The following is a 51,062-nucleotide window of genomic DNA, read 5'->3' on the forward strand; positions in this document are numbered from 1 at the left end:
CGCGCGGCGGGCGCGGTCACGATCCGCTCGGCGGGCCCGCTCGGGCTCGCGGCCCGCCAGGTCTCGCTCGACGTCCCGGGGCGGCTGCGCGTGCTGCCCGAGTTCGCCTCGCGCCGCCATCTGCCGAGCCGGCTCGCGCGGCTACGCGAGATGGACGGCCGCTCGGCCGTCCAGGTGCGCGGCGAGGGGACGGAGTTCGACTCGCTGCGCGAGTACGTGATCGGTGACGACGTCCGGTCGATCGACTGGCGGGCCTCGGCCCGCCGAGCGGACATGGTCGTGCGGACCTGGCGCCCCGAACGTGACCGCCGTGTCCTGATCGTCCTCGACACCTCGCGCACGTCGGCGGCCCGTATCGGCGACGAGCCACGCCTCGACGCGAGCATCGAGGCGGCGCTGCTGCTCTCGGCCCTCGCAGGTCGCGCGGGCGACCGGGTCGAGCTGTTCGCGTACGACCGCGGCGTGCGGGCCCGTGTCGCGGGCGCGGCCGGTCCTCGGCTCATGCCCGCCCTGGCGGACGCGCTCGCCCCCGTCCAGCCGGTGCTGCTCGAGACCGACTGGCCGGGGCTCGTCGGCTCGGTGCACCAGCGGCTCTCGCAGCGCGCGCTCGTCGTGCTCCTCACGACCCTCGACCCGGCCGCGGTCGAGACGGGCCTGCTGCCCGTCGTCGGTCAGCTCACGGCCAAGCACCAGGTGGTCGTCGCCTCGGTGGCGGACCCGGAGGTGGCGGCCCTGCGCGACGCACGCGACTCGAGCGCCGAGGTATACGACGCCGCGGCCGCCGCGCGCGTCGAGCTCGAACGCACCGCGGTGCGGACCGTGCTGTCCCGCAAGGGGGTCGAGGTCGTCGAAGGGCTGCCCGAGGAGCTCGCACCGCGGCTCGCCGACACGTACCTCGCGCTCAAGGCCGCGGGACGCCTCTGACGACGCCGTCAGGACGAGCGTGCCCTCCGGGTCCTCGCGGCCTGTCGGCTCGTCCGCCCGGCTCTCACCCCACCGTCACACGGTCCCGGCGGGATACCCCCACCCCACGGCCTAGGCTGGTGGCAGAGACCCCCGACTCCCGAGGAGCAGCACCGTGACCCGACCGGCCACCCCGCGCGACCGTGAAGCCCGCAACCGACGGGTCGCGATCATCGTGATCTTCGCGCTGTCCGCGACCTTCGTCATCCCGGCGCTGGGCTTCCTCATCTTCTGACGGGTGCCCTTCCGGCACTCCGGCGGTACCGTCCGGCACCACGACCGGGGACCTCGCGCATCGCTCGCTAGGCCCCGATCGCGAGGCATTCGCTGACGCTCACCCAGCCGCGCGGAGCGCGCTCGGCGACGTCCCCGTGGGAGTCGTAGAGCACGCTCACCCCTGCGTCCAGGAAGCTCGCCTGCACCCACCCGCCGGCGCACCCGCTGCCGACGAAGTCTCCGTCGCGCTCGACCCACACGCACACGTCCGCGTCCTGCGAGGGCCACTCGGCCAGGTAGACGGAGAGGTCGTCCTGCTCGTGCAGGAGCCTGGTCTGACCGAGCTCGTCGACGGTCACGTCCGTGGAGCCTGCGCCGACGGCGTCGTGCGGCCCCGGTGCGGTGGCGAACACCTGTGACGGTGCGCAGTCCGGCGTCGGGCTGCACCCAGCGAGAGCACCGGCCAGGACCACGACCACCGCCGCACCGCAGAACGCTCCACGGCGCGCGAGGGGCGCGCGCGACGGGTCAAGCAGAACTTTGCGTCTCATCCGACCTACCGAATCAGAACGTCAAGAATCGGTCAAGCCTGCCGCGCGCCCTCGGCCGCTGCCCGGAGCCCACCTCGCGGCCGGCGTGAGCCGCGGCGCGGTCGCCGTCCTCACGGCAGGATGACTCCATGACCGCCGCCGGCCGCCACGGGCCCAGCCTCACCCTCGACGACCTCAACCGGGCGCTGCTGGCCCGCCAGCACCTGCTCTCCCCCGCCTCCTCGACGCCCGTCGCCGAGGTCGACCACCTCGTGGGCCTCCAGTCGCAGGCACCGACGAGCCCCTACCCGGGACTGTGGTCGCGCCTCGACGGCTTCCGGACCGACGACCTCTCGCAGCGGTTCCTCGACCGCTCGGTCACCCGCATCGCGGTCATGCGCGGCACGGTCCACCTCGTCACGGCCGACGACGCCCTGGAGCTCCCGGGCGCGCTGCGCCCCCTGCTCGAGTCGGGGGTCCGGACGGGCAGCGCGCACGCCAAGGCACTGGCGGGCACGAACCTCGACGCCGTCGCCGCCGCAGCGCGAGACCTCCTGACCGGGTCCCCCCTGACCTCGGGCGACCTGGGGCGACTGCTCGGCGAGCGCTGGCCCGACGTCCATCCCCAGCACCTGGCCTACACGGCCCGTTGCTTCCTCCCCCTCGTCCAGGTCACCCCCCGCGGGCTGTGGGGCGCCAACGGCCCCGGCACGACGACGACCTGGACCACGGCCGACGCCTGGTTCGGACGGCCGAGCCGCGCGCTCCTCGACCCCGACGAGCGCGCCGCGGCGCTCGTGCGCCTCGTCCGCCGCTACCTCGCGGCGTTCGGCCCCGCCACGGTCATGGACGCCCAGCGGTGGTCCGGGCTGACGGGCCTGCGCGACGCCGTCGGGCGGCTGCGGCCAGAGCTCGTGACCTTTACCGGCCCCGACGGCAAGGAGTATCTCGACCTGCCCGACGCTCCGCGCCCCGGCGCGGGCGCCCCCGCTCCCCTGGTGCTCGTGGCGGAGTTCGACAACCTGGTGCTGGGCCATGCGGACCGCACGCGCGTCGTCGACGACGTGCGGCGCAAGGCGATCACGACCGTCAACGGGCAGGTGCCCGGGACGGTCCTCGTGGACGGCTACGTGGCCGCGACGTGGAAGGTGCGCCGCGTCGGGACGCGGCCGACCACGACGCCCGACGCCGTCGCGCACCTCGACGTCTCCCCGCTCGGCCACACGTTCACGCGCGCCCAGCGAGCCGCCCTCGACGCGCGCGGCACCGAGCTGCTGCGGTTCGTCGCGCCCGAGGCGTCGGAGCACGTCGTCACCGTCACGGCCTCGTAGCGGTGGCAGATGACGCGGCCTCGTAGTGCGGCCCTCGCCGGGGACGGCTCAGCCCGCGACCGGCGCGACGTCCCCCGCGTGGTCGGCCGAGAGGTCGCCCGTCTCCCCCGCCCGTACGGCCCGGCGGCCGAGCACGATCGTGTAGGCCCAGAAGGCCGCGAGGGCGATCGCGCCGATGACGATCTTGAGCCACCATGCCATCCCCGACCCGGTGACGAACCCCTCGATGAGGCCCGAGACGCCCAGGACGACCACGAGCCCCACCGCGACCGTGAAGAGCGCGCGCCCCTCCTCCGCCAGGGCCCGGAGACGAGTCCGCGGCCCCGGGTCGACCATGGTCCAGAACAGGCGCAGCCCCGCGGCCCCCGCGACGAAGATCGCGGTGAGCTCGAGCAGGCCGTGCGGGGCGATGAGCGTGAGGAACGTGTCGAGCTCGCCGTAGTACGCCATCATGCCGCCCGTGGACCCGACGCCCACGGCGTTGGCGAACAGGACGTACGCCGGGAAGACGCCCGAGATCCCCAGGGCGATGCACTGCGCGGCGATCCAGGCGTTGTTCGTCCAGACCACCGTCGCGAAGTCCGCGCCCGGGTCGTAGTAGCTCGCGAAGGCCTCGTTGACGTAGGCCTCGCGTTCGCTGGGCGTGCCCATCGACGCGAGCGCGTCGGGAGTCGTCGCGACCCACCAGCCCGCGACGAGGGCGACGAGGAGGAACAGCACCATGACCGTCACGGTCCACCACCGGATCCGGTACAGCGCGGCCGGCACCGAGACGGTGGCGAAGCGTGTCACGTCGCGCCAGGCAGGCTCGTGCGCCCCCGCGAGACGTCCCCGCGCGCGCCCGAGGAGGTCGGAGAGCCGCGTGATGAGCACGGGGTCGGGGGCTGACGAGCGGATCGTCGACAGGTGCGTCGCGACCGACTGGTAGAGGCGGACGAGCTCGTCCGCCTCGGCACCGTCGAGCGAGCGCTTCTTGGTCAGCTCGGCGAGCCGCGACCACTCGTCGCTGTGCACGGCGCTGAAGGCATCGAGGTCCACGCGGCTACCCTGCCACACCTTGCCCTACAGTGGGCCGGACCCCCCTCGTCGTCACCGGCCACCGTCCGGGAGCGGCGACGATCCCTCGACCTGTGTCGACGACCCTGGAGGAGCAAGCGTGCGAGACGGCATCCTGACCGGCGAGGGCGTGGTCCTCGACGCCCGGCCGGCGTCCTTCGTGACGCGCGCCCTGGGGGCCGTGATCGACCTGGTCGCGCTCGGGACCTTCCTCGTCCTGGTGCTCGTCGCGGTGGCGGGCGCGGCGCTCAACGCCGTCAGCATCGACTTCGCGCCCGCGGTGTGGATCGTCCTCCTGGTCCTGGTCATGGTCGGCATCCCGACGACCGTCGAGACCCTCTCGCGGGGCCGGTCGCTCGGCAAGCTCGCGACCGGCATCCGGGTCGTGCGCGACGACGGCGGCCCCGTCCGCTTCCGGCACGCCTTCATCCGTGCGCTCGTGGGGGTGGGCGAGCTGTGGATGACGTTCGGCTCGGTCGCGATCGTCGCGTCGCTGTCGAACGACAAGGGCAAGCGGGTCGGGGACATGCTCGCCGGGACGTACGCGATCCGGGTGCGCGGCGGGAAGCCGACGTACGCGGCGATCGCGATGCCGCCCCACCTGGCGGGGTGGGCCTCGCACGCCGACATGCGCAGGCTCCCGGACGGCCTGGCCCTCGCGGTCCGCCAGTTCCTCGGGCGTGCTGCCGGGCTCAACCCGGCCTCGCGTGTCCGGATCGGTCAGGACCTCGCGGGCCGGATCGAGCAGTACGTAGCCCCGGGCCCGCCGCCCGGGACGCCGCCCGAGGACTTCCTGTGCGCGGTCCTCGCCGAGCGACGCAGCCGGGACTGGGTCAGCGCCCAGCGGGGACGCGTGCTCGCCCAGGAGCAGGGCGAGATGCTGCACCGCCTGCCGTACTCGGTGCCCGACCCCCGGAGCTGACGGGCACGCTCCGCGCCCCCGCGCGGCGCGGAGCCCCCGCCTCGAATCGCCCGAACGCCAGCACGAGCGCACCGAGCACGAGCGCGGCCGCGCCGAACCACAGGGGCCGGCTCGCCCACCAGTCGGCGCTCCACGACGCGGGCAGAGGGGTGCCGAGCCCCAGCAGGACCACCCCGAGCACCACGAACATCGCGGTCAGGTGCCACAGGTACAGCGTCATGGACCGACCGGCGACCCACCCCACGAGGGCTGCTCCACGCCCCTGCGCCCAGCGCACGACGACGTCGCGCACGGCGAGCGCCACGCTCACCTGGAGCACGGCATGGGTCACGGCGAGAGCCGTGGGCGGCCCGAGGTTGGAGATCGCGTCGCCCGGCATCCCGATGAGGCTCAGGGGGTAGGGACCGACGACGAGGAGGGCAACCATCGCGGCGAGCGCGCCGGTGGCCACGAGGGCGAGCGTGCGCCGGGAGGGCAGCGCGTCACGCCGGACGAGGTCGACGTAGACGATCCCCAGGACGTAGGGCACGGCCCAGCCGAGCAGGACGTTCGCGACGGCCACGTGCTCGACGCCCGCCCCGAAGCGCAGCACGTCCACGACGAACGGCGCGGCGACGACGACCACGACCATGCGCCAGCCCCACACCTGGTAGGCCCGCAGCAGGGCAGGGGTGACTGCGAGCAGCAGCAGGTACACCCCGAGGAACCACAGGAGCTGCGGCGCGATCCGGGCGACCTGCAGCACGGCCGTCTCCGGCACGCCTGCGGCGACCAGCACGACGGCGGCCACGGCCCACGCACCGACGAAGGCCGCGACCGGCTTCCAGATGCGCGGCATCCGGCGCCGCACGACGTCCCGTCCGGCCGCGACGAGACCCCGTGCGGCGCCCTGGCGACCTGCCGCCGGGAGGCGAGCGGCGCCGTCGGGCCCGTTCGCCGTGCCCGGGCGCCAGAGCTGGTACGCCGCCGACGCCCCGGCCGCGAAGAACAGCAGCGGCAGGACCTGCAGGACCCACGTGATCGTCCACGCCCCGCCGTGGGCCAGGGCGTTGCCGATCCCGAGGCGCTCGCCGTCCCACGTGACCTCGGGCATGAGCCAGTGGACGCTCAGGACCGCGAGGGTCGCGAGCGCGCGCACCGCGTCGACGAACACGTCGCGCCGGGCGGGTGCACCCGCGACGGCCCGACGGCGGGGCGCCGGCGCCGGGCGAAGGGCCGGCGGCGCCGCAGCGAGGGGGGACGGGCGGGCGGGCCGGGACGGACGGGGTGTCCGGGCGGGCCGGAACGGAAGACGAGGGACGTCGACGACGGCCACGGGATGCTCCTCGGGACGGAGGGAAAAGGTTCCCCACCAGTCTCGAAAATCCCGGTACGTCCCGGAACGGGAGCCTCCCCCGAGGCCACGGCGGCGGTCCGGTGACCTCCGCGGGGGATGTCCCCCGCAGGCACCGCCGCGACACGCTCAGTCCCGCAGGTACCTGAGCACCGCGAGCACCCGGCGGTGGTCCCCCGCGTCCTGCGGCAGGCCGAGCTTGCCGAAGATCGCCGTGACGTTCTTCTCCACGGCCCCGTAGGACAGGAACAGGTTCTCCGCGATCGCGGTGTTCGAGCGCCCCTGCGCCATGAGCTCGAGCACCTCGCGCTCGCGGGGCGTGAGGCGCGCCAGGCCGTCGTCCGAGCGTGAGGCGCCCATGAGCTGGCTCACGACCTCGGGGTCGAGCACCGTCTGCCCCGCGGCGATGCGCGTCAGGGCGTCGAGGAACTCGCTCACGTCCGCGACACGGTCCTTGAGGAGGTACCCGACCCCCTCGGCGCCGCCCGTGAGCAGCTCGCTCACGAACCGCGTCTCGACGTACTGCGAGAACAGCAGCACCCCCAGCCCTGGCGACGCGGCGCGCAGGGTGAGCGCCGCGCGCAGTCCCTCGTCGGTGAACGTCGGGGGCATGCGGATGTCGATGATGACGACGTCGGGCAGCTCGCCGAGCGTGGCCAGGCGCGCGACCTCCGCGACGAGCGCGTCGCCGTCGCCCACGGCCGCCACGACCTCGTGGCCACGACGGGTGAGCAGGGCGACGAGCCCGTCGCGCAGGATGACGGAGTCCTCGGCGATCACGAGCCGCACGGTGGTACCTCTTCTGTGTCGATGGTTCGGCCCGGGCGCCTCGGTCGAGACGTCCGGGCCGCTCCGCGGGTGGGGCCGGCTACACCCTGCTCGGCAGGACGACCGTGACCACGGTAGGCCCACCGACCGGGCTGACGAGGTCCAACGTGCCGTCGACCGAACGAACCCGCTCCTCGAGGCCAGCGAGCCCCGACCGGTGGCCGCGCGCGTCGGGCGTCGAGATGCGCGCACCGCCCTGTCCGTCGTCGCGCACGCGCAGGCGCAGCCGCGAGCCCTGCTCCTCGACGAGCACGTAGACGCCCGAGGCGCGCGCGTGCTTGGCGGCGTTCGTCACGAGCTCGGCGACGCAGAAGTACGCGATCGTCTCGACGGCCGGCGACGGCGTGATGCCCGGGTCGACGTCGACCGTCACAGGCAGCGGGGACCTGGCCGCGAGCGTCTCGAGGGCGACCGCGAGGCCGTTGTCGAGCGCGGGCGGGTGGATGCCCCGAGCGAGCTCGCGGAGCTCGACGAGCGCCTCCTTGGTCGACGCGTGCGCATTGTCGACGAGCTCGAGGGCCTCGGACGCGTCGCCGCCCGCCGCAAGCTGCTCCTTGGCCTCGCCGAGCTGCATCGCCACCGCGACGAGCCGGGCCTGGGTGCCGTCGTGCAGGTCGCGCTCGATGCGGCGCAGCTTGGCGTCCGCGTCCTCGACGGTCTTGCCGCGGGACTTCTCGAGGTCGGCCACGCGCAGGCTCGCCCGGGTGGGGCCGAGCAGGTTGACCGACAGGAGGCGGAAGAGCTGCGCGAACCCGCGCACGAGCTGCGGCCACAACCACCACAGCGCGATGCCCACGGCCGCGAGCGCCGACTGGCGCAGCGGGGTGTCGACGTACCAGTCGGTCCCCATCTGCGCGCCGCGGTGCCACGTGCCGTCGGCGGCCATCTGCGCGGGCAGGAACTGCGACCAGAACCAGTGAGTCGCGGCCCCCAGCGAGACGAGGAAGAACGTCACGGACACGACGAAGGCGACGAGCGCCAGGAAGAAGCTCACGAACATGAACGTCATGGCCCGCCACCCGGGACCGTCCGACAGGTTCGACCAGAGCATGCGCCAGAACCCGCGGCGCGGCGTGTGCGGCGTGGGTGGCAGCACGTCGACCGACAGCATCGAGCGCGCCATCGAGCGGTACATGCCGCCCCAGCCGCGCGCCCCGAGGACCAGGCCGCCCGAGACCACGAGCCCCACGACCGTCACGAGGATCCCCACCGTGAAGCTCACGGTGAACATCACGTAGGTGAACGCGAAGGGCGCGACGAACAGCGACAGCCACAGGTAGCCGAACTCGCGCCAGGTCTGGCGCGCGAACGGCGCGGCCAGGAAGCCGACCGGCTCGCGCAGGTCCACGTAGCGCGGGTCGAGCCCGTCGGGGACGTGCCGCAGGTCGCCGGCGGGTTCGGCCGGCTGGGTCTCGAAGGACAGGAGAGGCTCGGTCGGCGGCGCGTACCCGGGCGAGGGTTCGCCGTCGGGCGCGGCGTCGCCGAGCGGCGGCTGGGGGGATGTCACAGCAGACATGGTGGCAGGACTCCTGGGTCTGGTTCGAGCGGTACCACCAGTCTTGCCGACCGGAGTCCGCGCGCCCAGGGTGCGCTCCGCCGTCGTGCAGGGGGGATGTCCCCCCTCTGCGGCGTGCTCAGCGCGCGACGGGCGTCGCGGCCTCCTCCTCGGCGGAGCCCTCCTGCTCCGTGGAGCCTCCCACCCCGACGGCGCCGCCCGGCCCCTCCGGTCCGGTCGCCCTCGCTGCACCGCGGGCCGGCGCGGACACCACCTGGATCGCGACCACCAGGACGGCCGCGACCAGCGCGATGACCAGGATCGTGCTCCCGCTCGGGTAGCGCGAGAACACCAGGACGGCCAGCGCCCCGGCCAGGACGAGCGCGATCAGCGGCCAGCGCAGCCTCGCGACCCAGACCTCGAAGGGGTGCGGGGGGCGCCCGCTGTCGCCCGCGTGGCCGCGGCTGGCCGCGCGCACGAGCCAGTTGAACCCGCCGCGCACCGCGACCGCCGACCGGCTGGGCCCCGTGAGGTACGCGGCGAGCACGACGACCACACCGAACGCGAACACCGCGCGCAACGACGTGCGCAGCGGGACCAGCACCGCGTCGATCAGGGCCGTCGCCGCCGACGGCGACAGGGCGTCCGACGGCACGGCGCCCAGGTACAACGACCGGCCGACCGTGATGGCGATCGCGAGGATCGCCATCGCGACGACGTACGTGACGCCCGCGAGGATCACGGCCCGGCGACGCCGCCCGCGCGGGGCCGCCCACACCGCGCCGGCCGCGACGAGGAGCGAGAGCCACGGCAGGACGTTCGCCGCCTTGCTCAGGGCGGCCACCGCACGCTGCGCCGTCACGACGTCGTCCGAGGTGAACAGCACGAACTGCGGGTTGATCGACGGCAGGTTCTCGACGAACGTGAAGCCCCGCGCCGAGAGCCGCTTCGTGACCTCGTCGATCATGGGCCCGAGCGAGAGCGTGACCTGGCCGTTCGCGTCGGCCGTGACCGCCGTGCCGCCCTCGCCCGTGAGGACCGAGACGAGGTTCTTGTGAGCCTGGCGGTTCGCGACGATCCACAGCTCCTCGAACGTCGGCGACGTGACCATGCGGTCCACGGTCGAGCGGACGAACGACTCGCCCTGGCTCGCGAGGAGCGGGGCCAGGCCCTGCACCTGAGGTGGGACCTGGTCGACGTTCTGCGTGAGCGTCGCGAGCGCCTGCGTCGTCACGGTCTCGAGGTCGATCCGCTCGAGGATCGCGTCCGAGACCTTGGTGCTGATCTCGGCCTGGATCGCGGGGTCCGAGCCCAGCGGTGTCACGGTCGCGACGTAGTGGTCCGTGTCGAGGATCTCGCCGCGCACGTACCGGGCGACGACCGAGCCCAGCATGAGGACCCCCGCGAGCACCAGGAGCACCGTGACGGCGGTCCAGCGGAGCCACCCGCCGCGGCGGGGCGCCGCGTCGGGGACCGTCCCGGAGGGCGGGGCGGGGCGCTCGGCACGCAGGCGCCGGACCTCCGCACGCAGGGCCTCGAGCTCTGCTCGTTCGGAGTCGCTGATCGTGGGCTCGCTCGGGATCGTCGCCATCGTCTTCTCCTGTCGGCGCGCTGCTGGGACCATCCTTGCGCAGGAGTGCCGGAAGCGCCCACGGTGGCGTGCCCATCCGCCGAGGGCGACGTCCCCGACCCCCGAGGGTGACGTGCCCACCCGCCGAGGGCGACGCGACGCCCCGCCCAGGGCGACCGCACGCGAAGGGCCGGGCTCCTCCCGGAACCCGGCCCTCCGCCGTCGGGCCCCCTGCTCAGGGGCGCTCGCGACCGCTCAGTAGCGGTAGTGCTCCGGCTTGTACGGCCCCTCGACCGGGATGCCGAGGTAGTCCGCCTGGCTCTTCGAGAGCTCGGTGAGGCGCACGCCCAGCGCGTCGAGGTGCAGGCGCGCGACCTTCTCGTCGAGGACCTTGGGCAGGCGGTAGACCTGGCGCTCGTACGTCCGCTCGCCCTCCGGGCGCTTGCTGTCCTCGAAGAGCTCGATCTGGCCGATGACCTGGTTCGAGAACGAGTTGCTCATCACGAACGACGGGTGGCCCGTCGCGTTGCCCAGGTTCAGCAGGCGCCCCTCCGACAGGACGATGATCGAGCGGGCCTCCTCGCCGTCGGCCGCCGGGAACGTCCACTCGTGCACCTGCGGCTTGATCTCGGTGCGCGTGATCCCCGGGACCTGGGCCAGTCCGGCCATGTCGATCTCGTTGTCGAAGTGACCGATGTTGCCGACGATCGCCTTGTTCTTCATCGCCGTCATGTGCGCGGCAGTGACCACGTCCTTGTTGCCCGTGGTCGTGATGAAGAAGTCGGCCTCGCCCAGGACGTCCTCGATGCGCGCGACCTGGTAGCCGTCCATCGCGGCCTGCAGCGCGCAGATCGGGTCGACCTCGGACACGATGACGCGCGCGCCCTGACCGCGGAAGGCCTCGGCCGCGCCCTTGCCCACGTCGCCGTAGCCCGCGACGAACGCGACCTTGCCGCCCATGAGGACGTCCGTCGCGCGGTTGATGCCGTCCGGCAGCGAATGACGGATGCCGTACTTGTTGTCGAACTTCGACTTGGTGACCGAGTCGTTGACGTTGATCGCCGGGAACAGCAGCTCGCCCGACTCGGCGAGCTGGTACAGGCGGTGCACGCCCGTGGTCGTCTCCTCCGTCACGCCGAGCAGCTGGTCCGCGACGGCGGTCCAGCGCAGCGGGTCGGCCGCGAGCGCCCGGCGCAGGACCGAGCGCACGACGTTCATCTCGTGCGTGTGGTCGGGCTCGCCCGGCAGGGTGTCCGGGGGGACGGTGCCGAGGCGCTCGTACTGCAGCCCCAGGTGGACGAGCATGGTCGCGTCGCCGCCGTCGTCGAGGATGAGGTTCGCCCCCTCGGCGCCGTTGCTGCCCGGCCACAGCAGGATCTGCTCGGTGCAGTCCCAGTACTCCTCGAGGCTCTCGCCCTTCCACGCGAAGACCGGGACGCCCTGGGGGTCCTCGGGCGTGCCGTGCGGGCCGACGACGATCGCCGCGGCGGCCTCGTCCTGCGTCGAGAAGATGTTGCAGCTCGCCCAGCGCACCTGAGCTCCGAGCGCGACGAGGGTCTCGATGAGGACGGCCGTCTGGACGGTCATGTGGAGCGAGCCCGCGATGCGCGCGCCCGCGAGCGGCTGCGACGCGCCGAACTCGGCCCGCAGCGCCATGAGCCCGGGCATCTCGTGCTCGGCGAGGCGGATCTGGTGGCGTCCCGCTTCGGCGAGGGACAGGTCTCGGACCTTGTAGCGGCCGGGGACCTCGTCGAACGAGGCCTGGGCGGCGGGCGTGGCAGAAGACATGGTGCTCCGAACGACGGTTCTGACGGTGTCGCTCCAGACTACCGGGGGCGGCTCGCCGCGCGCCGACGGTGACCACCGTGGGAGCCGAGGGTGACGGACCTGTCTGCCGAGGGTGACCGGCAGGGGTGCTGAGGGGGCCCGCAACCTGCGCCGACGGGTGAGGCCGGGCTCTCGTCGGGGAGCAGCGGGCCCGACGGCGCCGCTCACCGTCGCCGTCGGCGCACCAGTGCGTCACCCTCGGCGCACCGGCGTGTCACCCTCGGCGGGCGGGAGCGTCACCCTCGGCGTCGAGGAGTGTCACCCTCGGCGTCAGCACCAGATCAACAGTTCGCGCCCGCGCGCGATAACAAATCTGCTTGACCATATCAAGGTCACGAAGCGATAACGATCCCGTGAATGGTCAAAACCGCGCGCTTTCAACGATTGTACGGTCAAGCATCTCCCTCGAAACCGCCATGCACACCGGCCACTCGGTAGCAATTCGCCCTGGGATCGGGCAGGGTGCTGGAGACAGATCGACCTGTCCAGGGCCGGCTCGCGCCGACCCCACGACAGGTCAGCGCCCGCTGCGCCTCGCGGCGGCCACCCACCCGGGTGGCCCCCGGCGGCGGGCCTCGATCCGGTGGACCGTGACGCGCCTCGCGGCGCTGAGCGCACCGGGAGGTCGCAGCCAGGTCACCCTGGCGCCCTCCGCGGAGCGTTCCGGACCCGCCACGACACCTGGAAGGTGGCGAGACCCGCCAGCATGACCGCAAGCAGCACCAGCACGAGTACGAGCACCGAGCCACCTACGAGCACCGCCCCCGTCCTCATCCCCGTGGAGACCGAACCCTTCCCCGGCGCCCACGGCACCGACCCCCTGCCGGACGACCGGCCCGTGGCCGTGAGCGTCCAGGGCGTCTACAAGGTCTTCGGCCGCCGCCCGCAGGAGGCCGTCCGGCGACTCAAGGACGGCGCGGGCCGCGCCGACGTCAAGTCCCTGGGGACGGCCGCCGTCATCGACGCGAGCTTCGACGTCAAGCAGGGCGAGATCTTCGTCGTCATGGGCCTGTCGGGCTCGGGCAAGTCGACGCTCATCCGCATGCTCAACGGCCTGTGGAAGCCCACGGCCGGCCACGTCCTCCTGGGCGACGACGACCTCGCGACGGTGAACGCCAAGCAGCTGCGGGCCCTGCGGCGCAGCCGCGTCAGCATGGTGTTCCAGCACTTCGCCCTGCTCCCCCACCGCACGGTCCTGGACAACGCGGCGTACCCGCTCGAGATCCAGGGCATGGGCAAGGCCGAGCGCCGCGAGAAGGCGCAGCAGGCGCTCGACCTCGTGGGCCTGGGGGGCTGGCAGGACTCGCTGCCCTCGCAGCTCTCGGGCGGCATGCGCCAGCGCGTGGGGCTCGCCCGTGCGCTCGCCGCGGACACCGACGTGCTGCTCATGGACGAGGCGTTCTCCGCGCTCGACCCGCTCATCCGGCGCGAGATGCAGGAGCAGCTCCTCGACCTGCAGCAGACGCTCGGCAAGACCATCATCTTCATCACGCACGACCTCAACGAGGCCATGCACCTGGGCGACCGGATCGCCGTCATGCGTGACGGCCGCACGGTCCAGATCGGCACGGCCGAGGAGATCCTCTCCGACCCCGCGAACGACTACGTCGCGCAGTTCGTCGCCGACGTCGACCGCACCCGTGTCCTGACCGCCGCGTCGGTCATGGTCCGGCCGACCGCGGTCGTCCCGCTCGGCGGCGGCCCCCGCGTCGCGAGCCGCACCATGCGCGAGGCACAGGTGTCGGCGGCCTACGTCGTCGACCGTCAGCGCGTCCTGCGCGGCGTCGTCCGCGACGCGGACGCGGTCGCGCTGCTCAAGTCGAGCGGCGACCACGCCACGAGCATCGAGTCGATCGTGCACGACGGCGTCGCTCCCGTGAGCGTCGACACCCCCCTCGCGGAGCTCTTCGCGCCGGCGGCCGAGTCTCCTCTGCCCGTCGCCGTGACGGACGACAAGAACCGCCTGGTCGGGGTCATCCCGCGCGTGACCCTGCTCGAGGCCATGGTGCCGCCCACGCTCGAGGAGCCCGACGCCGTCGGGCAGGACACGACCGAGGACGCACCCGCCCCGCAAGACACCACCTCGACGGAAGGAGCAGACGCGTGAGCGCCACCGACACGTTCGTCCCCCGCCTGCCCCTCGGTGACTGGGTCGCCGTCTTCGTCGAATGGTTGACCGCGACGTTCAAGCCGTTCTTCGCGGTCGTCAAGGACGTCCTGCTGGGCTGCTACGACGCTCTCGCAGCGGTGCTCCAGGGCCCGCCCTTCCTCGTCGTCGCACTCGTGCTCGCAGCCCTGGCGTTCTTCGCCAAGGGCTGGAGGCTGGGCGTCACGGCCCTCGTCGGGTTCGTCGTGATCGCGAGCGTCGACCAGTGGGACAACGCCATGGACACCCTGGCGCTCGTGCTCGTCGCGAGCGCGATCGCACTGCTGATCGGCATCCCGCTGGGCATCTGGGCCGCCCGCAACGACACCGTCTCGCGGGTCCTGCGCCCCGTGCTCGACTTCATGCAGACCATGCCCGCGTTCGTGTACCTCATCCCGACGGTCATCATCTTCCTCACGGGCGCCGTCCCGGGCATCGTCGCGACCGTCGTGTTCGCGCTCGCTCCGGGTGTCCGCTTCACCGAGCTGGGCATCCGCCAGGTCGACCGGGAGGTCGTCGAGGCCGGGCACGCGTTCGGCTCCACGCCGGGCCGCATCCTGCGCCAGATCCAGCTCCCCCTCGCGATGCCGACCATCATGGCGGGCGTCAACCAGGTCATCATGCTCTCGCTCTCGATGGTCGTGATCTCCGGCATGGTCGGCGCGGCCGGCCTGGGACGCGACGTGGTCGCGGCCCTCCAGCGGGTCAACATCTCGCTCGGCTTCGAGGCGGGTCTGTCCGTCGTGATCCTCGCGATCTTCCTCGACCGCGTGACGTCGGCCCTCAGCACCCGCTCGCCTGTCGCCAAGGCCCTCGCGGCCACCGCCGTCTGAGGCTCCCCCGTCGGGGTCGGCACCGTCGTCCGGCCCCGACACCGCCGGGCACCCAGCACGCCCTCGCACTTCCCCGTACCACCACCAACCCAGGTGGGCACCGCCGCACCTGCGGTCGGCCCACCGAAGGAAGGACACCATGTCTCCCGCACGTCACCACCAGGCTCGTCGTCGCACCGCGATCGTCGCGTCCTCGCTCGCCCTCGGGCTCGGCCTCTCGGCCTGCGCCTCGGGCACCGACGCCGGCTCCGGAGGCGAGGCCGACAAGGACATCACGATCGCGATCCACTCTGGCTGGGACGAGGGCATCGCGGTGTCGCACCTCTTCAAGGCCATCCTCGAGGACGAGGGCTACACGGTCCGCACCGAGACGGCCGACCCCGGCGTCGTCTACACGGGCATGGCCGGAGGCGACTTCGACGTCAACTTCGACATGTGGCTGCCCCTCACGCACGCCGACTACAAGAAGCAGTACGGCGACGACCTCGAGGACCTCGGCTACTGGTACGACGACGCCAAGCTGACCATCGCGGTCAACGAGGACGCGCCGATCGACAGCATCGACGAGCTCGCCGCGAACGCCGACCTGTTCGGCAACCGCATCGTCGGCATCGAGTCGGGCGCGGGCCTGACCCGCATCACGCAGGACGAGGCCATCCCGGCCTACGGCCTGGAGGGCATGGACTTCGTCATCTCCTCGACCCCGGCCATGCTCGCCGAGCTCAAGGGCGCGACCGACGCGGGCGAGAACGTCGCCGTCACGCTGTGGCGTCCGCACTGGGCCTACGACGCCTTCCCCGTCAAGGACCTCGAGGACCCGAAGGGTGCCATGGGCGAGGCCGAGAAGATCCACTCGGTCGCCCGCACCGGCTTCACCGAGGACCACCCCGACGTCGCGTCGTGGATCTCCGCGCTCACGCTGAGCGACGAGCAGCTCTTCTCGCTCGAGAACATCATGTTCAACGAGAACGAGGGCGCGGACAACGACGCCTCGGTGCGCGAGTGGCTCGAGGCCAACCCGACGTTCGTCGACGACCTCAAGGCCGCCGCGGAGGCCTGAGCCTCCCGGGACGCGACCGGCCCGCCCCCCCCCGGGGGGGGCGGGCCCGTCGTGCGTCCCCGGCCCGCAGCCTTCAGTCCGGGGCCACCGCGCCCGGGACACCGGGCTCGGCCCGGCGCAGGTCCGGCTCGAGATAGATGGAGCGCGCGATCGGGACGGCCGCACGGACGCGTTCCTCGGCGGCGTCGATGGCCCGCGCGATCGACGCCCCGTCGGTGGTCGCCGTGACCTCGATCTTGGCCGCGACGAGCAGCTCCTCGGGTCCGAGGTGCAGCGTCTTGAGGTGGATGACGGACGCGACGCCCTCGCCCACGAGAGCCGTGCGGATCGCGGCGACGTCGGCGCTGGTCGCGGACTCGCCGAGCAGCAGCGAGCTGGTCTCCAGGGCCAGGACGATCGCGATGAGGACCAGCAGGATGCCGATGCACGCGGTGCCGGCGGCGTCCCAGCGCCCGTCCCCCGTGACCAGGGTCAGCCCCACGCCACCGAGGGCGAGGACCAGGCCGATCAGTGCGCCGAAGTCCTCGAGGAGCACCACGGGGAGCTCGGGCGCCTTGGCGTTGCGGACGAACGACGGCCACGACTGCTCACCGCGCACGGTGTTCGACTCACGGATCGCGGTGCGGAACGAGAACCCCTCCATGCCGATCGCGACCAGCAGGACCGCGATGGGGACCCACTGCCACTCGGTGATGGGGTGCGGGTCCTGCCACTTGTGCCACGCCTCGTACAGAGCGAACAGCCCACCGACCGTGAACAGCACGATCGAGACGATAAACGCGTAGACGTAGCGTTCGCGGCCGTACCCGAAGGGGTGCTCCTCGTCGGCCGCCCGTCGCGACCGTCTCCCGCCGAGGAGCAGCAACGCCTGGTTGCCCGAGTCGGCGAGCGAGTGCACGCCCTCGGCGAGCATCGACGAGGCTCCGGTGAGGCCCCACGCGACGAACTTCGTGACGGCAATGCCCATGTTCGCGAGCAGTGCCGCGACGACCGCCTTGGTGCCGCCCTGAGCTGACATGGCGTGGCTCTCCTTCGACTCGGGACGTCGCAGGGCGCGGCCCGCGGCGAGTGCTCGGTCCAGCATCGCACCGCGGGCTCACCGTGGGGACGGGAACCGTGGAACACGCCGCGGGCCCCCGCCCCCCCGGGGGGGCGGCGCTCGCGCCCGTCGTCGTCGAAGGACGGCGCAGGTCCCTAGAGGGCCCGCGCGTCGCCTTCGAGCAGCACGGGGATCCCGTCGCGGACCGGGTAGGCGAGCGGGCGCTCCGGGTCGGTCGAGCGGAGCTCTGGGCTGCCGTCCGGAGCCGTGCCGTCCACGAGCGTGGCTCCGGTCACGGGGCACCGCAGCGCCTCGCGGACCCACGGGTCGAGGGTGACCGGCCCGGGGGTGCCCGGCGTCGTGTCGTTGCTCATGTGCTCGGCCTCAGCTCTCGTTCTCGGTGGCGCGCACGAGCGACAGGACGTCGTCTCGCACCTTCTCCATGATGTCCTCGTCGGCGGCCTCGACGTTGAGCCGCAGGAGCGGCTCGGTGTTGGACGCACGCAGGTTGAACCACCACTGCGGGTGGGAGTCCCAGTGGGAGACGGTGAGGCCGTCGAGCTCGTCGACCACGACCGGCCCCGCCCCTTCCTCGGTCACGTACGCCTGGACCACGCGGGCCCGGGCGGCGGGGACGTCGTCGACCTGGGAGTTGATCTCGCCGCTCGCGGTGTAGGGCTCGTAGACCTCGCCGAGCGCGGACAGCGGGTGCTCCTGCCCGCCCAGGGCCGCGAGCACGTGCATGGCCGCGAGCATGCCCGTGTCCGCGAAGAAGAAGTCGCGGAAGTAGTAGTGGGCGCTGTGCTCGCCGCCGAACACCGCGTCGTTGTCGGCCATCTGCGCCTTGATGAACGAGTGGCCGACACGCGTGCGGACGACCTTCGCCCCTGCCGCGGTCATGAAGTCCGGGACGGCGCGTGACGTGATGAGGTTGTGGATGATCGTCGGGACCCGCCCCGCGGCCTTCTCGCGCTCGACCTCGCGCAGTCCCACGAGGGCCGTGATCGCGGACGGGGACACCGGGTCGCCGTGCTCGTCGATCACGAAGCAGCGGTCGGCGTCGCCGTCGAACGCCAGGCCCAGGTCCGCGTCGTGCTCGACGACCGCGGCCTGCAGGTCCAGCAGGTTCTTGGGGTCGAGCGGGTTCGCCTCGTGGTTCGGGAACGTCCCGTCGAGCTCGAAGTACAGGGGCACGACGTCGAGCGGCAGCGCCTCGAGACCTGCCGCGGTCCCCAGGACCGCGGGTGCCGTGAGGCCGCCCATGCCGTTGCCCGCGTCGATCACGACCTTGAGCGGGCGGATGCCCCGCAGGTCGACGAGCGAGCGCAGGAACGACGCGTAGTCCGCGAGCATGTCGCGGTCGGTGATCTCGCCACGGTCCGCGACCGGGGCGGGCAGCTCGCCGTCGAGGTACTCCTGGGCGAGCTCGCGCACCGTGACCAGGCCCGAGTCCTGCCCCACCGGTCGGGCGCCCGCACGGCACAGCTTGATGCCGTTGTAGACCGCCGGGTTGTGAGAGGCCGTGAACATGGCGCCCGGGACGTCCAGCGCGCCCGACGCGTAGTAGAGGCCGTCGGTCGAGCACAGCCCGATCCGGAGCACGTCCACGCCGGCGTCCGCGAGGCCCTCGGCGAACGCGTCGACGAGCTCGGGTCCGCTGTCGCGCATGTCCCGCCCGACGGCGACGCTCGGGCGGGCGGTCGCCTCACGCCCGGTGGTGGTCGCCTCGGGGAGGACCACGACACGGGCGAAGGCCGCGCCGATCGCACGGGCGACCTGTGGGTTGAACTGGTCCGGGACGGTGCCTCGGACGTCGTAGGCCTTGATGAGCTGGGTCAGGTCGATGGGCACCCGGTCAGCCTAGCCGGGACGGCCGGGGAGCGCGTTCAGTCGCCCTCGGCGCGCAGGACCCGCAGGTGACCTCGGCGCCCGACCTCGGTGACGTCGTCGGGCTCAGGACCGGGACGCGGGCGTCCCGCCTCCCGGACGGCCTCGGCGAGCGCCGAGAGGTCGTCGGCGCTGGGGCCGGTCTCGACGAAGTGCTGCGCGAGACGCACGACCTCCCAGCCACGGGGCGCGGTGAGGCGCTCGGCGTGCTCGGCGCACAGGTCGTAGCTGTGCGGCTCGGCCAGGTGGGCCAGGGGCCCGAGCACGGCGGTCGAGTCCGCGTAGACGTAGGTGAGGGTCGCCACCGAAGCACGGGTGCATGCGGTGCGCGAGCACTGTCTGACGGATCTCACGGGCTGACACTACGCCCTGCGGGGTGGTCGCGGTGCCATACACGCCGTGCGCCCGTCCCGCACGTCGTGGTCACGGCGCGGTCGCGGCGGACGCCCGGCGGTTCGTCTAGGCTCGGAGGCGTGCCCGGTCACTCGCCCTCCCCCGCCCCGCACGGTTCGCGCCGTCGCCCTGAGAAGGCATCGACCGACGCCCCGGCGCCGCTCGTCGCGTCTCTGCAGATCCCACCGCGCGGGCCGGACCTCAACGACGTCGGACCGCACCCGCGACGTCGCGACCGGCGCGGACGCGGCGTCCGCGGGCCGCTGCTCCCGCCGTCGGCCCCTGCGAACCGCACGCGCGGCGAGAAGTTCGACGAGCACGTCATCGCGACCATCAGCCTGCTCGAGCGCGGATGGTCCCGCCAGCTCCACGGCACCGAGTTCGCGGTCGAGGACGTCCCGCCCTCGGACCCCGCCCCCTGGGAGGACGCCGGGGTCCCCCTCGGGCGCTACTTCCCTGCCGACGCCGGGCAGCCGGCCCGCGTCGTCGTCTACCGCCGCCCCGTCGAGTCCCGGGCGTTCGACGACGACGACCTGGCCGACCTGGTGCGCGACGTCGTCGTCGAGCAGGTCGCGCACATGCTCGCGCGCACGCCCGAGGAGATCGACCCCCGCTACCAGGGCGGCCGCTGACGGGTCAGCCGGGCAGCCCCGCGGTCCGCGTGGCGCGCACGTCCACGCTCCCCTGGCTCTCGGCCGGAGGAACCGGTAGGAGCACGGAGACCAAGGTCCCCGGCGCCCCCTCGGGCGCGCCGGTGAGCGGGGCACCGGCCGTCGCGAGGACCGACCAGACAGGCTCCGGTCCGGTCCCGTCCTCGCCCGCGTCGAGGGTCAGGACGGCGGGTTCGGTACCGGCCCCCAGCACCGCGGCGTCGAACGTGGCGGTCGAGCCCGCAGGAACGTCGAGGGCCTTCTCCCCGAGCAGGGCGCCGTCCGGCCCGTAGGCACGCAACGTGCCGCGGAACGCCCCCGTCGGGTCGGAGTCATCGGAGCGCTCCCGAGGGACCGCGCCCACGCGGACCAGGCTCGACGTACCGGGCACCAGCGTGACGGTGCCGCGGTCGTGCGTCCCGCGCGACCCGGCGGGCGTCTCGTCGCCGGTGGCGGCCGCAGCGACCGGGATCGACGCGATCCACGCGCGATCGACCGGCACCGCGCCCGAGGGCGAGTCCTCGACGGCGTCGCCCGCCCGGGCCTCGGACGCCCCGGCCACGACCGGCACCGTGGCGTCCACCACGACCGTGTACGACCCGGCGGGCAGCCCCCCGAGCGACTGGTCGGTCACGACTCCCGGGGACAGCTCTACCTGCTCACCCCCACGTACCCGGACGCGACCGTCCGCACCATAGACCGTCAGCGTCGCGGTCCCTGCCTCGGCCCCCGGTGCCAGAAGCCTGACCTGCGGGGCGAGCGCGTCGTCGACGGCCTCCCCCGAGCTCGTGAACCCGACGGCCGTGCTGAGCGACGGCGCAGCCCCGGGGACCACGTAGTCGACGCCGAGCGGCACGAGGCCCGCGAGCGTGCTGTGCTGCAGGTAGGCCGCGACCGTCCCTCCCGTCGACTCGACGCGGACCGCGAGCCGGCGCTGCTCGGGCGCTGCCGCCTCGACCAGCGTCACGACCTCCTCGCCGGGCGGGACCAGGTACTGGCCCCCGCCGCTCAGGACGACCTGGCCCCCGGGGCCCCACACCTCGATCCGCACGGTCGCAGGCGTGCGGCCGGGGTTCTGGAGCACGAGCTGCGCGCTGCTGCCGACCTCGGTGCTCCCTCCGACGAGCCAGTGGTCGATGTCCGGTGTCGCGCAGCTCGCCGCCGCGAGCCCGCGCAGGTCCCCCGCGGTCGTCGTCGACGCCACGGCGGCCGCGACGCGAGTGTCGACCGGCATCCCGGCGCCGACCCGCAGCGCCTGCCCCTCGGAGACGTCGGCCAGCGAGACCACCGTGGCACCCGCGTCGTCCGGTTCGAGCGGCGCCGCGTCGAGCGCCTCGAGCCCCGTGAGCGTCACGGGCGTCTCACCGGGAGCCCCCGTCGTCGAACCCCCACCGACCACACCGGCGCGCAGCACGGTCGCCGTCTCGACAGGCGCGGCGCCGAACTGGGCGTCGCCCACCTGTGCCGAGTCCGCCAGGCGGACGGGCGCGGGGCACACGAGGGTACGTTCGGGCGTCGACGCCTCGATCTGCTCGACGTCCGCCGCGGCACCGGGGACAGTCCCGAAGTCGTCCGGAAGCCCGACGGCGGCCACCGCACCCGTGAGGGCGACGGCCACCAGGCCGGTGCCGATCGTCGCCACGCGGCGCAGCAGGGGGTGCGGTCTGGCGCTTCTGGTGGTCACGGGCACTACCTCGTTCCGGTCCGACGACGTCCCACCGGTACGGCGAGGAGCACGAAGATCAACAGGGTCAGACCCGCCACCGCGAGCCAGGGCAACCGGTGCTCGGGGACGAAGCCGATCGAGAGCGCCCCCTCCTCGGAGCCGAGGAGGAAGGCCTGGCGGCCGTCGACCTCGGTGCGTTCGAGGACGCGACCGTCGAGCGTCGCGGTCCACCCGGGATCCGCGGTCTCGGCGAGCACGATCGCGCGCTCAGCACCACCCGCCTCGACGCGGGCCGCGACGGACCGGTCGTCAGCAGGGAGGAGCCGTTCGACCACGACGGGCTCGTCGGTGGCGCCCGGGGCCGCGACCGGCAGCGTCTCGACGACACGCGCCCACGCCGGGGCGTCCGTCTCCAGCGGGCCGGGAGCGACCCGCCACAGCACCGACGTCTGCCCCTCGGTCACCCGCTCGAGACCCGGCACCATGTCGAGACGCGCCACGAGCTCGGCACGCTCACGCTCGGCGACCGCGTCCTCGGTCGTCGAGGTCGGCAGCACGACGGCACCGACGCCCAGGTCACCGAGCTCGCGCGCCGCGCCGGCAGCACTCCCCGTCGCCATGCCCGCCACGATCGCCGGGAGGTCCCCCTGCGCGTACGACGGGTCGAGCATGGCCCGCGCCTGCACGACGCTCGACGCGTCGATCATCTGGGGCCCGTCTCCTCGCAGGAGCGCGTACTCGAGGACTCCGCCGGGGGCGAGCTCGAGCGACAGCACGCGCACCTCGCGCTCGGATTCCTGCATCTGCTGGCCGACCTTCGGGACGACAGGCTCGGTCACGACGGCCAGGTCTCCGACGGTCCCGTCCCGGTCGGTCGCCGTCAGGGTCCACGACGTCACCGACGCGACGGGGACGAGGACCGCGACCAGCGCGAGCAGGCCGACGCCGCCCGCCCGCCACCCGGCGAGCGCACGGTCGCGACGGGCCGTGCGGCGAGGGTGCTTCTCGACAGGCTGCCGTGCTCCCGTCGTGCTGGACGTGGGAGCCCCCTGCGTCTCCGCGGCCCCGGCCCCCGCGGGGGCGTCCGCGGTGACCTGCGGGTCGGCCGATCGGGCGTGCCGCAGCCCAGGAGCCCCGAGCAGCGCGGCCCCCAGGAGCCCCAGGACGACGACCGAGACCCCTGCGCCAGGCCAACCGCGGACAGGGCCGTCCGCCGAGACGGCGACCTCGACCGCCCCGGTGACGACGGCGGCGGCGAGACCCAGTGCGGCGACGAACCAGGCGCAGGCCACGCCGGCCACCCGCGCACGGAAGAGCGCGAGCACTGCGAGCGTGGCGACCAGTGTTCCCGTCGCCAGGGGCGCGAAGCGGGCGACCTCGCCGACCACCCCGCCGTCGAGGCCGAACCACGGGGCCGCCTCGACCGGCATCCCGAGGAGCTGCTGCCACGCCGGTGCCGCTTCCGAGCCGACCGGCACGCCTGGACCGGTCGCCAGGAGGCGCCACCCACCGTCGGTCCAGGTGGTACCGACGTGATACCAGAAGGGAGCCAGGAGCACGAGGGAGGGAAGCAGGACCAGGAGCAGGTACCGGCGGTGCTGCCGCGCCGCCACGGCGACGACGCCCAGCGCCAGGACGAACACCGGGAGGAGGACAGGGGCCCCGCACACCGCGACGAGCAGAGCGAGCCCCGCGGCTGCCGCCGCGCCGACCGAGCCTGGCCGCCGCCGCCTGAACGCTCGCCGGCCCGCCTGCGCACGGCCGCCCACCGGCCCGAGCGCAGGGCTCAGCTCGTCGTACGCCTGAACTCCCAGGGCGCGCAGGATCCCCAGCGCGACCCATGGAAGGGCGGCGTGCGCGACGAGGGCGCCGAGCCGTCCCTCGCCGAGCGCGAGGACGAAGGACGGGGCAGCAACCCACACGAGCGCGGCCCAGGCCCGCAGCCAGACGGAGCGGGTCACCCCGCCCGCCGCGAACCAGGCACCCAGCCCCGCGACCACGAACGACAGCACCACCAGGACACCGACCGCCGGCTGGAGCGATCCCCCGCCGAGCAGCGCCAGCGGGAAGAGGAACGTCGTGAAGGGGTCGGCAGGTGCGGGCGAGCCCAGCCCGTCCGCGACCCAGCCACCGGTCGCTGCCTGCCAGATGGCCGCGAAGCTCCCGTCCGCCGGGAGGAGCTCGCCACCGACGAAGCGCCCACCGGCGGCGAGGGTCCCGAGGACCGACCCGAAGACGACCGCGGTCAGTGCGAGGAGGGCGAGCGTCAGCAGCCCGAGCATGGTGCGACGCCGACGACCGATCGCGCGGAGCTCCGCCCGCTCGAGATCCGTGGGAGCCGTCGACACCCGGTGCTCCTCGGCGTTCGCCAACCGGTGGTCCCTGCGCTCCCCGAGGACGTCGCGCCAGGTGCCCTGGAGGGGGGTCAGCGCACGTCGGGGAAGAACGCTCGTGCGGCGGACCGACCGGCGGGACCGAGCGAGCGCGGGGAGCCGGACGACCGCCCAGAGCGGCGCGAGGAGCTCGTCCCGCGCCTGCGCCGGCCGCTTGATCGCGAGTCGGTACATGGCCTGGAACGGTGCCCACAGGATCATGGCGATCACGGCGGGTACGAGCATCGGCCAGGCGACGCTCACGAGCCGGTAGTGCAGGTGGCTGCGACGCCGGGGCCCGTACGACGCCTCGACGTCCGGCACCCGGGGCTCGTCGTCGTCCTCGTGGCGCCCTTCGTCGCGGAGGTCGAGGAGCGACGCCTGCGCGTGCCGGACCACGGCACGCGGGACGACCACGACCCGGTGCCCGGCGAGGCGCGCGCGGCGGCAGAGGTCGAGCCCGTCTCCGAACACCCCGTACTCGGGGTCGGTGCCCTCCAACGCCTGCCAGACCGAGGTGCGCACGAGCGCACCGGCGAGGCCCACGGCGAAGACGTCCTCGCGAGCGTCGTGCTGCCCCTGGTCGATCTCGTGCTCGTCGATCCCGGTCATCCTGCGACCGAGCGGGGACACCGTGAAACCGACCTCGAGGAGCACCCCGTCGGAGTCACCGTCCAGGTCCCAGCGGCGCTGCTTCGCACCGGCGATCGCCACCGCGTTCGAGTGCTCGACCGCCCGGAGCAGCTCCGCCAGGGCGCCGGGCTCGGGGGTGGAGTCGTCGTGCAGCAGCCAGATCCAGGTCGGTGGGTCCTGCGCACCGCGGGACGCGAGCGCGATGTCCACGGCCTGCCCGAAGGTGCGCGCGTGAGGGGCTGCGAGGAACCGCGCGCCACCGAGCTGGAGCTCCTGGTACTCGCTCATCGCCTGGGACGCAGCGACGTCGACCACGATCACGGTGTCCGGCACGGCCGACTGGGACCGGACGGCGTCGAGCGTGTGCGGCAGGTAACGGGTGTGCCCCTGGGTGACGACCACCGCAGTCACCGAGACGACGGCGGGCACCGAACCGGTCACCGCCGCGACGGCGTGGGGCGACGCACCACGTGCGCGCTGCTGCGCCGCACCTGGCTGGTGGTAGGGACCGGTCACCGTGGTCGTGTCTGAAGAAGTCATCCTGGCCACATCATGACCCGCGCTCAGCGCAGATCGTGGGACCTCGACACGGCAGGTCGTCTACCCGAGCGACAGTTCGCCCGCTCCCGGGCTGCGGGACGTCGCGCTCAGACCACCCGGCGCTTGAGCTTGCGACGCTCGCGCTCGGAGAGCCCGCCCCAGATGCCGAAGCGCTCGTCGTGCTCGAGCGCGTACTCGAGGCACTCGGCCCGCACCTCGCAGCCCGTGCAGACCTTCTTGGCCTCGCGCGTCGAGCCCCCCTTCTCAGGGAAGAACGCCTCAGGATCGGTCTGGGCGCACAGCGCGCGCTCCTGCCACCCCATCAGCCCGTCGTCCACGACCTCACCGAAGAGAGGCAGCACAGGAGCCACCGTCTCTACCGGCCGACCCGCATCCGAGGGAAAGACCCCCAGATCATCGCCCAGCACGTTCCACATGATGCGCCCCTTCATGCCGTTATATGAAAACTGCATTAGAGAAATTACACGCGTGTCATCCACGTCCGTCAAGCCGAAATGTGCTATCCGGGCGATTCGGTGGGTGAAATCACGACGTCGGACGTCTCGGCGCGTCCTAGGCTGGGCCGCATGGCCGCAACCTCGACCCCTCCTATGCACATCGCTGACCTGCAGCGTCTCATCACCCGAGACCCCGGCCGCCCACGCCTGACCTGGTACGGAGACGACGGCGAGCGCGTCGAGCTGTCGGGTGCGGTGCTGCACAACTGGGTCAACAAAACCGTCAACCTCCTCGTCGAAGAATTCGACGCCGCCCCCGGGACACGCGTGCTGCTCGACCTTCCCCCGCACTGGCGCGCGGTCGTCTGGGCGCTCGCCACGTGGCGGACCGGAGCCACGCTCGTGCTGCCGCCGACCACGGAGGGGAGCGCCGTCGTCGGGCAGGAGCAGGACCGAGGCGTCGCCGACGTCGATGTCGTGGTCACCTCGCACCCCACCTCCTGGACGGGCACCAGCGCACAGCTCGTCGCCGTCCCCCTGCCCGCGCTCGCACGCCGGTTCGACGGCGACCTGCCGCCCGGGACCATCGACGCCGGCTCCGCCGTCATGACCTACGGTGACCAGATCGGCTGGGTCGAGGAGATCGACCCGACGGCGATCGCGGTCGAGCCCGCCCTCCGCCACGAGGACCTGGTCACGTGGGCGCTCGCGTGCACCCCACGCCCGACGGCCTCCGAGCCGCGGACGCTCGTCGGCGAGGACCACCCCCTCGTCGTGCTCCGCCGGACCCTGCAGGCGCTGTCCCTCGACGGTTCCGTGATCGTGACGTCCGTCGCGAGCACGACCGCGTTCGCGGACGAACCCGAGCGCCTCGACCGTCTCCGCGCGACCGAACGCATCACCGACTGATTCGCGAGAACCACCACCACACCTGCACGACCTCGTGGTTCGCGAGGACTCCACCGGTCGATAGGCTGTGCGACATCATGAGCAGCTCCGCCGGCGCACCGAACGCCCTCCGTGTCATCTGCGTGATCTACAACCCCGGGCCGGAGCTCGTGGAGTTCGCGACATCGCTCAGGACCGCGACCTCCCGCGCGACCGAGCTCGTCCTGGTCAACAACGGCGGCCCCAGCGAGCTCGCGGAACGGCTCGCGCACGAGCCCGGCACGCGTCTGGTCGAGTCCGGCGGGAACCTGGGCTACGGTCGCGCCGCGAACCTGGGGGCGCGCGGGGCCACCGGCGAGTGGATCGTCGTCGCCAACCCCGACCTCGTCTGGACGCCCGGTTCTCTCGACGCGCTCGTCGCGGCGGGTGCACGACACGAGCGTGCCGGCGCACTGGGTCCTCGGATCCTCAACACGGACGGCACCGAGTACCCCTCCGCGCGCGCCATCCCGTCCCTCCGGCTCGGTGCGGGCCACGCCCTGCTCGGCAGCCTGTGGCCCGAGAACCCTTTCTCCCGCGCGTACCGGAGCGCCAACGCCCCCGGGGACGCGACGGAACGGGTCGCGGGATGGCTCTCCGGCGCGTGCCTCCTGCTGCGCCGTGACGCGTTCGAGCAGGTCGGCGGATTCGACGAGGGCTACTTCATGTTCTTCGAGGACCTCGACCTGGGCGACCGGTTGTGCCAGGACGGCTGGGAGAACGTCTTCGTCCCCTCCGCCGAGGTCACGCACGTCCAGGGCGTCTCGTGGAAGAAGGACCCCGCACCGATGATCCGCGCGCACCACGTCAGCGCGCACCGCTACCTGTCGAGACGGTACGGCGCGTGGTACCAGGCGCCGCTGCGCTGGGCGCTGACCGTGGGCCTCTTCGTCCGCGAGCGGCTCGAGATCCGGGGCGCACGGCGCCGATGAGCGGCACATGCGGCACAATGGCCCGCATGCGTGGAATCATCCTGGCCGGCGGATCCGGCACTCGTCTGCACCCGATCACTCTCGGCATCAGCAAGCAGCTCGTCCCCGTCTACGACAAGCCGATGATCTACTACCCGCTCTCGACCTTGATCCTCGCGGGTATCAAGGACATCCTCGTCATCACGACGCCTCACGACGCCGACCAGTTCCGTCGGCTCCTCGGCGACGGGTCCCAGTTCGGCGTGTCGATCGAGTACACCGTCCAGGCCGAGCCCAACGGGCTCGCCCAGGCCTTCGTCCTCGGCGCCGACTTCATCGGCAACGAGCCGGCGGCCCTGGTGCTGGGAGACAACATCTTCTACGGCCCCGGGATGGGGTCGACGCTCTCGCGCTACGCAGACCTCGACGGCGGCGCCGTCTTCGCGTACCGCGTCGCCGACCCGACGGCGTACGGCGTCGTCGAGTTCGACGCCGACGGTCGTGCGCTCTCGCTCGAGGAGAAGCCCGCCGCCCCGAAGTCGAACTACGCGGTCCCCGGCCTCTACTTCTACGACAACGACGTCGTCGCGATCGCACGCGACCTCGCCCCGTCCGCGCGCGGCGAGTACGAGATCACGGACGTCAACCGGACCTACCTGGAGCAGGGGCGCCTGCAGGTCGAGGTCCTCCCCCGCGGCACCGCCTGGCTCGACACCGGCACCTTCGACTCCCTCGTGGAGGCCTCGGACTTCGTCAAGACGATCGAGCACCGCCAGGGCCTCAAGGTCGGCGCACCCGAGGAGGTCGCCTGGCGCCGTGGCTTCCTGAGCGACGACGAGCTGCGCGAGCGTGCGGAGAAGCTCGTCAAGTCCGGCTACGGGACCTACCTGCTCGGCCTGCTCGAGCGCGACTGACCAGCCACCACGAAGGCCCCCCGGCGACCCCCCGCGGGCCGTCGTCGTCCACGCCCCGGGCTCTCCGGGGCGACGACACTAGACTCGACCCTTGGCCGTGGTGGATGTCCACCGCCCGCAACCGCTGAAGGAGCTGTCCCGTGGAGTATCGCGAACTGTCCGTCCCTGGAGCCTGGGAGATCACCCCGAAGCAGTTCGGTGATCCTCGCGGGGTGTTCCTCGAGTGGTTCAAGTCGGAGAAGTTCGAGGAGTCGCTCGGGCACCGCCTCGACCTCCAGCAGGCGAACATGTCGGTGTCCTCGGCGGGAGTCCTCCGTGGCATCCACTTCGCCGACACCCCTCCGGGGCAGGCGAAGTACGTCACGTGCCCCAAGGGCGCGGTGCTCGACGTCGTGGTCGACATCCGCGTCGGGTCCCCGACCTTCGGGCAGTGGGACTCCGTCCTGCTCGACGACACGGACCGACGGGCGATCTACCTCGGCGAGGGGCTCGGGCACGCCTTCCTCTCGCTCGAGGACGACTCGACCGTGGTGTACCTGTGCTCGACGGGCTACTCGCCGGGTCGCGAGCACGGCATCCACCCGCTCGACCCGGAGGTGGGTATCGAGTGGCCGACGTCGGCCAGGGACGGCTCGCCGCTGACGCCGATGCTCTCGGAGAAGGACCTCGTGGCCCCCGGGCTGGGCGAGGCCGCGGCACAGGGCCTGCTGCCGACCCTCGAGCAGGTCAACGAGCACCTCGAGTCGCTGCGCTCGTCCTGACCGTCTGCGGGCCGCAGGTGGTCGGACCACCTGCGGCCCGCAGCACGCCGATCAACGCACCGAGGCCGCCTCGTAGGTCTCCGCGTGGAGGCCTGCGGCGACGGCCCACGTGAATCCTGCAGCACGCTCCGCCCCCGCCTCGGCCAGGAGTGCCCGCCGCTCGGGGTCGTCGAGCAGAGCGGCGAGCTCACGGCCGATCGACGCCGCATCCGTGCCGCAGTACGCGACCGCGTCCCCACCGACCTCGGGGAGCGACAGCTCCCTCGTCGTCAGCACCGGCGCACGACAGGCCATCGCCTCCAGGACCGGCAGGCCGAAGCCCTCACCCAGGCTCGGGTAGGCGACCACGACGGCTCCGCCCAGGAACGCCGGCAGGTCCTCGAGCGGCAGGAAGCCGGTCCGGCGGACCGTGAGGTGTGCCGGGACCTCGTCGATCACGGCGTCGATCCTCTCGTCCCAGCCTCGCCCACCTGCCAGCAGGAGCACGGGCGGGTCCGCCCGGTCCTCGCACGCCGCGACCCAGCCCTGGATCAGCGCGGGCACGTTCTTGCGCGGCTCGAGCGTGCCGAGGAAGCCGACGTAGGTGGTCGCCGACAGCCCGAGGGACTCCTTGACACGGGTCTGCTCCTCCACGCTCGTCGGACGGAAGAGATCGTGGTCGACGCCGTGGTAGGCGACGGTGAACTTCTCGGGGCGGGCGCCGACGAGGCGAACGACCTCGTCGCGGGTCGCGCGGGACGGGACGACCAGGCGTGCCGCGCGTCGGGCCGCGATCCGGATCGCCGTCCGGAAGAAGACCGCCTTGGACCGCAGGTGCAGCTCCGGGGTCGTGAAGAAGGTCGCGTCGTGCAACGTGACGACCACCGGGGTGCGGGTCAGCAACGGCATCGTGTAGTGCGGGCTGTGCACGACGTCGGGCCTGATCCGTCGGACGAGGGCGGGCAGCCCCACCTGCTCCCAGAGCAGGCGCGCCGGGCGGCGAGCCGTCCAGGCGGGAGCTGCGACGACCCTCGCACGGGGAGCCAGTCGTCGGTAGTGCTCGACGTCGCGACGTTGGACGACGAGCGTGAGGTCGAGCTCGGCCGTGTCGAGCTCGGGCACCAGCTCGTCGACGTAGCGCCCGACACCTCCGCGGTCGGCGGGGACGGCGGTCGCATCGAGCAGAACATGCATGAGCACCTCGTGGAGCAGGGTCGAAGGGAGGACGCCTCACCGCAGGAGCTCTCCCGGGCGGGGCCGGTGCCAGCGTACTTGGTCGTCGATACGGGCCACCGGACGCTCCGACGCTAAGATCCTCCGGTGACCAGTGACCGCACAGCAGACGTTCTCATCGTCGTTCCAGCATGGAACGAGCAAGAGGCCCTACCCGGAGTGCTCGACGAGCTGCATGCAGCCCTCCCCCAGGCCGACTACCTCGTCGTCAACGACGGATCGACGGACCAGACGTCGGTCGTTGCGCGACGGGGACGGACGATGGTGCTCGATCTGCCCGTGAACCTGGGGGTCGGCGGTGCCATGCGCGCCGGCTACAAGTTCGCGGCCCGCCGGGGCTACGACGTCGTGGTCCAGGTCGACGGCGACGGACAGCACGACCCCGCCGACGTCGCGCGGGTGGTCGAGGCCCTGGCCACCGACAACGCCGACATCGTGATCGGCGCACGCTTCGCGGACAAGGGCAACTACGTCGCCCGAGGACCGCGCCGCTGGGCGATGAAGCTGCTCTCGGCCACCCTGTCACGGGTGGTCGGTACGCGGCTGACCGACACGACCTCCGGGTTCAAGGCCTCGAACAAGCGGGCGATCGCCCTGTTCGCGGTCGACTACCCGGCCGAGTACCTCGGCGACACCATCGAGTCGATGGTCATCGCCTCCCGCGCCGGACTGACCATCCGACAGATCGGGGTCGAGATGCGACCTCGAGCGGGCGGGACCCCCTCCCACAACCCTGTCAAGGCAACCCTCTTCCTCGGGCGAGCGGTCCTCGCCCTGGTGATCGCGCTCTCGCGGCCGACCCGTCAGCCGATTGGACAGTCCTCATGAGCGGCTACTACTTCGCCCTCGCCAGCTGTGTCGCACTGGTCCTCTTCCTCGTCGTCCTGCTGCGTCGCAGGAGGCTCCGCGAGAAGTACGCCATGACCTGGATCGTCGTCGCCCTCGGCGTCTGCGTCCTCGGTGCCTTCCCGCACCTGGTGGAGTCCGTCGCCTCCGTGGTCGGCGTCGAGACCCCGAGCAACCTCATCTTCGCGCTGGCCCTCATGGTCCTGCTGGGCGTGTGCATCCAGCTCAGCGTCGAGATCACGGAGCTCGAGGAGGAGACGCGGACGCTCGCCGAGGAGATCGCCCTGGTGCGCTTCGACGTCGAACGGCTCGACGCGGCCGCGTCGAGCCGCCCGAGCAGCGCCACGGACGCCCGCGACGGACAGCCGAGCGCGAACGGTCACGGGACTCCCGGACCGGACGCCCGCTAGCACCTCCCGGTCTCCTACCGGTCGGTCGCCCCCGCGGTCCGTGGGCGACCGACCGGTCTCAGAGACCGAGCACCGACGGAGCCGCCAGGCTCCACCGCTCCTGCCAGGGGCCGATCGGCTCCACCCCCGCCGCACGCAACGACTCGTGCCCCAGGACCGAGTAGGCAGGACGAGGAGCGGGGCGCACGAACGAGGCGCTCGTCGTGGGACGGACGAGCTGCGGATCCATGCCTGCGGCGGCGACCGCCGCGGCGGCGAACTCGTACCAGCTCGTGCCGCCCTGGGACGTCGCGTGGTGGATCCCACCCGGGATCTTCGCATCGACCGCACGGACGACGAGGTCCGCGACGTCGACCGTCCAGGTGGGCTGACCGTACTGGTCGTCGACCACGTCGACCCCACCCCGCTCGGCCGCGAGCTTCACGATCGTCCGCGGGAAGCACGCACCGCCCGCGCCGTACAGGTAGGCGGTGCGCAGGACCAGGTGCTGGGCACCGAAGCTCTGCACCGCCCACTCACCGGCGGCCTTCGTCCGTCCGTAGGCCGTCGCGGGGTCCTGAGGGGCGTCGGCCGCGTACGGTGAGCGCGCCGACCCGTCGAACACGTAGTCGGTCGAGATGTGCACGAGCCGTGCGCCGACGTCCGTCGCGGAACGCGCCAGGTTCGCCGCACCCGTGGCGTTCACCGCGAACGCCTCGGCCTCTCGTTCCTCCGCCAGGTCGACGGCCGTCCATGCGGCGCAGTTCACGACCACGTCGGCCCCCTTGAGGCCGCTCGTGCACGCCTCGGGATCGGTGATGTCGAGATCGGCACGGTCGAGCGCCACGACCGACCGCCCGTCGGCGGTCAACCGTGACACGACGTCCTGACCGAGCATCCCGGCCGCGCCGATGACGATCCACTGCATGGAAGAACTCCTCGTCCTGGCCGGAGCCGGGGATGGATGGATGTGGGAGGGGTGGGACTCAGACCTGACCGGAGCGCTCGTACTTGGCCTCCGTGGCAGCCTTCACAGGACGCCACCACGCCTCGTTCTCGCGGTACCACGCGACCGTGGCTTCCAGCCCGGCACGGAAGTCCGTGTAGCGAGGCGTCCAGCCGAGCTCGGTCCGCAGGCGGCTCGAGTCGATCGCGTAGCGCAGGTCGTGACCAGGACGGTCGTTGACGTGGTCGAAGTCGTCAGCGGGGCGACCGAAGATCTCCAGCAGCGTCCGCACGACGTCCAGGTTGTTGACCTCGCCGTCCGCACCGATCAGGTACGTCTGGCCGATCTGGCCGCCGTCGATGATCGCCCACACCGCAGAGTTGTGGTCCTCGACGTGGATCCAGTCGCGCACGTTGAGGCCCGCGCCGTAGAGCTTGGGCCGGACGCCGTCGATCAGGTTCGTGATCTGGCGCGGGATGAACTTCTCGACGTGCTGGTACGGACCGTAGTTGTTGGAGCAGTTCGAGATCGTCGCCTGCACTCCGAACGACCTCGCCCAGGCGCGCACCAGCATGTCGCTCGACGCCTTGGTGGACGAGTAGGGGGACGACGGGTTGTACGGGGTGCTCTCGGTGAAGCGCTCCGGGTCGTCCAGCTCGAGGTCGCCGTACACCTCGTCGGTCGAGATGTGGTGGTACCGCACGTCGTGCCGGCGCACCGCCTCGAGAAGCGTGTAGGTACCGATGACGTTGGTCTGCACGAAGGGCCACGGGTCGTTGAGCGAGTTGTCGTTGTGCGACTCCGCGGCGAAGTGCACGACGAGGTCCGCGTCGGCGACGAGCGAGTCGACGAGCGCCGCGTCCGCGATGTCGCCCTCGACGAAGGTGATCGCGTCCGCGACCGAGCTCAGGGAGGACTTGTCCCCCGCGTAGGTGAGGGCGTCGAGGACCGTGACCTTGACGTCGGGACGCTCCCGGACCGTCAGGTGGACGAAGTTCGATCCGATGAAGCCGGCTCCGCCGGTGACGAGCAGACGCATAGGGGTGTTCCTCCTGGACGTGGTGTGGCCTGCAAGCCTACCGAACAGCAGCGGCCGCTCCGTGCGCCGGATCGACTGTCCTTCCGGGGAGGCAGGAATGAGTACGCTGTCCACCACCGACCGCGCCGTCGGCGTGGCCCGGCAGCACGACGCCCCGCGCAGATTCGCTAAAGGAGCCTGTGAATGTCATCGAAATACGAGTTCGACTTCGATCCAGCGGTCACCAACACGAGCCACGGGCTCGTCGTGGGGGTGATCCCGGCCGGGAGTCGGGTACTCGATGTCGGGTGCGCTGCCGGATACCTGGGCGACGCCCTGCAGGTGAAGAACTGCACCGTCCACGGTGTGGAGCTCGACGAGGAGGCGGCCGAGACCGCCCGGACCCGGTTGGCCTCGGTCGTGGTCGCTGACGCCGAGCTGCTCGACTACAAGGCCCAGTACGGCGCAGACGCCTTCGACGTCGTCGTCCTCGCCGACGTCCTCGAGCACACCCGCTCCCCCGAGCGGGTGCTCGAAGGCGCGCTCTCCGTCCTGACCGAGACCGGCACGCTCGTCATCTCGATCCCCAACGTAGGCCACGGCTCCCTCCGGCTGGGTCTGCTGCAAGGGCGATGGAACTACACGCCTCTCGGTCTGCTCGACGAGACCCACATCCGCTTCTTCACGTGGGACACCCTCCAGGACCTTCTCGTCGGTGCCGGGCTGAGCATCACCGACGCCTGGATGACCACCGCCGACCCGCTCGCGACGGAGGTCGACATCGATCCCGCCGAGCTGCCCGACGGCATCGTCGACTGGGTACGAGGACAGCCGCTCGCGCTCGGCTACCAGTTCGTCCTCGTCGTCCGACGGGCCGTCGCCGGCGAGACGCCGAGGCGTGTCGAGCCGGTACCCGCCGGATCCGCGGTCGTCCCTCCCGAGAGCCCGAGTCTCCTCTCGGCTCGGGAGGAGGCCGAACAGCTCCGCCGTGCACTGACCGATCGCGACGACGAGCTGCGCACCGCGAAGGAGATCATCAGCCTCCAGGAGGTGACCGCGCTCCAGGACGTCCAGGCTCTGCGCCGTTCGATCACCTGGCGGGTCGGGAACGGGGTGCTCGCACCAGCACGTCTCGTCGCACGCACCGCTCGTCGGCTGACGTCGACCAAGAGCTGAACCCGTCCGCACCGGTCGGGTTCTTGCTCCCTACGTCGGGGCAGGAGCCCGACCTCGCAGGCAGGGCTAGGAGCGCGCGGCGAGGATCTGCTTGATCTTGCCGGCGTCGCCCCAGACCCCCGGCGAGTCGTAGGCGCGATCCGGGAACGCTCCGTACGCGAGCGTGATGTCGTAGCCGTGCCGAGCGATGTAGGCCTCGACCTCGTCGGCCAGGGACACCGGTTCCCCCGTGCAGCAGTTGATGATGCCCGTCACTTCTCGCTGGAGCGAGACCGCCGCGATCTGCTCGGCGAGCTCGCCCACCTCGATGAAGTCGTAGCGGTTCTTCCCGCTGGTGAAGGGGAACTCCTTCTGCCCCGCCTGTGCCGCCGCGGCGATCTTGCCGAAGATCGAGTTGCCCCGCTGGTCGTCGCCGTAGATGTAGTAGCAGCGCAACCACTGCACGCTGACCCCCTTGCCGTCGGTGACGACCCCCAGGCTCCGGCGCAGCGCATCCTTGGCGATCCCGTACAACGAGCGCGGGTTGGTCGGGGTCGACTCGTCGATCGCACCCTCGTGATAGCCGACCTCGTGCATGGTCCCGAGAGCCACCAGGTGGGTCACACCGGCACTGATCGCGGCCTCGAAGAACCGCAGGTGGTCCGGGAGACGACGGATGTGGACGGGGTCGTTGTGGACGAACCCCTTCTCCCACGCGAGGTGCAGCACGGTGTCGACCTCGCCGGCCCGCTCGAACAGCCGCTCCGGATCCGCGAAGATGTCGCCCTCGACGGGGATCACCCCCTTCGGGTACCTCGAGACGGCGTCGGCCGATCGATCCGCCGCCAGTACCGTGACGCCCGCACGCAGCAGGGCAGTCACCACGTGGGCGCCGATGTAGCCGTTCGCTCCTGTCACAAGTATCCGAGTCACGCAGCCATTCTGCCGCATCTCCGCCAGGGGCAGGACCAGCCTCCAGGACGCGGGGCGCGGGGGACGGCACGATCGGGCCGCCCCCTCTCCCGGCGCACCAGCCCCTCGGCGGCCCGGGCTAGTCGCCGAAGGGCGCGCCCAGGCCTCCTTGTGCTTCGAGGCCTCGGCGGGCAGGCCGGGCACGAAGCCGCTCTCCCCCTGCACGCCGCACCGCGTCCACCAGGGCGCGGGCCCGTGCGCGCAGGAGCTCTGGCCGCTCGTCGCGACGCAGGACGTGAAGCACAGGGGCGAGCGCCTGCCGTGCGAAGGCCTTCACCACGACGGGCAGCGGTGCGTAGCGCGCGAACACGAGGAGCGCGTTGCGGTTGTTGTAGTAGCGGAACAGCGCGCTCGTCGAGTCGGAGCTCTGGGCGTGCCGGTGCCAGGCGACGGCCTCCCTCTCGAACAGGATCCGCCATCCCCCTGCACGGAGACGCCAGGACAGGTCCGTGTCCTCGTAGTAGAGGAAGAGGGAGTCGTCGAAGTGGCCCACCTGCTCGAGCGCCGTCGTCCGCAGGACCACGGCGCCACCGCAGAAGCCGAAGACCTCGGGCCGGGCGTCCAGACGCTCGAGGGGTGTGAGCCAGTCGCGGTCCGTGGCGGAGCCGGAACGAGAGACGACGTTGCCCGTCGAGTTGACCAGCCTGGTCCCGTCCGGGGCGGTGTCCTCCAGCAGGAGCAGAGCCGTCACCGCCCCGACGTCCTCGTTCCCAGGGGCCTCGAGCACGTCGATCATCCGACGAACAGCATCCCGGTCGAACCGTGCGTCGTTGTTGAGCAGCACCACGTAGGGGGCCTCGAGATCCTCGAGCCCAGAGTTGACCCCCCCGGCAAAGCCCCGGTTCGTCGAGTTCTGCACGAGCCTCGCGTCCGGGAAGTCCCGACGCACGAGGTCGACCGAGCCGTCGTGGGAGTCGTTGTCGACGACGACGACCTCGAGAGCACCCGGGGGAAGGTCCTGACGGACGAGCGAGTCCAGGCAGGTCGGCAGGAGGTCCTCGCCGTTCCAGTTGACCACGACGGCCCGGACCAGAGGCGTGGTCACGAGATCACCTCCCGATAGGCGGCGGTCGTGGCCGCGACGGCCGCGTCCCACGTGAAACGGGCGCTGTTCGCCAGCCCCGCGCTCGACAGCTCGTCGTGGCGAGAGTCGGCGGCGAGCATCAACGCCTCGGCCAACGCCCGGGTGTCGCCGGGATCGACCGCCAGAGCACTCGCTCCACAGATCTCCTCCATCGACGTCCCGCGCGACGTCACGACCGGCGTGCCATGCGCCTGGGCTTCCAGGACGGGCAGGCCGAACCCCTCCCAGACGGACGGGAAGCAGAACGTCCGGGCACCGGCGTAGGCGGCCTGGAGGTCTTGCTGACTCAGCTTCCCCAGCCGGTGGACCCGGTCGCGACCCAGTGTGCCGACCGCATGGTCGACCTCCTCCGCCGTCTCGCCCCACCCCTGGGGACCGACGAGGACGAGATCCAGGTCGGTGCCCTCCGACCGGAGCGCCCCGTATGCCCTGAGCAGCGCGGGGAGGTTCTTTCGCGGCTCGAGGGTACCGACCCACAGGACATAGGGTCGCTCCAGACCGTGACGTCGCCTGAAGGTGGCGACCTCGTCGTCCGACGTCGGCAGCGCAGCGACCCCGTGCGGGATCACGCGCACCCGGCTCCGCTCGATCCCCGCCGCCGTGCAGTCCTGCGCCGTCGCCTCGGACGGCACGATCACGACCGCGGCCTCGTCCCGGGTGAGCGCGAGCGCGTCCCGGAAGTAGGCCGCACCGTGCTTCGTGAAGTGCTCGGGCTCCCGCAGGAAGGCGAGGTCGTGCACCGTCACCACGAGGGGGGCCGACGCGGGCGGGACCGCCCAGGTCGTGGCGTGGACCAGGTCGGCCGTGCGCCAGCCGGGGACCCGTGGCGCTCGGAGGCGGCGCCAGGACTCGTACAGGGCCCGGCGCGGCAGGTGCGACATGTCGACCCGTACCTCGGGAGCCAGGCCCCGGCGGTCGCCGACCGCCCCGCGGGCCCGGACACCGCGGGGCTGCACCTGACCTGCCGCCGCGAGGCCGTTGGCGAGCTCGCGGACGTAGGTGCCGGAGCCGCCGGGTACGGGCTGCCAGAGCTGTTCGACGACCAGGGCGACGTGCGGGCCGTCAGCTTGCGGCATCGACGACGTCGTCCCTGGGCGACGTGACCATCGGTCGCGGGGGCGTCAGCTTCTCGAAGTGGGAGCCGAACACCACGTAGCCGCCCGACTCCGTCCGGCCCGTGGGCACGACGGTGAAGGTCACACCCCGCAGGAGCCCGTCGACCAGGTGCGACGTCCCCGGCGCCTGGATCGACGCGGACAGGGTGTACGTGTCGGGGCGCAGCGGAAGGCTGGGGATCACCACGTCGATCGATCCGTCACCGGGTTCGATGCTCTCGGGGACGTAGTCGGAGTCCTGGGCGTGATGCCCCCAGATGAGCCTGTCGTCGAGGGTCTGCACCGAGACCCCGAAGACCGGGCGCTCGATCCGCTCGGACGCGGAGTAGTGCAGCCGGATCCGGATCTCGTCGCCCGTCCGGCAGACGTGCGCGTCACGACCGTCCTGGTGGAGCCACTCCATCTGCGTGATCTTCGCCCCGCCGGACCCGATGCGCATGCCCCCGCCCTCGACCGGCTTCGCCAGGTGCGACGCCTCCGAGTAGCTCTCGATGACCTCGTTGACCGGCCCCGTACCCATGAGCCGACCGTGCGAGAGCCACGCGGCCTCGTCGCAGAAGTTGCGCATCTGCTCCAGGCCGTGGCTCACGACGACCACCGTCCGCCCCTCCCGACGGAAGTCGGCGAACTTGCCCATGCAGCGTTCCTGGAACTCCGCGTCACCGACGGCGAGGATCTCGTCGACGAGCAGGATCTCGGGCTCGACGTGGATCGACACCGCGAACCCGAGACGGACGTACATCCCGGAGGAGTAGTTCTTGACCGGCTGGTCGATGAAGTCGCCGATACCGGCGAAGTCCACGATGTCGCCGAACTTGCGGTCGACCTCCTGCCGGTTCATCCCGAGGATCGACCCGTTGAGGTAGACGTTCTCCCGCCCGGTCAGCTCGGGATGGAAACCGGAGCCGACCTCGAGCATCGCAGCCATGCGACCACGGCTGACGATGCTGCCCTTGTTCGGCGTCAGGATCTTCGCGATGCACTTGAGAAGGGTCGACTTGCCCGAGCCGTTGTTGCCCAGGAGGCCGAAGGTCTTGCCCTCCGGGATCTCCAGATCGACGTCCCGCAGGGCCCAGAAGTCCTCGTACTTGGTCCGGTTGCGGTCGACGAACAACGACTTGAGCGACTGGCTCCTGTTCGTGTACATCCGAAACGTCTTCGAGACGTCGTTGACGGAGATGGCTGAGTTGCTCACAGTGCCTCCACGATCCGTGCGCTGTGCTTGCGGAACACCAGGATCCCGACAGCGAGCGCGAGAACCGCCCACGCGAGGCAGCCGAGCCACACTCCGAGCGACGGTGCAGAAAAGTCGTACAAGATGCTCCGATACGCCTCGATATAGAGCTGGGCAGGGTTGAGACGAGCGATCTGTGCGAGCGGGATCGGTTCGCCGTTGAGCTCCCAACCCTTCTCGTAGAGATCGTTCTGGACGCTCACCAGCAGCGTGAGCGGGAAGACGATTCCCGAGATGTAGAGCCAGATCTGGTTGAAGATCCCCCAGAGGTACGACAGGTCACGGAAGTAGACCATGCCGAGGGAGAGCGTCAGACCGACCCCCGTCGCGAAGAGTCCCGTGAGCAGGACGACTCCGAGGAGCAACGGGACGAGCGGAAGCACCCCAGGTCCTCCGACCAGGAGGACCAGCACGATCAGGATGCCGATCTCGGGGAGGTGGTTGATCGTGTTCGCGACCATCTCCGCGACGAGGAGGACCCAGCGGGGGAAGTACACCTTCGTCAGCAGCGCCGTGTTGGAGGTCAGGGAGTTCATCCCCGACATGATGGACCCCGAGAGGTACCCCCAGGCGATGACCCCGATGGCGATCCACACCGCGAAGGAGGTGATCCCCGAGTTCGTCCCCGGCGCGACGCCACCCCGCATCACCAGCCCGAACACGAGCGAGTAGATGGCGATCGAGGCCAACGGGTTGAGCAAGGACCACAGACGGCCGAGGGCCGTCCTCTTGTACTGCGAGCCCAGCTGGCGTCGAGCGAGATTCCAGATCAAGCCGATCGTCAGCCGGAACTCCTCACTCCCCGTAGGTTCGGACGCCGTTCTCTCAGTACTGCTCACTGCCATCGATCCAATCGCACAGTAGGCCAATCCCACGTTCCACCGGCACGGCGGGACGCCATGCCAGGGCGGCCTGCGCCGCTTCAATGTCTGCCACGCCTGATCTGACGTCCCCGTCGCGAAACTCCCCGGTGACATGGGGCGCCGGAGCGCCGTACCGGGCGGCGATCCAGGTCGCGAGCTGCATGATGCTCGTCCCGCTGCCTGACCCGATGTCGAACGGGTCGGCCGTGGAGCTGTTCAGTCCGGTTCCGGCGACGATCGCCGACGCGACGTCGTCGATGAAGACGAAGTCCCGGACGATGTCACCGTCCTCGTAGACCGGGATGGACTTCCCGGCCTTGGCGATCCGCGCGAAGAGCGGGACGATGCCGGTGTAAGGGTTGCTCAGCGACTGCCCCGGCCCGTAGACGTTCTGGAGCCGGAAGAGCACCGAGGCGACCCCCATCGACTGGCACCACGCCGCCACGAGGTTCTCCTGGCACAGTTTAGTCGAGCCGTAGATGCTCGACGGCGCCGGTCGCACGGTCCGCGAGCCGTGCGGAACCGGCTCGAGGCCCGGGAACTCCCACTGCCCGGACGTGAGCATCGCGTGGGAACGCTGTCCCGGATAGCTGATCCCACCGGTTCGCCGGTCCCGCCATGCCCCTTCGCCGTAGACCGCGCGGGACGAGGTCAGCACGATCGACCGCGGTCGCACGTCGCGGGTCGCCAGGGCATCGAGCATCCGCGTGGTGCCGACGACGTTGACGAGCCCGTGACGGCTCGCCTCGGTCAAGGACTGAGCGGTCCCCGTCTCAGCAGCCAGGTGCACGATCACGTCAGGCGTGACGTGATCGAGGAGGCGCTCCCAGTCGGAGGCCACGGTCACGTCCCCGCGGAACAGCTCGACGCGCTGGTCCAGCCCCGGAGGGCGTACCTGATCCGCATGGACCTGCGGGTGCAGGTTGTCCAACGCGACCACCCGGTCGAAACGGTCCGCGAGCGCGGTCGAGAGAGCGCAGCCGATGAATCCGGCTCCTCCGGTCACCACACACGTCGTCATCGATCCGTACTCCCTCCACACATGCCGTGCATGCCCATCCAGGGTCCTCTCACCAACGGATCAGTTGAGGATCGTGGGCGGCTGCAGGCTCAGATATCTCTCCGTCAGCTCGAAGACGACCAGGTCGGCGTCGGACTGACGTGCTGCGTCGAGCACGTTGGCGCGCTGGCTCGGGTCGTCCAGGAAGTGACGGATCTGGACGGTCGACTCGAACGAGCCTGCCCAGAAGGCCGACAGAGCAGTACCTTGCGAGTCGCCGACGACGAGCGCCTTCTTGGCCATCTCGCCCCCGGACGTGGTCACGGGAAGCTCGAGCAGGTCGACGCCGGCCGGCCAGACGAGGTCCGTCGTCGTCCCGTCGCCGGCAACCTTCGTGGTCGTCACGGGGCCGGGGTCGAGCGTCGGTACCGTCCAGTCGTCGCGCGGCGCGGCGCCACCCCCCGCCGCGAACTCGTTCGGCGGGGCCTGGACATCGACCCCGACGACGTCCGCGCTCGCGAGCCCGTCGTAGTCGGAGTCCGGGTACAGGTCCTGGAGGCACTCGCTGATCGACTGCCACGCCACCGATGCCCCGTAAGGGGTCCAGTGGCTGTTGACGGCGCTGTAGACCCACTCGTCCTCGGCAGCGTCCTGCATGGTCCCTCGGACGTCCACGATCGGCAGGTCACCCGAGACGGCGAGCAGCTGGTCGAAGTGGGTCAGACCCCGCAGCGGCTGTGCCCAGTCGGGCAGCATCTCCGGGTAGACGGTTCCCGAGGAGGGGGCGACGACGACGAGCAGGTCGGTCCCCTCGCGGGCCAGCCCCGCACGCAGGTCGGCGAAGTAGTCACGCCACTGGTCACGCTGCTCGTCGAGCCACGGAGCCCGCCCGAGCATGTCGGAGAAGTTGTTGGCCTGCAGGTCCGACCAGAACATGAAGCCCTCGCGGCCGGGGACGCCAGGGAACGGGAGATTCGTGGTGTTGGCCGCGAAGACCGCCTCCGACTCGGGTGTCCTGGGGCCCGTCCAGATCGTCGGGTCCCCCGGGACGAGGTCGGAGCGGCAGGTGTCCGGGGTGTTCGCCTCCACGGCAGCCTCGGCATCGAGCCAGCCCTTGCTCGACGCGAGCCCGAGTCCTGCCATGATCGCGGAGACCACGACGAGGGCCGTGAGCGGGATGTAGGAACGACGCGGCAGCAGCGCGGCACGCGGACGCACCGTGGGCTGCACGGTCGGCGTCGGCTCTGGCACCGGGGTGGGGTCTCCTGTGCCCTGCTGGGTGTCGCTCATGACTGTCCTTCTGCTGACTGCCGCTGCTTGCGCAGCCGACTGGCGTACGGCGTGGACGAGAAGTCCGGGTTGACGAGCTCCTCACGCAAGAACGTGGTGGCCGGCCTCATGAAGGTCAGCCCGCGGTCCAGCAGCCGTGGCGTCCAGTTCTTGAGGCTCATGGCCGGGCTCTCGATCAGGTGCCAGGAGAGATAGGCGAGGACGTGCGTCGCCACGATCACCACGACGTGATAGACCAGCCAGCCGGAGTCCTGGAGGCCGAAGAACGCTCCGAGCGTCATCACGGGCCAGGCCGTGATGTAGATCCCGTAGCTGAAGTCGCCGTGCTTCTCCCAGTTGGTGATCCTTCCTCGGACGGCGAACCACATGAGGAAGTAGAGGAAGCCGAACTGGCCGATGACGTTCCAGCCACCGTAGGCGTACGTCAGTGCCCCGAGAGCGAGCGCACCGATCGCCAGGCGGTCGTCGACCGGGATGCGGTCGCCGAACAGGGTGAACAGGACCCCGAAGCAGAACGGAGCGAGGAACATCAGGAGGAACGGGTCCGAGAAGATCGGGTTGACCGACCACAGGGTGCCGGCACCCGACCACTGCATCGCGTTGAGCACCAGGACCACGGCGCAGAAGATGCCGCCGATCATCCGGTTCGCCAGAGCACCGAAGAGTCCCAGCACGGCGACGACGATGTACGCCAGGAACTCGTAGCGCAGCGTCCAGGCCGAGCCGTTCCAGTCGTACCCTCCGTGGAGCTGCGAGTACGGGAGCTCGGCACCCATGCCGGCGATGTTGCGCTGCCCCAGGTCGAGCCACATGTTGTTGTAGAAGTAGGTGAGCGGGGACTCGAAGTTCACGCTCCAGTAGCCGGTGAGCGACCCCGTCGTGTGCCACCAGGCGATCGGCGCGAAGACGAGGACCACGAGCAGGAGCGTCGCCCAGAACGCGGGGAAGATGCGTAGGCAACGACGCCACAGGTAGCGCCAGATGGTCGACGAGCCCATGCGCGAGCGCGCGATCAGGAATCCGCTGAAGAAGAAGAAGCCGGCGACGGCCACGCCGCCGATCGACTGCTCCGAGCTGATCTGGACGCCGAGGTCGTGACCGCCGTAGAAACCGGCGATCGGACCAGCGTGGCTGAAGATCACGAGGAACGCCATGAGCCAGCGCAGGAACCCGATGCTGTTCGCACGCGGGTCGAAGGCCTCGACGAGCGAGAGCGGCCCGCCCTGGAGCCTCAGCTTGCGCGGGACGGAGAACACACCAGCAGTCACGTGAGGTCCTCGTCCGCTCGCTTCTCGGCCGTCGTGCCGCCCTTGATGCTCCGGACCACGGCGCCAGGAAGGCGACGGACACCTCGAGCACCCCTGTAGGCAGGGCGGAGGATGTTGGCTGCGCGGGGGTGGCGCAGCGCGACGGAACGCTTGATCGCAACCAGCACGTTCGGCAGCCCGGTGATCGACACCAGGTACTCGTACTGCTCGGTGATGGTTCCAGGGAGGCGGGAGCTCAGGGCGCTGAGCTTGTACTCCAGGAAGTTGTAGTTGATCGCGGCGTTCGTGGTGTTCATCACCGAGTGAACAGTGTACTTCTCGGAGAGAGACGCATAGCTGAACAGCCGCTCGACCACGTGCGCGAGCGATCCGTCCCCGTACTGGCCCTCCATGGGGAAGTCCGCCCAGCGGAACCGGGCGTCGAGCAGCGGCCTCAGCGCCTCCGGCCGGAAGTAGAACATCGAACCGTAGGGCGACAGGGGCGTGTTCGCGTCGAAGGGAACGTCGATCCCGAGTCGCTTGGCGAGAGCCGCGGCCGGCTTCTTGTTGCTGTACCAGGCCTTGCCGAGCGTGGGATAGCCGATCTGCACCACCGGGGGGAACACCATCCCGACGGACTCGTCGTCACCGAAGAGGTCCAGGACGTTCTGGACGTACCCCGGGGAGCTGAGCAGGTTCTCCATGAGGTGGCGCTTGAACCACTCCCCGACCGCGAAGCCGTCCTGGGCGGACTTCTTGGAGTGGACCTTGAGCATCACGTCGTACTTGGGGTCCTGGAGGACGTCACGGAGCCCGATCAGGAACGCGGTGATGTCACGACCGCGGTTCGACTCGAGGACCCGGACGTCGAACTGCTCCCGCCCCCGCGCGGCGAGCCGACGCTCGATGTACTCCTTCTTGATCGCGTCCGTCGTCGTGATGTACAGGTCGTACGGGACGGGCACGTTCTCGACCGAGTCCATCATCTCGTCGATCATCGACTCGTAGAAGACGTGCATCAGGACGGCCATGGAGAGGTTCGCACCGCTCCCGGTGCCGGTCGGCACGTCGGGAAGCACGTGCGTGAGCGTCATGTTCGTCGACACGACCCGCGGCTCGGCAGTGTGCGAGATGTTCTGCCAGACGAACCTCAGCGGGTAGTCCGTCGACTTGACCTTCTCGATGACGTCCCGGCCGATGACGGCGTTGTCGTTCAGGTACAGCGGGTCCTGGAAGAACAACCTGCGCTTGATGATCGGGCAGCGGTCGTTGAGCAGCAGCACCGGCAGGTCGATGGCCGGGTGCTTGCTGGGGTAGTTGCGCTCGGGGAACGCCACCATGCTGCCGAACCCGAGGCTCTCGAAGTGATGGGTGAAGCGGGCCTCGTGATGGTCGACCGAGTCGTTGTACGACTCGATGAGCGGCATCGTCGCCCAGTACTCACGGAACGCGTCGGTGTCGAAGAGCGAACGACGGACGGCGATCCAGTGGGACTGGATGTGCGCGTGCATGGTCTTCTTCGCGGCGAACGGGTGGGGCGTCACCGATCCGTGGTCGGTCAGTCCCCAGAAGTCGACGTTCCAGGTCTCCGAGCGCTCGAAGACCTCGGCGAACGGGTAGATCGGACCGAAGAACGTGTAGTTCATGAGGATGAGCTCGTCGTACTCGCGCAGCCGTTCGGCACCGAAGCGCGCCAGGGCGTCCTGGTAGCCCCCGACGTCGTATCCGACGTTCTCACGCTCGACGATCTCGCTGACGAGAGGCGCTATGCGCGCACGCGAGTCGTCGTCCAGTGGGCCGTTGGACACGAAGACGATTGTCTCGACGCTGCGTCCCAGGTCCTCAAGACAGTATGGGATGTAGTCGTCCGCATGACCGTCGGCGGCCCAGAACAGGTAAAAAGCAACGCGCTTCAATCGATTCCTCCGTATCGCGAACTCGCTCGGCAGAGCCGCGCCGAGGACTGCACGATGCTACCCCACCCCTGGACTACGACCGGGTGGGCTCCAGGGCCTGCGGTGCGGTCGCGACCTCGGCAGGTGCGGCCGTCCCACCCGTCGCCGGGTCCGGCGTGATCTCGACGGCGCCAGGCCGCCGAGGACCGGACAGGGCGATCAGGAAGGCCGCCACCGCGACCCCGTAGATGACGACCGCAGGCATGAACCCGAGGTTCGACGACCAGGCGGGGTCCGTCGTCGCGTAGGGGCCGTCGATGCCGACCGCGTAACGACGGGCCGTGCCGTAGAAGGCCAGCACGTGGGCGACGCCGAGCGCCGGGATCATGCCTCGGGCGATACGTTCCGCGACGCTGGTGCCCTCTCCCCCACCCGGTGCGGAGATGAGCCAGGCCGCCAGGAGAGGCAGACCGATCGCGATCGGGAGCGTGTACCTGCCCTGCCAGACCAGCCCGGCGTCGGCAGCCCCGGGGAGCTGGATCAGCATCGGCCCGACGACGACGCCCACGAACAGCACGCACAGGGCGAGCTTGCCCGAGACCTGCCCGCGACGCTGCAGCGCGTGTGCGGCCAGCATGCCGAGAGAGATGGTCCAGACGAGGAGGGTCAGGAGAGGAACAGGAGAGTCGAACCACCCCTGGTTGCCGATCATCTGCTCGTACTGCCTGCTCAGGGAGAGCACCATGTCGGTGACCGCCAGCACCCGGTCCTGGTACTGCGGCCAGATGCCCTCACCCGTCAACAGCGTCCCGTAGCGCAGGGACCACAGGATCGCGGGCAGAGAGACCGCCGCCACGAATGCGAAGCTCCCGAGGAGCAGCGGACGTCGGTCCCGCCAGAGCGCGCCGAGCTGACCGCTGCCCAGGGCCGCGATCGCGACGATGACGATCGCCCAGAGCGGGGACAGCCCACGCACGTTGGCGAGCACCGCGAAGCTCACGGCCGCGATCGCGTACACGTGCTTCGGCGCCTGGCCGCGGGCACGGAACACGGCCCAGATCGACGCCCAGGCGGCGAAGGCCGCCGAGATCTCGAGCCCGTTGGGGTTGATGGTCCCGAAGAGGAACAGGGACATCGGGGTCAGCGCGGTGACCGCTCCCCACCGCACGACCCGGCTCGCACGGGTGGCCCGCAGCGCGATCAGCCCGGCGACGACGAAGATCGTGGACACCGCGCCGGACACCAGGCGCATGACCAGGATCCCCGGATCGGCAGGCATGAGAGTGCTCGGCCAGCCGACGAGCAGGTAGTAGAGCGGCGGGTAGTGCCCCGCTGCGGTCTGGGCCTCGGCGAACGACGTGTGATCACTGGGCAACGCCGGCATGCACGAGGCGTCCTGGTCCGGGATCGCCACGTAGCAGCCCAGGTCGGCCACGGTTGCGTAGTCGGCGGGGATCTCGACCGTCGTCATCGCCCCCGGGATCATCCACGTCGTCGGCCGAGGACCGATGTCCCCGACGAGCTCCCCGTGAGCCACCGCCACGGCCTTCACGGCGTGGCTGGGCTCGTCCGGCGAGGACATCGCGGGGGTGGCGATCGCCCACAACGAACACATCGCGAAGAGCGCGGCCGACACGACGAGCCAGCGCAGACCGTCCATCGGCCGACGCACGGAGTGACGCGTCACGCCGCCACCCGCCGGTCGGACGCCGCTGCACACCTGAGCACGGCACAGGTGTCGGTACGGGGCGCTGGGGTCTGCGACGCTTCGCCGAGGAGGGGGAACTTCATGGCGGCCACTATAGTCTGGGGCTGGTCCGCCTCCCGGGTGGCCAGGCGAGGCCCGGCGCAGGGGCGCACGGCGAAAGGTGGCACGAAGCGATGACCGAGGTACAGCCGAGCGACGACGTCTCCGCCCCCCGGCAGGAGGCCTCGAAGGCTGATTCCATGCCTCGGCGCCTCGCGAGACACCCTCTGGTGAAGTACATCAGCATAGGGGGCCTATGTTTTGTCATCGATGCTGGCCTTCTCTGGTTCTGCACCGGCGTCCTGGGCTGGGACGTCTGGTTGGGAGCGACGATCGGGTACTGGACCGGGGTCCTGGTCAATTTCACGCTGAACCGCACGGTCATGGCGCGCGAAGGTGGCAACCTTCTGCGACAGACCACCCGCTACGGGATCCTGCTGGGGTTCAACTACCTGGTCACCCTCGCGTTCCTCCACCTGACGGCCATGCTCGGCATGCCGGTCGTGGCCGGCAAGACGGTCATCGTCGCGGCGAGCACGTGCTGGAACTACCTGCTCTACAGGTTCTGGATCTTCGTCTGACCGACCCGCGCGCCGGGGTGACGACCTGCCCTCGACGCGCCGTCCCGTGGTCGGCGACCTATCCTGCCAAGGAACGCCGCTCCCGCATTCGTCTAGCCCGACCGGACGATCCATCGACGCCGGTGCACGTCCGGACGGACCGGGCTCCTCGATCGTCGCGAGCCGCCCACCGGACCCAGGAGGCGCGCCCATGACCATCAAGGCAGTGATCTCGACCACGGCACTCGTCCTCGTGCTGGCAGGCGTCGCGAGCGGGTGCTCGACCGGCGGACAGAGCCCGGAGGGGGCCGACACCTCCTCCCCGACCGCGGTCGAACCGAGCCCCACGACCACGGACGACGCGGTCTCTCCGGACCCCGGTCCGTCCTCGCCCGCCCCGTCCGCCCCGTCCACCCCGTCCCCCTCGCCCACCTCCGCTCCGGCTCCCTCGTCGTCCCCGGGCCCGGCCAAGCCGACGGTGGGGAGCATCGACGTCATGATCTCCAACTCGACCTGGGACCCTGCCGCGGGAGTGGTCGTGCGGGGGTTCGCCGACACCGTCGACACGGAGGCGACCTGCACGCTCGAGCTGTCCCTGTCCGGGGTCGTCCGGAGCGTCACGTCCGAGGCCCTCGAGGGGCCGACGACGATGTCCTGCGGCGAGCTGATCGTGAGCTCCGCCGAGGTCTCCCCCGGTGACTGGACCGCGGTCCTCTCCTACGAGTCGACGACGGCGTGGGGGGCCTCTGCTCCCGTCGTGGTGACCGTGTCATGACCGGCCCGGGTCCGCGCTCAGGGCGCGCACGCTCCCTCCTGGCCGCTCTCACGTCGCTCGCGCTGGTGCTCACCGGTGCGCTGTTCTCCACGGCCCCGGCCTCCGCCGTCTCGGGCTCCGACTTCAACCCGGGCTTCATCATCTCCGACGCCGTGTTCTACGACTCGGGCGCGATGAGCACGAGTCAGATCCAGTCGTTCATCGAGACGAAGGGGGCCCGGTGCACACCTGCGGCGGGCAACACCTGTCTCAAGAGCTATCGCGAGTCGACCAACACGATCCCTGGTGACAGCTACTGCGCGGCCTACCAGGGAGCGCCGTCGGAGACCGCGGCGCAGATCATCGCCAAGGTGTCGGTCGCCTGCAAGATCAACCCGCAGGTTCTCCTGGTCACCCTTCAGAAGGAGCAGGGGCTCGTCACGTCGACCGCCGGGAAGCCGGCGGCGACGTTCCGCCGTGCTCTCGGCTACGGGTGCCCGGACAACGCAGGGGGCTGGTGCGACCCGAGCTACTCGGGCTTCTTCATCCAGATGCAGCGCGCAGCCCGTCAGTTCCAGCTCTACAAGGCCCGGCCCACCAGCTACTCCTACGTCGCGGGCCGGACGAACACGATCCTGTACCACCCGAACACCGCGTGCGGGACGACCCAGGTCCACATCCAGAACCAGGCCACCGCGGCGCTCTACAACTACACCCCCTACGTGCCGAACGCGGCGGCTCTCGCCGCAGGGTACGGCACGGGGAACTCGTGCTCGAGCTACGGGAACCGCAACTTCTTCCTGTACTTCGGCGACTGGTTCGGCTCCTCCGGGTTCGTCATCTCCCCCTACATCTGGAACTGGTACCAGGTGGCGAGCAACAGGGCCGCGGCCGGAGACCCGACGACGGCGGCCTCGGTGGTCGCGGGCGGGGTCAGGCAGGGCTTCCAGGGCGGCTCGGTGTACATGTCCGGGTTGTTCGGGGTCCAGATGGTGCCCGCGGGGCTGCTCGACCTCTACTACAACACCCTGGGCGGGCCGGCCGGCGTGCTGGGGTTCCCCACCGGCTCCCACTCCGGTCCCGCCGGCGGGCTCTCGCAGCCGTTCCAGAACGGGACGATGTTCATCTCCGGAGCGACGGGGTTCACGTTCGTCTCAGGGTGGATGCTCGACGTCTACACGTCGAACGGCGGACCGGCCGGTGCTCTGGGCTTCCCGACGACCCCGGGCTCCGTCGTCGCCGGTGGGCTGACGCAGTCGTTCCAGGGGGGGACGGTCTGGATCTCCGGCTCCGCAGGCGTGCACACCCTCCCGCCCGCCGTGCAGACCGCCTACGTCGCCGCTGGCGGGCCCGCCGGGCCGCTCGGCTTCCCCACGGGTCGGACGACCTCGGACGGGGTCGAGGTCCACCTGTTCCAGCACGGTGCGATCTACGGCTACGGCGGCGGCTACCACCCGGTGTCCGGGTGGATGTACGACCTCTACCGGGCCAACGGCGGGACCAAGAACCCGTTGGGTCTGCCTGTCGGGGGCCAACGGGTCGAGGCTGGTGGCATCGTCCAGACGTTCGAGCGCGGGACGGTCTACATCGCCGGTTCGACGGGCATCCAGACGGTCCCCACGGCGATCCAGACCGTGTACGCGTCGACCAAGGGACCGGCGGGCCCCCTCGGCTTCCCGACGGGCCCTGCGACGACCGCGAACCCCGTCACCTACCAGCCCTTCCAGTCCGGGGTGCTCTACACCGACGGGAGGTCGAGCGGGTACGTCGCGCGGGGGATGATGGCCGACGTCTACGCCTCACGTGGTGGCTACAAGGGGTCGCTGGGCCTCCCCACCAGCAACACGAGCTTCGTAGGAGGCGGGATCGTCCAGGCGTTCACGAGCGCCACGGTGTACGTCTCCGGCTCGGGCGGCATCCAGAGCAACCCGACCGGAGGCCTGGCCGAGATGTACTTCCGGTCCCTCGGCGGTCCGACCGGGACCCTCGGGTGGCCCGCGGGTCCTGAGCGCGGCGTCGCGGGCGGGATCGTCCAGCCGTACACGAAGGGCACGATGTACATCTCCGGCTCGACGGGGTTCAACTACTCGTCGGGTTGGATGGGTGACGTCTATCGGGACCGCGGAGGCCCTGCGGGCACTCTCGGGTTCCCGACGAGCAGCCCGCGCGTCGAGGCGGGTGCGATCGTCCAGTCCTTCCAGACCGGGACGATCTACATCGCGGGAACGACGGGGATCCAGACCGTCCCCACGGTCGTCCAGGCGGCGTTCGTCGCGAACGGCGGTCCTGCTGGTCGCCTCGGGTTCCCTGTCGCCGCGGCGGTGGTCTCGGCCTCCGGGACGTCCCAGCGGTTCCAGAACGGGACCATCACGGTGTCGTCGGCCGGGGCCGTCACGGTCACGCCGGGGTAGGTTCCGGCGAGGCCCCGAGCCTCGGCACGGGTCGGTCGGGCCCCGCACCGCACACCAGCGGTG

Annotated in this window: 44 protein-coding genes; 17 read left to right on the forward strand and 27 right to left on the reverse strand. The window is 71.2% G+C overall.

The window, feature by feature from the left end; genetic code table 11:
• Positions 1-924: DUF58 domain-containing protein (locus H9652_RS00475; protein ID WP_225227496.1), on the forward strand; the 924-nt coding region annotated here is incomplete at its 5' end.
• Positions 925-1,265: 341 nt separating this feature from the next.
• Here H9652_RS00475 and H9652_RS00480 read toward each other — a convergent pair.
• Positions 1,266-1,592, reverse strand: a complete 327-nt coding sequence (locus H9652_RS00480) for a hypothetical protein (RefSeq protein ID WP_191794149.1) — start codon at positions 1,590-1,592, stop codon at positions 1,266-1,268.
• A gap of 266 nt (positions 1,593-1,858) precedes the next feature.
• Here H9652_RS00480 and H9652_RS00485 point away from each other — a divergent pair, with 266 nt between their 5' ends.
• Positions 1,859-3,040: a winged helix DNA-binding domain-containing protein gene (locus H9652_RS00485; RefSeq protein ID WP_191794150.1), complete on the forward strand. Its 1,182-nt coding sequence runs from the start codon at positions 1,859-1,861 to the stop codon at positions 3,038-3,040.
• A 48-nt stretch (positions 3,041-3,088) separates the two neighbouring features.
• Here the strand turns inward: H9652_RS00485 and H9652_RS00490 are convergent, their stop codons facing one another.
• Complete coding sequence (locus tag H9652_RS00490) at positions 3,089-4,078, reverse strand: stage II sporulation protein M (protein WP_191794151.1); 990 nt, start codon at positions 4,076-4,078, stop codon at positions 3,089-3,091.
• A gap of 118 nt (positions 4,079-4,196) precedes the next feature.
• On the opposite strand from H9652_RS00490, the gene H9652_RS00495 reads away from it, so the two are divergent.
• The gene (locus H9652_RS00495; protein WP_191794152.1) at positions 4,197-5,018 is read left to right on the forward strand and encodes an RDD family protein; all 822 of its coding nucleotides are present in this window, start codon (positions 4,197-4,199) and stop codon (positions 5,016-5,018) included.
• Here the strand turns inward: H9652_RS00495 and H9652_RS00500 are convergent.
• From H9652_RS00500 to ahcY, 5 genes are all read right to left on the reverse strand, one after another.
• Entirely contained in the window at positions 4,930-6,333 is a 1,404-nt protein-coding gene (locus tag H9652_RS00500) for an acyltransferase family protein (protein ID WP_191794153.1), read from the reverse strand. The two genes, H9652_RS00495 and H9652_RS00500, sit on opposite strands and share 89 nt — an antisense overlap.
• 147 nt (positions 6,334-6,480) lie before the next feature.
• Positions 6,481-7,140, reverse strand: coding sequence for a response regulator transcription factor (locus H9652_RS00505; protein WP_191794154.1), 660 nt, complete (start codon positions 7,138-7,140; stop codon positions 6,481-6,483).
• A 79-nt stretch (positions 7,141-7,219) separates the two neighbouring features.
• Complete coding sequence (locus H9652_RS00510) at positions 7,220-8,686, reverse strand: sensor histidine kinase (RefSeq protein WP_318243916.1); 1,467 nt, start codon at positions 8,684-8,686, stop codon at positions 7,220-7,222.
• A 127-nt stretch (positions 8,687-8,813) separates the two neighbouring features.
• A complete protein-coding gene (locus tag H9652_RS00515) occupies positions 8,814-10,265 on the reverse strand; it encodes a hypothetical protein (protein WP_191794156.1) in 1,452 nt (483 codons plus the stop codon).
• Between the two features lie 234 nt (positions 10,266-10,499).
• On the reverse strand, positions 10,500-12,032 hold the full coding sequence (gene ahcY, locus H9652_RS00520; RefSeq protein ID WP_191794157.1) for an adenosylhomocysteinase: 1,533 nt from the start codon (positions 12,030-12,032) through the stop codon (positions 10,500-10,502).
• 745 nt (positions 12,033-12,777) lie between these two features.
• Here ahcY and H9652_RS00525 point away from each other — a divergent pair.
• From H9652_RS00525 to H9652_RS00535, 3 genes are all read left to right on the forward strand, one after another.
• Positions 12,778-14,178: a quaternary amine ABC transporter ATP-binding protein gene (locus H9652_RS00525; RefSeq protein ID WP_225227497.1), complete on the forward strand. Its 1,401-nt coding sequence runs from the start codon at positions 12,778-12,780 to the stop codon at positions 14,176-14,178.
• The gene (locus H9652_RS00530) at positions 14,175-15,050 is read left to right on the forward strand and encodes an ABC transporter permease (protein WP_191794158.1); all 876 of its coding nucleotides are present in this window, start codon (positions 14,175-14,177) and stop codon (positions 15,048-15,050) included. The genes H9652_RS00525 and H9652_RS00530 overlap by 4 nt, the downstream gene beginning before the upstream one ends.
• 139 nt (positions 15,051-15,189) lie before the next feature.
• A complete protein-coding gene (locus H9652_RS00535; protein WP_191794159.1) occupies positions 15,190-16,110 on the forward strand; it encodes a glycine betaine ABC transporter substrate-binding protein in 921 nt (306 codons plus the stop codon).
• Positions 16,111-16,183: 73 nt separating this feature from the next.
• Here H9652_RS00535 and H9652_RS00540 read toward each other — a convergent pair whose 3' ends face one another.
• From H9652_RS00540 to H9652_RS00555, 4 genes are all read right to left on the reverse strand, one after another.
• Positions 16,184-17,128, reverse strand: a complete 945-nt coding sequence (locus tag H9652_RS00540) for a cation diffusion facilitator family transporter (RefSeq protein WP_191794160.1) — start codon at positions 17,126-17,128, stop codon at positions 16,184-16,186.
• A 176-nt stretch (positions 17,129-17,304) separates the two neighbouring features.
• Complete coding sequence (locus H9652_RS00545) at positions 17,305-17,523, reverse strand: Trm112 family protein (RefSeq protein ID WP_191794161.1); 219 nt, start codon at positions 17,521-17,523, stop codon at positions 17,305-17,307.
• Between the two features lie 10 nt (positions 17,524-17,533).
• Positions 17,534-19,000: a phosphomannomutase/phosphoglucomutase gene (locus H9652_RS00550; RefSeq protein WP_191794162.1), complete on the reverse strand. Its 1,467-nt coding sequence runs from the start codon at positions 18,998-19,000 to the stop codon at positions 17,534-17,536.
• A 35-nt stretch (positions 19,001-19,035) separates the two neighbouring features.
• Complete coding sequence (locus H9652_RS00555; RefSeq protein WP_030150032.1) at positions 19,036-19,389, reverse strand: DUF3499 domain-containing protein; 354 nt, start codon at positions 19,387-19,389, stop codon at positions 19,036-19,038.
• 120 nt (positions 19,390-19,509) lie between these two features.
• On the opposite strand from H9652_RS00555, the gene H9652_RS00560 reads away from it, so the two are divergent.
• Complete coding sequence (locus tag H9652_RS00560; protein ID WP_404821979.1) at positions 19,510-20,061, forward strand: metallopeptidase family protein; 552 nt, start codon at positions 19,510-19,512, stop codon at positions 20,059-20,061.
• Positions 20,062-20,065: 4 nt separating this feature from the next.
• On the opposite strand, the gene H9652_RS00565 is transcribed toward H9652_RS00560, so the two are convergent.
• The 3 genes from H9652_RS00565 to H9652_RS00575 form a co-directional block, all read right to left on the reverse strand.
• Positions 20,066-21,763 carry a DUF5719 family protein gene (locus H9652_RS00565; protein WP_191794163.1) on the reverse strand — a complete coding sequence of 566 codons (1,698 nt, stop codon included), beginning with the start codon at positions 21,761-21,763 and terminating at the stop codon, positions 20,066-20,068.
• 5 nt (positions 21,764-21,768) lie between these two features.
• Complete coding sequence (locus H9652_RS00570) at positions 21,769-25,290, reverse strand: glycosyltransferase family 2 protein (protein WP_191794164.1); 3,522 nt, start codon at positions 25,288-25,290, stop codon at positions 21,769-21,771.
• Between the two features lie 107 nt (positions 25,291-25,397).
• Positions 25,398-25,727, reverse strand: coding sequence for a WhiB family transcriptional regulator (locus H9652_RS00575; RefSeq protein WP_138827248.1), 330 nt, complete (start codon positions 25,725-25,727; stop codon positions 25,398-25,400).
• A gap of 150 nt (positions 25,728-25,877) precedes the next feature.
• Between H9652_RS00575 and H9652_RS00580 the strand changes: the two genes are divergently transcribed.
• From H9652_RS00580 to H9652_RS00595, 4 genes are all read left to right on the forward strand, one after another.
• Positions 25,878-26,657 carry a TIGR03089 family protein gene (locus H9652_RS00580; protein WP_225227498.1) on the forward strand — a complete coding sequence of 260 codons (780 nt, stop codon included), beginning with the start codon at positions 25,878-25,880 and terminating at the stop codon, positions 26,655-26,657.
• Positions 26,658-26,734: 77 nt separating this feature from the next.
• A complete protein-coding gene (locus H9652_RS00585; RefSeq protein ID WP_191794165.1) occupies positions 26,735-27,607 on the forward strand; it encodes a glycosyltransferase family 2 protein in 873 nt (290 codons plus the stop codon).
• Positions 27,608-27,633: 26 nt separating this feature from the next.
• A complete protein-coding gene (rfbA, locus tag H9652_RS00590) occupies positions 27,634-28,500 on the forward strand; it encodes a glucose-1-phosphate thymidylyltransferase RfbA (RefSeq protein WP_191794166.1) in 867 nt (288 codons plus the stop codon).
• Positions 28,501-28,640: 140 nt separating this feature from the next.
• A complete protein-coding gene (locus H9652_RS00595) occupies positions 28,641-29,261 on the forward strand; it encodes a dTDP-4-dehydrorhamnose 3,5-epimerase family protein (protein ID WP_191794167.1) in 621 nt (206 codons plus the stop codon).
• Between the two features lie 51 nt (positions 29,262-29,312).
• Here H9652_RS00595 and H9652_RS00600 read toward each other — a convergent pair whose 3' ends face one another.
• The gene (locus tag H9652_RS00600; RefSeq protein ID WP_191794168.1) at positions 29,313-30,434 is read right to left on the reverse strand and encodes a glycosyltransferase family 4 protein; all 1,122 of its coding nucleotides are present in this window, start codon (positions 30,432-30,434) and stop codon (positions 29,313-29,315) included.
• A 126-nt stretch (positions 30,435-30,560) separates the two neighbouring features.
• Between H9652_RS00600 and H9652_RS00605 the strand changes: the two genes are divergently transcribed.
• Both H9652_RS00605 and H9652_RS00610 read left to right on the forward strand, forming a co-directional pair.
• Positions 30,561-31,301, forward strand: a complete 741-nt coding sequence (locus tag H9652_RS00605; protein ID WP_191794169.1) for a glycosyltransferase family 2 protein — start codon at positions 30,561-30,563, stop codon at positions 31,299-31,301.
• Positions 31,298-31,729 carry a DUF2304 domain-containing protein gene (locus H9652_RS00610; RefSeq protein WP_191794170.1) on the forward strand — a complete coding sequence of 144 codons (432 nt, stop codon included), beginning with the start codon at positions 31,298-31,300 and terminating at the stop codon, positions 31,727-31,729. The genes H9652_RS00605 and H9652_RS00610 overlap by 4 nt, the downstream gene beginning before the upstream one ends.
• 58 nt (positions 31,730-31,787) lie before the next feature.
• On the opposite strand, the gene rfbD is transcribed toward H9652_RS00610, so the two are convergent.
• Positions 31,788-32,636, reverse strand: a complete 849-nt coding sequence (gene rfbD / locus H9652_RS00615) for a dTDP-4-dehydrorhamnose reductase (RefSeq protein WP_191794171.1) — start codon at positions 32,634-32,636, stop codon at positions 31,788-31,790.
• Positions 32,637-32,694: 58 nt separating this feature from the next.
• Complete coding sequence (gene rfbB, locus H9652_RS00620) at positions 32,695-33,693, reverse strand: dTDP-glucose 4,6-dehydratase (protein ID WP_191794172.1); 999 nt, start codon at positions 33,691-33,693, stop codon at positions 32,695-32,697.
• Positions 33,694-33,876: 183 nt separating this feature from the next.
• Here rfbB and H9652_RS00625 point away from each other — a divergent pair, with 183 nt between their 5' ends.
• Positions 33,877-34,848 (forward strand): class I SAM-dependent methyltransferase, encoded by a 972-nt coding sequence (locus H9652_RS00625; RefSeq protein ID WP_191794173.1) that lies wholly within the window; start codon positions 33,877-33,879, stop codon positions 34,846-34,848.
• Between the two features lie 66 nt (positions 34,849-34,914).
• Here the strand turns inward: H9652_RS00625 and H9652_RS00630 are convergent, their stop codons facing one another.
• The 10 genes from H9652_RS00630 to H9652_RS00675 all read right to left on the reverse strand — a co-directional run bounded on the left by H9652_RS00630 (position 34,915) and on the right by H9652_RS00675 (position 47,214).
• A complete protein-coding gene (locus tag H9652_RS00630; RefSeq protein ID WP_318243917.1) occupies positions 34,915-35,760 on the reverse strand; it encodes an NAD-dependent epimerase/dehydratase family protein in 846 nt (281 codons plus the stop codon).
• A 118-nt stretch (positions 35,761-35,878) separates the two neighbouring features.
• Positions 35,879-36,844 (reverse strand): glycosyltransferase family 2 protein, encoded by a 966-nt coding sequence (locus H9652_RS00635; RefSeq protein ID WP_191794175.1) that lies wholly within the window; start codon positions 36,842-36,844, stop codon positions 35,879-35,881.
• Positions 36,841-37,959, reverse strand: coding sequence for a glycosyltransferase family 4 protein (locus H9652_RS00640; protein WP_191794176.1), 1,119 nt, complete (start codon positions 37,957-37,959; stop codon positions 36,841-36,843). Before H9652_RS00640 ends, H9652_RS00635 begins: the two co-directional genes overlap by 4 nt.
• Complete coding sequence (locus H9652_RS00645; protein ID WP_318243918.1) at positions 37,946-39,193, reverse strand: ABC transporter ATP-binding protein; 1,248 nt, start codon at positions 39,191-39,193, stop codon at positions 37,946-37,948. The genes H9652_RS00640 and H9652_RS00645 overlap by 14 nt, the downstream gene beginning before the upstream one ends.
• The gene (locus H9652_RS00650) at positions 39,190-40,005 is read right to left on the reverse strand and encodes an ABC transporter permease (RefSeq protein WP_225227499.1); all 816 of its coding nucleotides are present in this window, start codon (positions 40,003-40,005) and stop codon (positions 39,190-39,192) included. The genes H9652_RS00645 and H9652_RS00650 overlap by 4 nt, the downstream gene beginning before the upstream one ends.
• 52 nt (positions 40,006-40,057) lie before the next feature.
• On the reverse strand, positions 40,058-41,116 hold the full coding sequence (locus H9652_RS00655; protein WP_191794178.1) for an NAD-dependent epimerase/dehydratase family protein: 1,059 nt from the start codon (positions 41,114-41,116) through the stop codon (positions 40,058-40,060).
• Between the two features lie 60 nt (positions 41,117-41,176).
• Positions 41,177-42,385, reverse strand: coding sequence for an alginate O-acetyltransferase AlgX-related protein (locus H9652_RS00660; RefSeq protein ID WP_191794179.1), 1,209 nt, complete (start codon positions 42,383-42,385; stop codon positions 41,177-41,179).
• Positions 42,382-43,653 (reverse strand): acyltransferase family protein, encoded by a 1,272-nt coding sequence (locus tag H9652_RS00665; RefSeq protein WP_318243919.1) that lies wholly within the window; start codon positions 43,651-43,653, stop codon positions 42,382-42,384. The genes H9652_RS00660 and H9652_RS00665 overlap by 4 nt, the downstream gene beginning before the upstream one ends.
• Positions 43,650-45,440 carry a rhamnan synthesis F family protein gene (locus tag H9652_RS00670; RefSeq protein WP_191794180.1) on the reverse strand — a complete coding sequence of 597 codons (1,791 nt, stop codon included), beginning with the start codon at positions 45,438-45,440 and terminating at the stop codon, positions 43,650-43,652. The genes H9652_RS00665 and H9652_RS00670 overlap by 4 nt, the downstream gene beginning before the upstream one ends.
• A 181-nt stretch (positions 45,441-45,621) precedes the next feature.
• Positions 45,622-47,214, reverse strand: coding sequence for a DUF2142 domain-containing protein (locus H9652_RS00675; protein WP_191794181.1), 1,593 nt, complete (start codon positions 47,212-47,214; stop codon positions 45,622-45,624).
• Positions 47,215-47,504: 290 nt separating this feature from the next.
• Here H9652_RS00675 and H9652_RS00680 point away from each other — a divergent pair, with 290 nt between their 5' ends.
• The 3 genes from H9652_RS00680 to H9652_RS00690 all read left to right on the forward strand — a co-directional run bounded on the left by H9652_RS00680 (position 47,505) and on the right by H9652_RS00690 (position 50,999).
• Entirely contained in the window at positions 47,505-47,855 is a 351-nt protein-coding gene (locus H9652_RS00680; protein ID WP_191794182.1) for a GtrA family protein, read from the forward strand.
• 190 nt (positions 47,856-48,045) lie between these two features.
• A complete protein-coding gene (locus H9652_RS00685) occupies positions 48,046-48,609 on the forward strand; it encodes a hypothetical protein (RefSeq protein WP_191794183.1) in 564 nt (187 codons plus the stop codon).
• Positions 48,606-50,999, forward strand: coding sequence for an LGFP repeat-containing protein (locus tag H9652_RS00690; RefSeq protein WP_191794184.1), 2,394 nt, complete (start codon positions 48,606-48,608; stop codon positions 50,997-50,999). Before H9652_RS00685 ends, H9652_RS00690 begins: the two co-directional genes overlap by 4 nt.
• The last annotated feature ends 63 nt before the right edge of the window (positions 51,000-51,062 follow it).

The organism is Oerskovia rustica (assembly GCF_014836555.1).
Lineage (GTDB): Bacteria > Actinomycetota > Actinomycetes > Actinomycetales > Cellulomonadaceae > Oerskovia > Oerskovia rustica.

Coding starts and splice junctions, on each gene's coding strand:
- H9652_RS00485 (WP_191794150.1), top strand. CDS start 1,859: ATGACCGCCGCCGGCCGCCACGGGCCCAGCCTCACCCTCGACGACCTC.
- H9652_RS00515 (WP_191794156.1), bottom strand. CDS start 10,265: ATGGCGACGATCCCGAGCGAGCCCACGATCAGCGACTCCGAACGAGCA.
- ahcY (WP_191794157.1), bottom strand. CDS start 12,032: ATGTCTTCTGCCACGCCCGCCGCCCAGGCCTCGTTCGACGAGGTCCCC.
- H9652_RS00525 (WP_225227497.1), top strand. CDS start 12,778: ATGACCGCAAGCAGCACCAGCACGAGTACGAGCACCGAGCCACCTACG.
- H9652_RS00535 (WP_191794159.1), top strand. CDS start 15,190: ATGTCTCCCGCACGTCACCACCAGGCTCGTCGTCGCACCGCGATCGTC.
- H9652_RS00540 (WP_191794160.1), bottom strand. CDS start 17,128: ATGTCAGCTCAGGGCGGCACCAAGGCGGTCGTCGCGGCACTGCTCGCG.
- H9652_RS00545 (WP_191794161.1), bottom strand. CDS start 17,523: ATGAGCAACGACACGACGCCGGGCACCCCCGGGCCGGTCACCCTCGAC.
- H9652_RS00570 (WP_191794164.1), bottom strand. CDS start 25,290: ATGACTTCTTCAGACACGACCACGGTGACCGGTCCCTACCACCAGCCA.
- H9652_RS00575 (WP_138827248.1), bottom strand. CDS start 25,727: ATGTGGAACGTGCTGGGCGATGATCTGGGGGTCTTTCCCTCGGATGCG.
- H9652_RS00580 (WP_225227498.1), top strand. CDS start 25,878: ATGGCCGCAACCTCGACCCCTCCTATGCACATCGCTGACCTGCAGCGT.
- H9652_RS00585 (WP_191794165.1), top strand. CDS start 26,735: ATGAGCAGCTCCGCCGGCGCACCGAACGCCCTCCGTGTCATCTGCGTG.
- rfbA (WP_191794166.1), top strand. CDS start 27,634: ATGCGTGGAATCATCCTGGCCGGCGGATCCGGCACTCGTCTGCACCCG.
- H9652_RS00600 (WP_191794168.1), bottom strand. CDS start 30,434: ATGCATGTTCTGCTCGATGCGACCGCCGTCCCCGCCGACCGCGGAGGT.
- H9652_RS00610 (WP_191794170.1), top strand. CDS start 31,298: ATGAGCGGCTACTACTTCGCCCTCGCCAGCTGTGTCGCACTGGTCCTC.
- rfbD (WP_191794171.1), bottom strand. CDS start 32,636: ATGCAGTGGATCGTCATCGGCGCGGCCGGGATGCTCGGTCAGGACGTC.
- rfbB (WP_191794172.1), bottom strand. CDS start 33,693: ATGCGTCTGCTCGTCACCGGCGGAGCCGGCTTCATCGGATCGAACTTC.
- H9652_RS00625 (WP_191794173.1), top strand. CDS start 33,877: ATGTCATCGAAATACGAGTTCGACTTCGATCCAGCGGTCACCAACACG.
- H9652_RS00640 (WP_191794176.1), bottom strand. CDS start 37,959: ATGCCGCAAGCTGACGGCCCGCACGTCGCCCTGGTCGTCGAACAGCTC.
- H9652_RS00655 (WP_191794178.1), bottom strand. CDS start 41,116: ATGACGACGTGTGTGGTGACCGGAGGAGCCGGATTCATCGGCTGCGCT.
- H9652_RS00660 (WP_191794179.1), bottom strand. CDS start 42,385: ATGAGCGACACCCAGCAGGGCACAGGAGACCCCACCCCGGTGCCAGAG.
- H9652_RS00685 (WP_191794183.1), top strand. CDS start 48,046: ATGACCATCAAGGCAGTGATCTCGACCACGGCACTCGTCCTCGTGCTG.
- H9652_RS00690 (WP_191794184.1), top strand. CDS start 48,606: ATGACCGGCCCGGGTCCGCGCTCAGGGCGCGCACGCTCCCTCCTGGCC.